A 56408-nucleotide genomic window follows, 5' to 3' on the forward strand; every position below is an offset into this window, starting at 1 on the left:
GGTGCGGCGGCGCGGCATGGCCGAGGAGGACGCCCGGGCCCGGATGGCGGCCCAGGCCACCCGGGAACAGCGGCTGGCGGTCGCCGACGTCGTGACGCCGCTAGTCGCGGTCCCCCGAGGTCAGGGAGGCGAACACCACGACGTTGTCGCGGTATCCGCTCCCGTCGGCGGTGCGGGGGCCGCCGCAGGTGATCAGGCGCAGTTCGGGGCGGTCCACGTCGCCGTAGACCTCCTGGGCCGGGAAGTGCGCCTTGGCCACCGTCCGCACCCGGTCCACGGTGAACTCCGCCGACGCGCCGTCCCGCAGCCCCGCCACGACCCGGTCGCCCGGGCGCAGCCGTGCCAGGTCGCGGAAGACCCCGTCGCCGAACCGGCCGACGGTGACGTGGGCCAGGAGCACGGACGGGCCGAGCTGTCCCGGCGTGGGGGAGTGGCGGTACCAGCCGGCGGGCGAGTGACGCGCCACCGGCGGGACCTCCACCGTGCCGTCCGGGGCCAGCCCCAGTTCCATGACCGGGGTGTCGACCCCGATCGCCGGGATCCTCAGCCGTACCGGGACCGAGCGGGCGAGCGGGGCCGGCGGGGACGGGCGCGTCGGTGCGGCCGCGGGCGGCGCGGAGACGACGGGCGGCGCGGCGACGGGACCGTCACCGGAGCCGCCCGCGCACCCGCCCGCCCAGGGCAGCGCGGCCAGGGCCGCCAGGACCGCGGCCCACCTCGCCCCCGGGGTCATCCGGCGGTGGTGCGCCTGCGCCGCGTCACCACGAACGTGCCGCCGGCCAGGAGCAGCAGGCCGCCCCCGGCCGCCGCCACCACCGTGCCGTCCGGCCCGTGCGCGCCGGCCGGGGACTGCACGCCGGTGTCGGGCGCACCCGCCGGCACCCGGTCGACCTGACGCGGGGACGGCACCGCGGACGGCGCTTCGCTCGGCGCGGCGCTCCGCGCCGGGGCGGGCCGGGCGCTCGGCCCGTCGGCGAACGCGGGCGCCGTCCCCGCCAGCACCGCGGCGCACGCGACGGCCGCGGCGGTGAGAACACTGCTGCGCATGTATCGCTCTCCTTCGTCACCCCGCCCTGCCCCCGGTGGGGCACGGGCGGGTGGTGGCAACTGATCGCGCGGAGAGACGAGGCGGCCCGGAGGCGGGTTGTAAAGAACAGGCAAAGTCGCCCTCGGGAGCTCCTCGCGGGACCCTCGGTGAACGGCGGGCGACGCGGCGGCGACCGGCCGGAGCCGCCGTCCGGCCGGGCGTCACGGTTGGGCAACACCCAGCTCACGGCAGCAGCCGCAGGCCCTGGCGAACGCATCATGAGATCCGGTGGGGGACGTCAAAGGGGGCGGGGAACGGTGGAGTTCACGGTAGAGCGGACGCTCAGGAGACGGGGCCGGCGGTGGCTGATCGGAGGTCTGACGACGGTCGCGCTGGCGCTGGTGTGGCTGGTCGCCTCGCGGAGCGCGACGGGCCCCCTGTTCCTGGGGTTCCTGGCGGCCGTGGGGGCGTGGAACGGGGCGAGGGACCTGCGAAGGGCGCGGAAGCCGTTCCGGCTGCGGGTCGACGCGTTCGGCATCACGCTGCACGACGCGGAACTCGCCTGGGAGCAGATCGAGGCGGTCTCCCTGTGGCACCTCCCCAACACCGGTGAGGACAGCGAGACCACCACACCGCCCAAGCCGCGGCTCACGCTCTGGACGGCGCCCGGCGTCACGTTCCCCCGCAAGCCCGACCGCACCTGGGACGACCGGCTGCGCTACACGCTCGTCGACTGCGAGGACCTCGACCAGAGCGTCCGGGAACTGACGGCCGCGCTCGCCGAGCACGGCGGCGCCGCCTTCGAGACCGCGCCACGGGCCGCGCGCCCGCCGATCCCGGTGACCGTGTCGGGGCCGGAATCGCGCGTGCCCGGCGGGGAGCGGCAGTTCGTCGACGCCCGGCGCGCCGGCACCTGGGTCCTGGTCTGGGCGGCGCTCGCCGTCGTCTTCAGCTACTCGTTCTGGGAACTCGTCCAGGGCGGCTTCACCGGCCCCGTGCCCCTCGGCGCCTTCGGTCCGCTCGGCGCGATCGGCTGCTGGGTCCTCACGGGCCGCTCGTACCGGCGCTGGCGCAAGCCGCTGCGGCTGCGCGTGGGGCCCGCCGGGATCGGCATGCGCGAGGTCACCGGCGAGGAGTCGTTCTTCTCCTGGAAGGACATCGCGGCCGTCACGGTCGGCCGACCGCCGACCACCACCGACACCCGCCCCTGGCTGGTGGTGTGGCCGCTGCCGGGCAGCCGTCCGGACAGCAACCCCTCCTACCTGGTCGACGGCCACAAGGCCTTCGCCCTGGTGCGTCTGGACCGGCTGCCCGGCGGCGCGGAGGCCGTCGTCCCGGTGGTGCGGGAGTACGCGGGGGAGCGGTACGCCGAGACGGCGTGAGCCGTCCGCGGAAAACCGGTTGCGGGGTCTCCCGGAGCACCGGCTAAGGTGTCGCCGTCGGACCGCGGGCAAACCGGGAGGTGTTGGAACGATGACTGCCGTCGAGCTGGGCGCTGCCCCCATCCAGAAGATCATCACCCCCACCTCAGCGGTCGCCGGCTGACCCTGCCCGTCGCGAAGCACCCGACGGCACAGCCGCGCGCGACCGCCCTCCCGAAGGGCTCTCCTCCGTTGACCAACGGATCCGTCCCGCAGCCGTCCACCGCGCTCACCGCCTACGGCTGGGACTCCTCATTCGACTCCGACTTCGCCGTCCACGCGGAGCGGGGACTCACACCCGGCCGCATCGTCCGCGTCGACCGCGGGCTGTGCGACGTCGTCCTCCCCGACGGCTCCGGCGGCCTGAAGGCCGTCCGCGCCGACACCGAGGACGTCTTCACCCGCGACCCCATGGGGATCGCCTGCACCGGCGACTGGGCCGCCGTCGACGAGACGCCGGCGACCGGTCCCGCGGTACGCGCCCTGCTGCCGCGCCGCACCACCTTCGTCCGTTCGACCTCCTCCAAGCGCTCCGAGGGACAGGTCCTGGCGGCCAACGTCGACCTGGCGGTCATCGCCGTGTCGATCGCCGCCGAACTCGACCTCGGACGGCTCGAACGCTTCGTGTCCCTGGCGTGGACCAGCGGCGCGCAGCCGCTGGTCGTCCTCACCAAGGCCGACCTCGTCGACGACCCCGGCCACCTGCTGGACGACGCCCGCGGCGCGGCGCCCGGCGTGGAGGTCCTGGTCGTCAGCGCCGCCACCGGCCAGGGCGTGCCGGAGGTGGCGATGGCGCTGGCCGGCACCACGTCCGTGCTGCTCGGGCAGTCGGGCGCGGGCAAGTCCACGCTCACCAACGCCCTGCTGGGCCGCGAGGTCCAGGAGGTGCAGGCCAACCGCGACAGCGACGGCAAGGGCCGGCACACCACGACCACCCGCGACATGCTGCCGCTGCCCGGCGGCGGGGTGGTCATCGACACCCCGGGGCTGCGCGGCGTCGGGCTGTGGGACGCCGACTCCGGTCTCACCCGGACGTTCTCCGACATCGAGGCGCTGGCCGGGGAGTGCCGCTTCCCCGACTGCTCGCACGACTCCGAGCCCGGCTGCGCGGTCCTCGCCGCCCTGGAGGACGGCGTACTGACCCACCGCCGGCTGGAGAGCTACCGCAAGCTGCTCCGTGAGAACGCGTGGATCGCCTCCCGCACCGACGCCCGGCTCCGCTCCGAGATGCGCCGCGAGTGGAAGCTGCGCTCCGCCGCGGGGCGCGAGATGTACGAGCGCAAGCGCGGCGGCGGCCACCGCAAGGTGTACTGACCGGACCCGGCCCGGCTCCCCGGCGGGGAGCCGGGCCGGCGGTCATCCGGCGCCGTTGTGGCGTTCGCCGCTGCGGCGCAAGGTCAGCGGACTGCCCTCGTGCCAGAAGGTGTAGACGATGCTGCCGAGGCCGAGTGTGACGATGACGATGCCGAGGACGATCGAGTAGACCATGGCTCCTCCAGCCCGTTCGGGGCGCGTTTTACCGCACCTTCACCTTCGATGTCCGAACGTGACCTTCCCGTGGCCGTACCGTCTCACACGCCGTGCGGCCCAACTCGCGTTTCTGCGACCCGAGTTGTCCGCATGTGCGGCTCATGTCGACGGCAGGCCGCCCCGGGCGACGACCCCGGCGTACCAGCGGGCGCTGTCCTTCGGCGTACGGCGCTGGCTCGCGAAGTCCACGTGCACCACGCCGAACCGCTTGCCGTAGCCGTAGGCCCATTCGAAGTTGTCCAGCAGCGACCACAGGAAGTAGCCCTGGACGTCGGCACCGTCCGCGATCGCCCGGTGCACCGCGGCCAGGTGCGCGCGCAGGTACGCGATCCGCTCCGGATCGTGGACCTCGCCCTCGGGGTCGGCGTAGTCGTCGTACGCGGCGCCGTTCTCGGTGACCAGCAGCGGCGTGTCCGGCAGTTCGTCCCGCAGGCGGAGCAGGAGTTCGTGCAGCCCGTCGGCGTCCACCGGCCAGTCCATCGCCGTCCGCGGCCCCGGCGCCGGGACGAACCGCACGTGCCCCTCGGCCCCCGGCCACGGCGACGGCCCCGCATGGCCGCCCGCGGCCACCACGGTCGGGGCGTAGTAGTTGAGGCCCAGCACGTCCACCGGACGGGAGATCACCGCCAGGTCACCGTCGGCCACGAAGGACCAGTCCGTCAGCGCGGCCGTGTCCCGCAGCAGGTCCCGCGGGTAGGAGCCGCGGAACACCGGGTCCAGCCAGATCCGGTTGGCCAGCGCGTCGACCCGCCGGGCGGCGTCCTGGTCGGCGGCGCTCCCGGTGTGCGGACGTACCGCCGCGAGGTTCAGCGTCAGCGACACCTGGGCCGGTACCGGGAGCCGTTCACGCAGCACGCCGACCGCGAGGCCGTGCCCCAGCAGCAGGTGGTGGGCCGCCCGCAGCGCCGCCTCCGGCTCCGTCCGGCCCGGGGCGTGCACGCCCTGCGCGTACCCCAGGAACGCCGAGCACCACGGCTCGTTCAGCGTCGTCCACAACGGCACCCGGTCACCGAGCGCGTCCGCGACGAGCCCCGCGTACTCCGCGAAGCGCTCCGCGGTGCCGCGCACGGGCCAGCCGCCGGCGTCCTCCAGCTCCTGCGGGAGGTCCCAGTGGTACAGGGTCAGGACGGGGCGGATGCGGTGGTCCAGCAGCTCGTCGACCAGGGCGCGGTAGAAGTCGAGCCCCTTCTGCACGGCCGGGCCCCGGCCCGTCGGCTGCACGCGCGGCCACGACACGGAGAAGCGGTAGTCCGTGAGGCCCAGCTCCGCCATCAGCGCGACGTCCTCGCGCATGCGGTGGTAGTGGTCCGCGGCGATGTCCCCGGTGTCGCCGTTGCGCACCTTGCCGGGCGTGCGGCTGAAGGTGTCCCAGATCGAGGGGGTGCGGCCGTCCTCGGCGGCGGCGCCCTCGATCTGGTAGGCCGCGGTGGCGGCGCCCCACCGGAACCCTTCGGGGAAGGCCGGTGTCGTGTGCGGGGCGTTGGTCGTCCGGGCTGCGGTCGTGGTCATCCGGGGCTCCTTGTGTGCGGTCCGTTGCTGTGTGCGGGTCGTTTGCGCCCGCGGTGGGCGTCCGCCCGCCCTCCCGATTGCCCGGCGCGGTCAGTGACCACCTCGCGCGGTCGTTGCGGGGTCGGTGCCGCGCCGGCGCACTCCCCCAGCCTTCGGCCGGGGGGACCCCCATGGGGGCACCCGCCACACCCCCTCCGGCCGGTTGGGGTGACTAACAGCCGGTGGGGGTTCAGAAGGCGGTCCGGGGTTGCCGAAGGTGCCTCACTCACCCCTCAGCGGCCGTCATGCGCCCATACGACGGAAGGGGGTGTGCCGGGGTGCGCCCGGAAGCGACGAGCGGCGGACCCGGTGCCGAACGATGTGGAGGTAAACCGCGAGCGCTGTGGGGGTCCCCCGGCCGAAGGCTGGGGGAGTGCGCCGACGCGCCACCGACCCCGGATGAACAGAGCGCAGGCCCGCACTGACCGCGCCGGGCAATCGGGCGGGCGGGTGGGGGAGAAACCCCAACCGCAACCACGACGGCGCCGCGGACGAGGACCCGTCAACCCTTCACCGCCCCCTGCATGATCCCGCCCACGATCTGCCGCCCCAGCACCCCGAAAACCACCAGCACCGGCACCGTCCCCAGCAGCGTGCCCGCCATGATCACCGACTGGTCGTGCACGTACCCCCCGCCCAGCTGCCGCAAGGCGACCTGCACCGTGGGCTCCTGCGACGTGAGCGCGATGATCGGCCAGAAGAAGTCGTTCCAGGACGCCATGAACGTGAGCATCCCCAGCACCGCCATCCCCGGCCGGGCGATGGGCACGACGATGCTCCAGAAGATCCGCGCCGTCGAGGCGCCGTCGACGCGGCCGGCCTCGATCAGCTCGTCCGGCAGCGACTGCGCGAGGTACTGCCGCATGAAGAAGACCCCGAAGGCCGAGACGAGTCCGGGGAGGATGACGGACTGGAGCTGGTTCACCCAGTGCAGCTCCGCGATGAGCATGAAGAGCGGGATGACGCCCAGCTGGGGCGGGATCATCATCGTGCCGACCGTCAGGGTGAGCAGCGCGTTGCGGCCCCGGAAGCGCAGTTTCGCGAAGGCGAACCCGGCGAGCGTGGAGCACAGGACGGTTCCGACGGTCACCGACCCGGAGACGATCAGTGAGTTGAGCAGGGCCTTGCCGATGTCGGCCTGTTCCAGCACCTGCCGGAAGTTGTGCACGAGGTTGCCGCCGGGCAGCAGCGACGGCGGGCTGGCGGCCAGCTCCGCGTTGGACCGGGTCGCGGCGACGATCGTCCAGTAGAAGGGGAAGGCGGAGATCGCCGCCGCGACGATCAGAAGGGCGTAGGCGAGACGGCCGCCGTGGTGCTGCCGGCCCGCCCGGGCGGAGCGCAGGCGGGGCAGGGGGCGTGCGGTCCCGGCGTCGCGGCCGGGTCGCGGCCGTGTGAGGAGCGCGCTCATCGACGGGTCCCCTTCCGTGAACGGTGCCGTGCCAGCGCGGTGTTGAGCAGCACGAGCAGGACGATGAGGACGAACATCACCCAGGCGATGGCGGCGGCGCGGCCCAGGTGGAAGTAGCCCCAGCCCTGCTCGTACATGTAGAGGCCGAGGGTCTGGTACTGGTGGGAGATGCCGCCCGAGATGCTCCCCTCGAACAGCAGCGGCTCGCCGAAGAGCTGGGTGGCGCCGATCGTGGAGACCACGATCGTGAAGAGGATCGTGGGCCGCAGGCCGGGCAGGGTGACGTGGAGGAACTGCCGCCACCGCGAGGCGCCGTCGAGTTCGGCGGCCTCGTACAGGTCCCCGGGGATGGACTGCATCCCGGCGAGGTAGATGAGCGCGTTGTAGCCGGTCCACCGCCAGGTGACGATCGTGGACACCGCGATCTGCGAGGCGACGGTCCCGGACTGCCAGTCGACGGGCCCGATGCCGGCAAGCCCGAGCAGCCAGTTGACCAGGCCGAAGTCGCGGCCGAAGAGCTGGGCGAAGACCAGGGTCGCGGCGGCAACGGACGTGGCGTACGGCAGGAGCATCGTGACCCGGAAGAAGGTCCGGCCCCGCAGCTTGTAGTTGAGCAGGTGGGCGAGGCCGAGCGCCATGAGCAGTTGCGGCACGGTGGAGACGACCCCGATGGTGAAGGTGTTGCGCAGCGCGGTCCAGAAGAAGTCGTCGTACAGGAGCGCGGTGTAGTTGTCCAGGCCCCGCCATTCCATCGCGCCGGGGGTCTGGAGCTCGACGCGGTAGAGGGAGACGTACGCGGTGTAGAGCAGCGGGAACAGCCCGAACGCGGCGAAGAGCGCGAAGAACGGCGCGATGTAGGCGTACGGCGACAGCCGGGCGAGCAGTCGCCGCGGGGGCGCCTGGGCTGCCGGGGGCCGGGCGGGGGGCACCGGCGCGGTGGCGGTCAGGGTCATGGGGCGGGACCTTCGGGTCGGGGGCGTACCGGGGCGGGGCGGCCGGGCGCGGAGGACCGGGGAGGGGTCCGCCGCGCCCGGCGCCGGCGGGGGCCGTCAGCCGACGGCGTTCTCGACGCCCTTCCTGGCGTGGCTCCACGCCGTCGCGGAGTCCGTGCCCTTGCGTTCGACCTCGCCGAGCGCGTTGGTGATCTGCTGGTTGACGTCGCCGTCGTGCACGCCGAGCACCTGCACCGGGGAGGCCTCGGCGGCGGCGCCGAAGATCTGCCCGATGGGCGCGTCGCTGAAGTACGGGTCGGTGACGTCCTTGACGGACTCGATCGCCCCGACGTTGGAGGGGAAGCTGCCCTGCTTCTTGAAGAGCTTGGCCTGTTGTTCCGCGGCCGTCAGCCACTTGACCAGCGCGAAGGCGTCCTTGGCGTGCGCGGAGCCCTTGGGGATGGCCAGGTAGGACCCGCCCCAGTTGCCCGAAGCGCCGCCCGGGAGCGGGGCGACGTCCCACTTGCCCTTGCCGGCGTCCCCGGCCTGGCCCTTGATGTAGCCCAGCATCCAGGCGGGGCAGCCGATGGTGGCGAAGGAGCCGCTGCTGAAGGCCTGGTTCCAGGCGGGGGTCCACTGGGCGAGTTTGGCGCTCAGCCCGTCCTGGGCGGCCTTCACCGACAGGTCCCAGGCCGAGGCGATGGCGGCGTTGTCGTCGTAGATCAGCTTGCCGGAGGCGTCGTAGTAACGTTCCTTCTCCTGCCCGACGATGACGGAGTAGAGGCTGCCGACGCTGTCGACCCAGGCGCTCTTGGCCCCGGCCTTGGCCTTGTACTGCTTGCCGAGCTCCAGGTAGCCGTCCCACGTGGACCACTTCTGCGCCAGCTGCGTCCGGTCGGTGGGCAGGCCGGCCTGCCGGAACAGGTCGGTGCGGTAGCAGATCGCCTCGGGGCCGACGTCGGTGCCGAGCCCCAGGGTGCGGCCGTCGGAGGTGGTGGCGGCGGCCCACTTGGCTGCGGAGAAGTCGTCCTTGAGGTCCTTGGCACCCAGGGCGCCCAGGTCCTCGAACTTGTCGGCCTGTTGCTGGGTGACCGACGCGATGCGGCCCACCTCGATGCCCTGGACGTCGGCGAGGCCGCCGCCGCCCGCGAGCCGGGTCTGCAGGGCCTTCCAGTAGTCGGCCTCGTTCTCGGTGCTGCTCTCCTTGACGGTGACACCGGGGTGGAGCTTCTCGTACTCGTCGTACAGGCCGGCTTCCTTGTAGCCGAAGGTGCCGAACAGGTCGACGGTGATCGTGACCTTGCCGTCCTTGTCCGCGGACGTGCCGGTCGAGCCGGATCCGCAGGCGGCGAGGAGCGCCCCGGCGAGCGCGACCGCCCCGAGTCGGAGGGTGGCGCGTCTGGCGGCTCGGGCGATGGGCATGGAAGCCTCCCATGGCTTCGGGACGGGTGAGAGGGCCCTTGTTCGCGGTTCTTGAGAGCGCTCTCAAGCGATGCCCAGGAGAGTGCCGCCGCATCCGGTGATTCGTCAAGAGTCGAATGGATAACGGCCGGTGGGGTGGCCCCGGGCCCTGCGCGGCTCCACGTCCTGACGGCATCGCCGGCGTCGTGACCCTTCGCGAACCTCTCCGGGCGCCTCCGCCCGTTGGCGCGGAAACGGTCGTGGAACGGCACGGAATTGACATCTGTAGGGCCCAAATACTCGTCCTCGGCCATGTCGTGCGATGCCCGGAGGAGCGTGTCGGAGGGCTGCTAGAAATTACCCGCCGGCGTGATTGTTCGTGCATGAGTACGGCATTTCCGCGCCTCCCATCCCTATGTCCGCGAGCCCGCCCGCCCGTATGCCCGAATAACCGCAGCAAGGGGAGCGATGACCTCGGCACCATCGGGTTCCGTGCCCGCCCGGAATGCCGCTCACGGTCTGCTCGGCCGCGCGTTGTCCAGGTGCCGCGACGAAAGGGCGACCGGGGTGCTGCGTGTGCAGGGCAGCCCCGGCGGGGCCTTCCATCTGCTCGACGGCGCGGTCGTGGCCGTGGAGAGTCCCGGAGCGCCGGGGGTGGGCACCTTGCTGGTGCGCTCCGGGCGCATCGACGCCGACGAGTGGAACGCCGCCCACGACGCCGCAGGTACGGGGCTGTGGCCGGGCGCGCCGATCGCCGCCGGCGGGCGGCTGGGCACGGCCGAGTTCCAGGTGCTGCACATGATGGCCGTCCAGGACGCCGTCTTCGCCGTGCTGGCCGGACGCCTGGACAACTGCGCCTTCGACCCCGCCCCGCCGGGAGCGCTGCGCACCGTGCCGCCGCCCGGCCTGGGCAACGGGGTGGAACCGGAGGAACTGCTGGTGGAGGCGGGTCGCCGGCTCACCGCGCTGGCCTCCCTGCCGCGATGGGTCTCGCCCGACCGCGACCGGGTCGCCGCCGTGGGTCCGCCCGCGTGGGCGGACGAGCCCCTGGCGCCGGTGCGCCGCGAGATCCTCGGCTGCGCCAACGGACGGCGCAGCCCCCGGGACATCGCGTTCCTCATCGGCCGCGGGGTCTACACGATCACCGTGGAGGTCGCCCGGATGTGCGCCGAGGGCCTCGTCGAGACCGTCCCGGCCCCGCCGGCCCACCCGTTGCCGCCGCCCGCCCCGGCGCCGCGGCTCTCCGACCCGTATCCCACGACACCGGCGGAGCCGGCGGGCCCTGCCGCGCCGAGTCCTCCCCTCGCCCTCCCGGAGGGCGCTGCGGACCCGTACCCGGGCTCGTACCCGCCCGTACCGGAGTGGGAACCGGGGGACGTCCCCGTCACGGCCCCCGGCGCCGAGGGGCTGCCCCGCCGAGAACCGGGCGCCAGCGGTATTCGCGAGGCTCTCGACGCGAGCCGCCCGCAATCGGGCTGGAAAGGATTTCTCCGGCCGCGAGGACGGAGCCGGACCGATTCCCCGTGACCGAAATCCGCGGGGACCAACGGAACACCGACCGAAGGGAATTCAAGGAGGTGCACGTGCATGAATCATGACGCCCTGGTCGCCGAGATGCGCGCTTTGCGGGACCAGGTGGTCGGCGTCACCGACACGGCCGTGGCGGCCGTCGACGGCCTGCTGATCGCCGCCGACACCGAGGACGCCATCGACCCCGACGGGCTCGCCGCGCTGGCCGCCGCCAGCCTCGGGCTCGCCCGGCGGATCGCCGTGGCGGCGCTGCGCGGCCCGCTCCGCAGGACCGTGACCTGCAGCAGCGGCGGCTACACCGCCGTCTACGCGGTCGGCGAGACCGCGCTCCTGGTCGTCGTGGGCGACGAGGGCATGAACGTCCCCCAGCTCCACGTGGAGGCCAGGTCCGCCGTCGAACGCATCGGCGCGATCCTGCTGGCACCCGGGCCCGGACCGGGCGCCGTGCCCGCGCCGGAGTCCGCGCACGACCCCGAGGGAGTCCTCGGATGACGATCCAAGCCTCAGTGAAGACCGCAGAAGGAGTGCTGTGAGCACCACCGGAAAACGCCCGCACGGCAACCTGTCCGACCAGGTCATGGGCCTGGTGAAGAACCTGCGCCAGGAGGTCCCCGACTGCCTCGCCGCCGGTGTGGTCGACATGTCGACCGGCATGCTGCTCTCCGTCGACACCGTCGACAGCCATCCGCCGGAGGTCCTGGACCTGCTCGCCGCGGCGACCCTCGACCTCTTCCAGGGGCGCACGGTGGTGATGATCGAGGACGTCTTCAAGGAGCGCCGCGGGGTCACCAGTGACGCGCACTACTTCCAGGAGATCCTCGTCAACAGCGACAACCTGACCCACCTGTTCATACGCAACAACATGAACGAGGACGTCGTCGCCGTCGTCGTCTGCCGCCGCTCGGTCAACGTGGGAATGCTCTTCGCCCAGGCCCGCCGTGTGGTCAAGGAGCACAGCACGCTCTGAGCCCCGGCCGGTCAGGCGCTGGCGCGCCGCACCAGCCGGGTCGGGGTGACGAGCGAGGACAGCGGACGGCCGCCGCTGTCCTCCTCCGACCGCCGCTCCAGGCCCCGCACGAGCAGCCTGACCATCAACCGGCCCATCTCCTCGATCTCCTGACGGACCGTCGTCAGCGGGGGGTCGGCCAGCTCCGCCACCGAGACCATGTCGTCGAAGCCGACCACCGCGACGTCCTCCGGCACCCGCCGGCCCCGCTCGCGCAGCACCCGCAGAGCACCGCAGGCCATCAGGTCGGAGGCGACGAAGACGGCGTCGACGTCCGGCGCCCGGTCCAGCAGCACGGCCATGGCACGCGCCCCGCCCGCCTCGGAGAAGTCGCCCTCGACGATCAGCCGTGGATCGGCGTCCATCAGGATGTCGTGGTAGCCGTCGAGCCGGTCCACCGACGCGGTCTGGTCCAGCGGCCCGGTGACGGTCGCGATGCGTTCCCGCCCCAGCGAGACCAGGTGGCGCACCGCCTCGCGGGCGCCGCCGCGGTTGTCCGAGTCCACGTAGAGCACGCTGCGGTCCCCCTCCGCCCCCGGCCAGCCGGGACGCCCGCCGAAGACGGTGGGCAGCGCGATCCGGCGGATGATGCCGGGCAGCGGGTCCTCGGCGTGCAGCGAGAAGACCAGCGCGCCGTCCACGTGCCCGCCGGCCAGGTAGCGGCCCACCCGGTCGTAGTCGGCGGTGCCCTCCACCAGCAGCAGGACGAGCTGCGAGTCGTGCACCGCCAGCTCACGGCTGATGCCGAGCAACTGCTGTGCGAAGAAGGGGTCCGCGAAGACCCGGCTCTCCGGCTCCGCGACGATGACGGCGACCGCCCCGGTGCGCCGGGTGACCAGCGAGCGGGCGGCCTGGTTGGGTACGTAGCCCAGCTCCTCGACGGCCTTGCGGACCTTGTCCACCAGTGCCTCGCGCACTCCCGTCCCGCCGTTCACGACCCGGGAGACGGTGGCCCGGGAGACCCCGGCCCGTTCGGCGACGGCTTCGAGCGTCGGGCGTGCTCCGGAGATCTGGTCGGACAAGGGGTGCTCCTCTCGGGACGGGAACAGCGTAGTCCCTCCGGGAAGCATGGAGAGAGCGCTCTCCCCGCAGCTCGCGGGCCGTTTCTGAGAGCGCTCTCTCGTCTGTTCCCGGCCGCCAGCCCGGCGCTCAGCGCATCGGGAAGCCGAAGGTGCGGCCCTGCTGCTTCAGCCAGGGCAGGATCTCCCGCAGCGCCTCGACGGTCTGGCCGCGGTCCCCGCCCGCGTCGTGGAACAGCAGCGTCGGCCCGTTGGAGATCTCGTTCTTGACGGTGGACACCAGCGCGGCGGTGCCCGGCTGCTTGAAGTCCTCGGAGTCGACGTTCCAGCCCAGCGGGCGCATGCCGCGGGAGGCCGCCAGCTGGCGGCTGTACGGGGTGAAGGCACCGCCCGGAGCCCGGTAGTACAGCGGCCTGACGCCCCCCGAGGCCTGGGTGATCATGTGCTCGGCGTCCAGGATCTCCTTCGCCTGGTACACGCGCGGCTTGCCGTTCATCGTCGTGTCGTGCGTGACGGAGTGGTCGCACAGCCGGTGCCCGGCGGCCACCACCGCCTTCACCAGGTCGGGGTGGGCCCGGGCCTGCGGGCCCACCATGCAGAAGGTCGCCTTCACGCCGTTGTCCTGCAGCACCTGGAGGATCTGCGGGGTCCACTGCGGGTCGGGCCCGTCGTCGATGGTGATGTTGACGCCCCGGGGGCCCTTGTCGGAGGCGTGGGCGATGTCCATGTTCACCACGGGGGCGGGTAGTTCGGCGTCCGGCACGGAGGTCTGCCCGGGTATGGGCCGGGGCTTGGCGGAGGCGGAGGGCTTCGCCGGACGGACCGCCGCCTGCGGCCCGTCGGGGGTGCCGGCCTGGGCGGTCCACACCGACGCCAGCGCGGCCACCCCCGCCACGCCCAGTGCCGCCGCCAGCACCCGGCCGTTCGTCCCGCGCATCCCGCTCCACCCCATGTCCGCCCCGCTCCTCGTGTCCGGTGTCCCGTACCTGCACACGGGAGGACGGGGGAGGGGCACCGGGGGATCCGGCTGTTACGGAGCCCTGACAATTCCGCCGGAGGACGGCGACGGAGCGGCCCGAACGGCCGCCGCGCACCCGCCGCTTGCGCGCGGCCGGGCTCCGGCGGGCACCGTGGGGCCTACGAGGTGACGACGGCCCCCAGCCACGCCCCGGCGACCAGCAGGCACGAGAAGAGCTCGACCAGCAGCGCCGTTCCCGCGGCCCGCATGGCCGTACGGGTGGAGGACCAGGCCGCGCCGTGGCTGCCGAGCCGCATCCGCTCGCCGCCGTAGAGGGACAGCGTGAAACCGGCCGGCGCCCCCACCACCGGCAGCAGGAAGAAGCCCGCGACGGCGCACAGCCCGGCGACGAGGAAGGCCCGCCGGGGGACCCCCGCGTCCCGCACCGACCGGGCGGGCAGCAGCAGTTGGACGGCCTGGTTGAGCAGCAGCACACCGGTGGCCGCCGCCAGGACGCCCCACGACACCGTGGTGTGCAGATGGGTCGCCCACCACAGGACCGCGGCCCAGCACATCAGCGGGCCCGGCGCGCCCGGTACGAGCACGCCCCACAGTCCGGACAGCATGACGGCACCGATCAGGCACAGCTGTCCGGTCCCCATGGGCCCAGCGTGCCCGAAGCCGGGCCCCGGCGCCCCCTGGTTTTCCGGCCGCGCCGGCGGAGCCCCAAGTCCCCGCGCCTCAGCCGGGGGTGCGCTCCACCCAGCCCCGCTCGTACGCGTGCCAGCCCAACTGCAGCCGGGTCGACACCTCGGCGAGCTCCATCAGCCGCTTCACCCGGCGCTGCACCGTCCGCAGCCCCAGTTCGAGCTGCTTGGCGACGCTGGCGTCGGTGAGCCCGGCCAGCAGCAGCGACAGGATCTGCAGGTCGACGGCGTCGGGCGCGTCCGGGGACTCCTCCCGCAGGGCGCCCCCGGTGTCCAGGCGGATCGGCAGGGCCTCGCGCCAGACGTTCTCGAAGAGGGCCATCAGCGAGTCCAGCAGACCGCTGCCGTGGACGACCAGCGCCGCGGGGCCGCCCGCGTCCCGGGCCATGGGCACCATCGCCAGCGAACGGTCGGCCAGCACCAGCTTGGTGGGGACCCGGTCCACCACCCGCACCTGCTCCTCGCGGCCGAGCGCCGCCGTGAGTTCCGCGATGCCGTTGGGTCCGCTGATGACCTCGCGCTCGATGACCACGCGGAAGGTCACCCCACGTTCCACGGCGCGTTCCTCGGCGGTGTTCTCCATCCCCGACACCACCATCGGGGTGCCCGTCACCAGGGCGCAGACCTCCTTCTCCGCACCCAACTGGAGCTGGTTGAAGCGGTGCGCCACCGCGCTCGCGCCGGTCACCACCTCCACCAGGTCGTGCGCCGACGGCTCCGCGGCCTCGCCGCGGTACTCCTGCGCCAGCACGGCGGCCGTGAGTTCCGCCTGTTCCAGATGGTGCCGCTGCTGGGTGAGCAGGGCGCCGAGCGCCACCGTGGGCGGGGCGGCCACCCAGCGGCCGGGCCGGGCGGAGGACTGCGCGACCAGCCCCTGCCGCTCCAGCAGGCGCAGTATCCTGGCCGCCTCGTCCTCGGGCATGCCGAGCCGGTGCGAGAGGTCGACGACCTCGGCGGCTCCCAGCCCCACGAGGGCGCGGTACGCCGCCTCCTGGGCATCGTCCAGCCCTATGGCACCGAGCACGGGCACCCCTTCCGGATCCGAGGAACGCAATACGCGGGCATGGCGGGAATGAGCCATGGCGTAATCCCGCCGCCCGCCATCATCCCTGCTCGAACCCCTGTCCTGGCAAGGTGTCCCTACTGGATCGTCCGACGTGCGGCCCGAGGAGGGAGCCGGCCGCCCGTCGGACCATTCGCGTGTCCGAACCCTGTTTCGCCGCGGGCCCGCCGGTGGACAATAGGGGCATGAGTCAGCAGGGGGAGACGGACCGCCGCCAAGAGGACGAGTGGTGGCGGCAGTTGTACGGGCAGCCCGACCCCGCGGGCCGGGAGCCCGGCGACACGCTCGACGACCGCTACAGCTCGGCGCTCTCCGCGCTCGGCGAGGAGCCGGAGGGCGAGGAGCCGGACGGCGGCGGCGAGGCGCCCTGGCGGACCGTGCCGCAGGACACGGCCGCGCCGGCCGCGCCCGGTGACACCTGGTACCTCGGCACCGATGCGGGCACGGACCCCGGCAGCGATGCGGCAGGAGAGGCCGGTGGTACCGCCGCGGACGACGCCGGCCCGCCCGACACCCTGCGGCTGCGCCGTCCCGCCCCGCCCCCGGCTGCCGCCCCGCGCCCCTGGCAGTACCAGGGCCCGCCCCACCCCCAGGCGCTGCCCGAACCGGCCTCGGAGCCGCCCGGCCTGCCCCCGGGATGGGCCCCCGCCGAACCCGCCCCGGACCCCGCGCGGTCCGCGGCGCCCCCGGAACCTCCCGCGCCGGCCGTCCGGTCCGCACCGGCCGGCCGGCCGGAGCCCACCCTCCCCGCGGTGCCGTACGTCGGCGACGGCCCGCCCACGTACGACCCCGAGCCGACCGCCTGGCCTGCGGCCGACCCGGACGACCTCGACGACCTCGTCCCGGACACGGAGCTCGACGGCGCCCGGTACGGCCTGCTGACGATCCGCACGGCCTCGGTGCGCGGCGACTCCGCCCGCTACCGGGGCGAGCCGCGCCGCGACGCGGTCCTGACCGCCCGCTTCGGCAGCGGCGACGACGCTCTGCTGCTGATCGCCGCCGCCACCGGCCCGCGCACCTCGGACACCGCCCACCGCGCGGCCCGCGACGCCTGCACCTGGATGGCGGCGGCGGTGGGCCGTAGCCAGGTCCGGCTCAGCGAGGACATCCGCGCCTCCCGCCGGGGCTCCTTGAAGTCCGGCCTGCACCGGCTCACCGACCGCTGCTACGGACGGCTGCGCGCCCGCGGCGAGGACCTGGGCCTGGACCCGGCCGAGTACAGCGCCACGCTCCGCTGCCTGCTGCTGCCCGCCGACCCCGACTGCCGCATCCGCCTCTTCTTCGGAGTCGGCGACGGCGGGCTCTACCGCATCCGCGGCGGGGAGTGGCAGGACCTCGACCCCTGGCGGCCCGACGAGCGCGCCGAGACCGAGGACAGCCCGGCCGTACGCTTCCGCTTCCGCGCCTCCGTGGCCCGTTCCGGCGACACCCTGCTGCTGTGCAGTGGCGGACTGGCCGGGCCGCTGCGGGGCGAGCCCGCCCTCGTCGCCCGCCTGACCCAGCGGTGGGGCGCCGCCGAGCCCCCCGGCCTGCCGGCCTTCCTCGGCGACACCCAGACCCGGGTCAAGGGCTACGCGGACGACCGTACGGCGGTCGCCGTCTGGGATGCCTGACGCGGCCCCGGGGTGAGCCGCAGCGTCAGGATCTGGAACGGGCGGAGCGCGACGGCGACCGCGTCGCCCTCGCGTTCGGCGTCCTCCAGCGGCCTCTCCAGCAGGTCGGTGACCCGGGCGCGGGCGAGCGGGAAGCCCGTGGTGAGCGCGCCCGAGGCGCGGTCGCCCCGCGACTCGTACAGGCGCACCACCACGTCGCCGGAGCGGTCGTCGGCGAGCTTGACCGACTCCACGGTGATGCCGGGGTGACCGACCCGCAGCAGCGGCTGCAGCGGCGGCAGTGAATCCGCCCGCCGCAGCGGCAGGTTGAGCGCGAGCCCCGCCGCGACCGCGTCGCCCACCGCCGCTCCGGGCAGCAGGGCGTAGGTGAAGCGGTGCGTGCCCTGGTCGGTGTGCGGATCAGGGCTGTGTGGGGCGCGCAGCAGGGTGAGCCGGACGGTGGTGTCGGTACCGGAACGGCTCGCGTCGTGGCCGTAGGTGGAGTCGTTGAGCAGCGCCACCCCGTAGCCGGGCTCGCCGACGTGCAGCCAGCGGTGGGCGCAGATCTCGAACCGGGCCGCGTCCCAGCCGGTGTTGGCGTGGGTGGGGCGGTGCACGTGCCCGAACTGGATCTCGGCGGTGGAGCGCTCGGCGAGCACGTCGAGCGGGAAGGATGCCTTCAGCACCTTCTCCGACTCGTGCCAGTCGGCCTCCGTGAGCACGTCGAGCCGGCGGCTGCCGGCGGTCAGCCGCAGTTCCTGGACGACCCGGCTGCCGCCGAAGGCCCGTACGACCCGGACGGCGGCCCGCAGCGGGCCCTCCTCGACGAGTTCGACGGACTGAGCCGACGTCAGGTCGGTGTGCTTGCGCCGGTAGTGGCGGTCGATGTCCCAGGCGTCCCACTTGGTGGGGTGGTCGGGGTGCAGCTGCAGCAGGTTGCCGCGCTTCCCCGGCGCCAGCACCTCCCGGCCGGCGGTCAGGTCGCGGACGGAGGCCAGCAGCCCGTCCGCGTCGACGGCGACCCGCAGCAGGCCGTTGCCGAGCACGATCAGCCCGCCCTCCCGCACCGCCCGCACCGGGTCCGCGGCAGCGGCGCCCCGGCGGTCCAGGGCGGCCGCCGTGCCAAGCGCCGGGACGCTCGCGGCCACCACCGCCCGGCCGTCCGCCAGCGGCTGCGCGCCGCTGCCCTCCGGCAGGGCGGCCGCCGCCGTGACGTCCAGCTCGACGACCTCCTCCCGGGCGTACGGCGAGGCGTTGAGCAGGGCGGGGGAGCCCTGGGACCCGTCGCCGCCCAGCGCCCGCACCGCCCCAGCGATCAGGTCCTCCAACTCCTCCCGCACCGCCGCGTAGGTGTCGCGCGCCTCGCGGTGCACCCAGGCGATGGAGCTGCCCGGCAGGATGTCGTGGAACTGGTGCAGCAGCACCGTCTTCCAGATCCGGTCCAGCTCCTCGTACGGGTAGGCGTACGAGGACGCAGCGCCCAGCGCGGCCGCCGCGCACCACAACTCGGCCTCGCGCAGCAGGTGTTCGCTGCGCCGGTTGCCCTGCTTGGTCTTGGCCTGCGTGGTGTACGTCGCGCGGTGCAGCTCCAGGTAGAGCTCCCCGGACCACACCGGGGCCCGGTCGCCGTACTCGGCCTCGGCCGCCGTGAAGAAGGCGGCGGGCTTCTCGATCTCGACGCGGGGCGCCCCCTCCAGGGAACGCAGCCGGCGCGCCTTCTCCAGCATCTCCCGGGTGGGACCGCCGCCGCCGTCGCCCCAGCCGAACGGCACCAGGGAGCGGGTGGCGCGCCCCTTCTCGGCGAAGTTGCGCACCGCGTGCGCCAGTTCGCGGCCCGCGAGCTGCGCGTTGTAGGTGTCGACGGGCGGGAAGTGGGTGAAGACGCGCGTGCCGTCGATGCCCTCCCACCAGAAGGTGTGGTGCGGCATCTTGTTGCACTGGTTCCAGGACAGCTTCTGGGTGAGGAACCAGCGGACCCCCGCGAGCTTCGCGAGCTGCGGGAAGGCGGCGGTGTAGCCGAAGGTGTCCGGCAGCCAGACCTCCTCGGTCTCCACGCCCAGTTCGTCCAGGAAGAAGCGCTTGCCGTGCACGAGCTGCCGGGCCAGCGCCTCGCCGCCGGGCATGTTGGCGTCGGACTCGACCCACATGGAGCCGACGGGCGCCCAGTTGCCGTTCCTGACGGCCTGCTGGATGCGCTGCCACACCACCGGCTGGTGCTCCTTCACCCAGGCGTACTGCTGGGCCTGCGAGCAGGAGAAGACCAGCTCGGGGTAGTCGCGGGCGAGCGCGGTGACGTTGGCGAAGGTGCGGGAGGCCTTGCGGACGGTCTCCCGCAGCGGCCACAGCCACGCCGAGTCGATGTGGGCGTGGCCGGTCGCCGAGACGCGGTGCGCGCTGGCGTGCGCGGGCCGGGACAGTGCCCCGGCCAGTTCGCGACGCGCGTCCGCGGCGGTGCCGTGCACGTCGTGCAGGTCGAGCGCGTCCAGGGCGTCCTCCAGCGAGCGCAGGATCTCGTGGCGCCGGGGATCGTGGAAGTCCAGCTCGTGCATCAGGCCCTCGAGGACCTCGACGTCCAGCACGAGGTGCCAGACGTCCTCGTCCAGGACGGCCAGTTCGGCGGTGTCGAAGCGGTAGAGCGGCTCGGACCCCGCGGTCAGCACGTCGCCGAGCGGGGTCGGACGCCAGTCACGGAGCACGGCGGGGTTGGCCGCGGCTTCCAGCAGCAGGCTCACCCGTTCGCCCCCGGCGGCCGGACCGGCCACCGGGACATGGCGGTTGAGCGGGTGGACGCCCTTGATCGGCACCCCCTCGGCGTCGTACACCATCCCCTCGGCCACGAAGCCCGGGCCGTCGTTCCCGAACCCCGGGTCGATCACGGCCTCGACCCGGCGGCCCGCCCAGGCCGCCGGCACCGTGCCCTCCAGCCGGAACCAGCTGGTCGACCACGGCGGCCCCCAGAGCGTGCCCACGGAAAACGGTTCGAACGCTCCGTCCGACGAGGCCTTCAGCGCCTCACCGACCGGCACGGGCCCCCCTTTCCCGTCCTCCACATGCCACACCGACATGCCCAGCGGCACCCGGTCGGCGTAGCGGGCGGGCCGGACGAACTGGTTCATGGCCCTGGTCAGACGGCCCTCGACCAGCAGACGGTCGTCGTGCATCTCAGCTCCTCGGGTCGGCTCACCGGATGGATTCCCCGTCAATGCGCTGGTGTCCCGTAACGCCCGGAAGGCGGACGGGGTTTTCGGAGCATGAGAAAAATCGCGCGTCCCGGCGGGCTCTCCCGGCGCAGATTGCTCGGTGCCGCCGCACGGCTCGCCCCCATCGCCGCCGTCCCCTCCGTGTCCCTGCCCGGGACGGCGGCGGCCGCCACCGACCCGTACGCGGCGCTCGCCCGCGCGTCCGTCACCGAGTTCCGCAGCGCCTGGGACGCCTACCGCAGACTCGCCTGGGGACGCGACGAGTTGCGGCCGCTCGCCGGAGCCGGCTCGGACTTCTTCATCCCGGGCAGCACCCTCGGCCTGACGATCGTCGAGGCGCTGGACACCCTCTACCTGATGGAGCTGGACGAGGAGCTGGACGCCGGCGTCCAGTGGGTGCGCGACGACCTCGTGCTCGGCCAGGACGCCCCCGTGCAGGTCTTCGAGACGATCATCCGCCTGGTGGGCGGACTGCTCTCGGGACACCTGGCCACCAAGGAACCCGTCCTGCTCGACCGCGCCCGCGAACTGGCGGACCGGTTGCTGCCCGCCTTCACCCGGTCGCCCACCGGGGCCCCCTACCGTTACGTGAACCTGGTCACCGGCGCCGTCTCCGGCAAGGAGAACTACCTCGCCGAGATCGGCACCTGCATCACCGAGTTCGGCGAGCTGTCCCGGCTCACCGGCGACCGGAAGTACTACGACGCCGCCAAGAAGGCCCTGTGCGCCGTCTACGACCGCCGCTCACGGCTGGACCTGCTCGGCACCGGAATGAACGTCGAGACCGGCGCGTGGACGGGCACCACCGCCACCCTCGACCCGCCCGTCGACTCCTTCTACGAGTACCTCTGGGACGGCTGGGAGCTCTACCGCGACGAGGAAATGCGCACCTGGTACACCACCCTCACCGCGGCCGTCCTCACGCACCTGACCGAGCGCCGCTCGGGACGGCTCTGGTTCCGCCAGGCCGACATGCGCACGGGCGTCGGCACCGGGCACGCGCAGTCCGAACTGACCGCCTTCTACGCCGGACTGCTCGCCCAGAGCGGCCGCGTCGCCGAGGGCGAGGCCTACCACGACAGCTGGGCCGCCACCCTGCGCTCCTTCCGCCTGCCGCCCGAGAGCCTCGACTACCACGGCATGAGCGCCCTGGACGCCTCCTACCCGCTGCGTCCGGAGTACGTGGACTCCTGCCTCTTCCTGTGGCTCGCCACCGGCAAGGAGCTCTACCGGCAGCGGGCCGCCGAGATGTTCCGGCGGCAGAGGCAGTACTGCAAGGTGGCCAACGGGTACACCGTGGTACGTGACGTGACCGCCCGCCCCATGAAGCTGGGCGACCTGACCCCGGCCTACTGGTTCAGCGAGAACGCCAAGTACTACTACCTGCTGTTCGCCCGGGCGCGCCGCTTCGACTACCGCTCCCACTACCTCACCACCGAGGGCAACGTCCTGCGCGGCCTGCGCTGACCCGGGCGCCGCACGGGGCGGCGGACGGTCCACGGCGGACGGTCAGCCGCCCGCCGTGACCGTCACCTCCGCCTCGTGGTCCACGGGGAAGGCCACGGAGTTGGCGATGAAGCACAGCCGGTTGGCGTCCGCGTGGAGTTTGACGGCGGCGTCCACCATGGCGGCGGAGGCCACTTCCACCCGGGGCCGCAGCAAGGCCCGGGTGAAGTGGCCGCCGCCGTCGGCGGTCTCCTCCATCGTGCCCTCCGCCCGGTCGGTGTAGGAGGTGACCACGACACCGGCGACCGTGCACACGTGCAGGTACGACAGCATGTGGCACTGCGACAGCGCGGCCAGCAGCAGCTGTTCGGGGTTCCAGCGCGCCGGGTCGCCGCGGAAGGCGGGGTCGGAGCTGCCGGGTATCGGCGGTACGGGCAGACCGGGCGCGGCGATCTCGTGCTCCCGGCCGTACCCGCGGTACGTGCCGGTGCCCGTGCCCCGGTTCCCCGTCCAGACGACCTCGGTGGTGTACGTGTGGCGCTTGCTGATGTCGGGCACGGCTAACGCTCCTCCTCCGCCCCGTCCCGCTCGTAGGCGGCACAGGTGTCCATGACGTGCTCACGGGCGGCCGCGTGGGCCTCCCCGGCGTGGCCGGCGGCGATCGCGGCGAGCAGCCGGCGGTGCTGCGCGGCGACCTGACCGGGGCGCAGCGGTGCGGCCAGCGAACGCCGTGTGGAGACCTGGATCTGGTCCCACAGCCGCTCCAGCGACCCGGCGGCCACCGGGTTCGCCGACAGGGTGGCGATCCGGGCGTGGAAGCGCCGGTTGTGCCGGACGGCCTCGACCAGCCGGCCCGCGGCCGTGGCCTCCTCCGCGTCCGCCGCGAGCCGCTCCAGCGCGGTCAGTTCGGCGGGCGCTATCTCCCCGCGCCGCTGCCGCTCCGCGGCCAGCTCCGCCGTCAGGCCCTCCAGCACGCCCCGCACCTGGTACGCGTGACGCAGCGCCTCCGGCCCCATGTCGACCACGCTCACCCCGCGCCCCGCCGAGCGCACCAGCCCGTCGGCGACCAGCGCCCGGAACGCCTCCCGCACCGGCGTACGGCTCATGGCCAGCACCGCCGCGGCCTCGAGCTCGGTCAGGCGCTGGCCGGGCGCGTACACCCCGTCCAGGATCAGTTCCCGCAGCCGCGTGCGCGCGGCGTCCGTCTGCTGCACCCCACCACTGTATCCACTGTATGCATTGCATGCAATGCATACAGTGGATACAGGAGCGCTCCGTCCCCGGTCCATGACTGGACGTGGTCACGGTGGGGCATGCATTGCGCGTAGATGTTCGAACCCGAAAGGGCGTCAGCGGCCGGAGCGGAGCCGATGGAACGTCAGCCTGTCCAGCCGGGCGGCAGGGAGGCCGGGGGGCCCGTCGAGGCGCGCCGGCTGCACCGGCCTGTCCAGCACGCCGACCTGCCGGCCGTCGCCGACGTCCGCAGGCTGCTGCGCGAGGCGTTACGGAGCTGGGGCGTGCCCGCCCTCGCCGACACCGCCGAACTCCTCACCACCGAACTCGTCACGAACGCCCTCCGCCACACCGACCGCGGCGCCGTCCTCACCGTGACGCTGCTGGCCGGGGCCGACCACCGCCTGCGCGTCGAGGTCCGTGACTTCACGACCCGTCATCCGCGCCTGCGCGCCCCCTCCGACCGTCGCACCTCAGGCCGCGGACTGCTGCTCGTCCAGTCGCTCGCCGACGCCTGGGGGGTGCGCCCCGACGGGGACGGCACCGGGAAGATCGTCTGGTTCGAACTCGACGCCGGGGCCTGCTGACCCGCAGCCGGCCGCGCCGGCGCCTCCGGGCGCGCCGCTGCCCCGGCCGGAGGTCCGGGCCGGGGCAGCGAATTTGACGAGGCGTCACAGATGCGTGGGATCAGCCGTACTGGCGCTCCAGGTCGGCGAGCTTGCGCTCCAGCGAGTCCAGCTTGGGGAGGGCCATGGTGTCGTCCTCGGCGGTGAGGTCGATCGTCGCACGGGCGACCTCCTCACGGACGGGCGACAGGGCGGGCCGGGAGCGCGAGGGCAGTTCGGCCTTCTCCGGTTCTATGGCAGGCTCCGCGCCGGCCTGGGCACCCGCCGCGGCCGAGGAGGGAAGTTCGTACTTGCTGCCGCCGCGGTTCCAGATCCGGTGCTGCCGGTTGATCGCCTTGATGCGGGCCCGCTCCAGACGCTCGTGCTCGCGGCGGCGCAGGGCCTCCTGCTCCTTGCGGGCGCGGTCCTCGCGAACCTCCTCGACGGCCTCGTCCAGGGTGCGGACGTTCTCGAGCAGCATCAGCGACCATGCGCCGTACGTCTCGCGGGGCGCACGCAGCCAGCGGACCATGCGGATCTGCGGCAGCGGCCGCGGGATCAGCCCCTGCTCGCGCAGGGCGGCCCGGCGGGTCTGCTTGAGGGCGCGGTCGAAGAGCACGGCCGCGGAGAGCGACATGCCCGCGAAGAACTCCGGGGCGCCGGCGTGGCCGCCGCCGCGGGGCGCGTGCACCCAGTTGAACCAGGCCGCCGCGCCCGCGAACAGCCACACCAGCAGGCGCGAGCCCAGCGCCGCGTCACCGTGGCTCGCCTCCCGCACGGCGAGCACCGAGCAGAACATGGCCGCGCCGTCGAGCCCGAAGGGAACCAGGTACTCCCAGCCTCCGGAGAGGCCGAGGTTCTGCTGGCCGAAGCCGACCAGGCCGTGGAAGGACAGCGCCGCGGCGACCGAGGCGCACCCGAAGAGCAGGACGTAGGAGGCCGTGCCGTACAGGGCCTCCTTCTTGCGACGCCGCTCCTCCGAGCGCTCCCAGGAATCGGCCTGACCCGTCTCCTCCTTGCGGGCCTTGCGGTTGCGCAGGAACACCGCCGCGGCGGCGAGGACCGCCAGACCCACGGCGCACGGGAGCGCCCAGTCCAGCGTTGTGTCCGTAAGTCTCATCGAGCGATTCCTTGCGTCGCAGTACCGTCGCGCTCGGGCCGCGAGACGGCGTCCGCGCGCCATCCTGGCGAACGCCTCGGGCGCGCGATGCGGTTTCAGGGCAAGAGAACGCCAACGGAGGGGTGGCGTGGGACGAGATCGTCAGAATACTCGAACTGGGGAGCGGGTTTGGTTCAGTTGATCGAGTCGAAACCTGTGACCTGACGGGTGATCGGATGACATGGGCGAAAGATCCACATGAGATGTGGCAAGCCTCGGACGATCTTGCCGGGGGAGAGCCTTCGCCCAGGGGGCTCGAAGCCGGTCGCGGAGCGTGTTGCAATAGATGGCGGCGCACGTTCCCCACGGGAGTGCGCCAGCGCACACGACTGTCCTAAGGAGCCTCTGTGGAGTACGCCCACCGCGCCGCGCGGCGCCCTGCGGCGCCCGCCGCGGCGGCCCCCGGGGTGCCGCCCGGCCACGACGAACGTGTCCGGGGTGCCCACCCGCACGCCGAGCCCGGCACCGAGGCCGTTCCGGACCGCGCCGAAGGGCTCCCCCGGCCGCGCCGGCTGCCCGAGCGGCACACCGTGCGGGACCAGGTCCTGCGTGCCCTGCGCGGCGCCCTGCTCACCGGCGAGCTGCGCCCGGGGGCCGTGTACTCCGCGCCCGCGCTCGCCGAGCGCTTCGGGGTCTCCGCCACCCCGGTGCGCGAGGCGATGCAGCTGCTGGCCCGCGAGGGCGCGGTGGAGGCCATGCCGAACAAGGGCTTCCGGGTCGCCGAGCGCAGCAGCCGGGACCTCGCCGACCTCGCCGAGGTGCGCGCGCTCCTGGAGGTCCCCGTCGTGCTGCGGCTGGCCCGCACGCTCCCCGCGTCCCGCTGGGAGCAGCTGCGCCCGCTCGCCGAGGCCACGGTGGCCGCCGCGGCCCTCGGCGACCGCGCCGCCTACGCCGAGGCGGACCGCGCCTTCCACCGCGCCCTGCTGGAGCTCTCCGGCAATCGGCAGCTCGTCGCCGTCGCCGACGAGCTGCACCGCAGGTCGCAGTGGCCGGTCACCGATGACCACGGCCACGCCCGTCCCGGGGCCGCCCCGGTGCGCGGCATCAGCGCCCGCTTGATCGCCGACGCCACGCAGCACGCGGCGCTGCTGGAGGCGCTGGTCTCCGGTGACCTCAGCACCGTCGAGTCACTGGTGCGCGAGCACTTCTCCGGGGCGTGACGCTCAGCCGGCGTCCACGTCCAGCTCCCCGGCCAGCCACACCGGCACCCCGCCCAGCATCCGGAACAGCCGCGCCGCCTCGGCGCGCAGCCGCCGCGCCTCGGGGTCCGGCTCGACCCCGGCCAGCGCGGTCAGGGCGGGCGCGACCCCGACGGCATGGCCGAGCTCCACACGGATCCGCAGGGACTCGGTGAAGCCGTGGCGGGCTTCGGCGAGGTCGCCGTCGCGGGCCGCCAGCCCGGCCAGGTGCCGCCAGGTGTAGGACGTCAGCAGCACGTCGTCGTGGGCCACCGCCCCCGCGTGCGCCCGGCGGTACGCGGCCTTCGCCGCGTCCGGGTCGTCGCCCAGGTTCTCCGCGATCAGGCCGCGCCGGAAGTCCAGCAGCGGCCGCCCCGCAGCACCGGGTGCCAGCAGCGCGGCGCTGCGCATCAAGGCGGCGCGCGCCTCGTCGGCCCGGTCGCGGATCCCGAAGAGCGTCGCCACGTACGCGAGGTTGCCGCGTTCGCAGGCGGCCTCGCCGCGCTCGTCGTCCGTACGGGCCAGGGCCTCCGCTGAGCGCAGGGCGTCCTCGGCCTCCGCCCAGCCGTCCAGGGTGAACATGCAGCGCTCGATCAGCAACGCCGCCCGCTGCGTCGCCGCCGCCGGCGACCGCTCCGCGTGGGGCGCCAGCAACTGTGCGGCCTCCGCCCAACACCCGCGGCCCCGCAGCCGCGACACGTCGGGCGGCGCACCACCGCCCGGCACCGTCGGTCCCACCTCTGCGTCCGACATGGCGGTGTCCGCCACTTGCCCTCCCCGAAGCGCGTCATCGAGCCGGTTGGGCCGAAGTCCAGCACGACACCGGGTGCCACGCCAAGAGGGCGGACGGCGTGTGATCGATTTCCTGCCTCCCAGTTGGCCGGTCCCGCTCGCAACCGTGGCGCAACCACGGCGCATCCGTACCGCATCCGGCGGGGCGGACGCTGTTCACCGGCCCTCGAAGGGGGGTCGCGTATCCGGCAGTTCGTGGAGGGGACAGATCATGCGCATGAACCGTGCCCGCATCGGCGCCGTGGGTGCCACCGTCGCCGCGCTGTGCCTGGGAGGGCTGGTGGCACCGACCGCGGCGCACGCGGCGGACACCTACGGAGAGTGCAACTACGTGAACGACTGGTACCGCCCGACGCTCAAGAAGGGCCCCTACAACGCGAGCACGGCGGCCGCCGTGAAGCAGATCCAGTGCCTCATCAACGTGGGGAGCAGCGCCTACGACTACTGGCTGTCCGAGGACGGCGAGTTCGGGACGAAGACCGACGAGGCCGTTCGCGCGGTGCAGCGCTGCAACCGGACGCCCGGTGGCGTGGACGGCGTCGTCGGGTCCAACACCTGGCTCGATCTGTACATCCCCAACCGCGACTGCGCGCTCTGATCGGACCCGGTTCCCGGACGCCCCCCGTCGGGGTGGTCGTCACCGGGGTCCCCACGGCCCTTCGGGATCCCACGGGGACCCCGGGCGGCGGCAGGGCGAAAGCCCTGCGGCCCGTGGTGCAGCCGCTCCTCCAGGCCCAGCTCACGGCGGAGCCGGTGCACGTGGACCTTCAGGGTCTTGCGCCAGCTCGGCGGGGGCCCGCCCTCCCACAACGCGTCCCGCAACCGCCCGGCGGACACCGGCCGCCCGCCCCCCCGCCAGCAGCAGGCACAACAGGCGGCGCAGCATCGGGGCCGGCAGCGCCACCGTCCGACCCTCCCGGCGCACACGCAACGACCCCAGGACATCGAACTCGAACACCCGGCCCCCCGAATTTCTGACCGAGCCTGCCCGAGCCGCGACCACGGGTCAAGATCCACGGCGACCGCGGCGCACGCGGCGTGCCGGCCTCCGCCGACCGGGCGGGCCGCCGTCAGCTCATCCGCAGGGCCAGGAAGAAGTCGAGCTTGTCCTCCAGACGCGACAGGTCGCGGCCCGTCAGTTGCTCGATCCTGCCGATGCGGTAGCGCAGAGTGTTGACGTGCAGATGCAGCCGGTTCGCACAGCGCGTCCAGGAGCCGTCGCACTCGAGGAAGGCCTCGAGCGTGGGGATGAGCTCCGCGCGGTGCCGCCGGTCGTAGGCGCGCAGCGGGTCGAGGAGCCGGGCGGTGAAGGCGCGGCGGACGTCGTCGGGGACGAAGGGCAGCAGCAGGACGTGCGAGGCCAGTTCCTCGTGGCCGGCGACGCAGACCCGGCCCGGGCGGGCCGCGGCGACGCGGCGGGCGTGGCGGGCCTCCTCCAGGGCGCCGCGCAGCCCGTCGGCGGAGTGGACGGTGGCGCTGACGCCGATGGTGAGCCGTCCGTCGCCGTCGAGGCCCCGGGTGAGGGGCCCGCGCAGGACGGAGAGCAGCCCCTTGACGGACAGTTCGGGGGCGGCGCCGTCGGACTCGAGCGACGACAGGGGGACCAGGGCCATCGCCTCCTCGCCCGTGTGGGCGACGGCGATGCGGTCGGCCGGGTCGGGGCCCACCGCGCCCGGATCGACCAGGGCCTCCTCCAGCAGGGCCTGGGCGACCGGACCGGCGGCCGGCCCGCCACCCGCCCAGTCCACGCGGGCGACGACGACCTGCCAGTGCGGCGCGGTGCCGAGCCCCGGCACCAGTACGGGCGCGGCCACGCGCAGCCGCGCGGCGATCTCGCCCGGCGGCGCGCCGGTCTGCACCAGGTCCATCACCTCTGCGGCGAGGCGGCGGCGCACGGTGCGCGAGGCGTCCCGCCGGTCGCGCTCGACGGCGATGAGCTGGGTGACGCCGTCCAGCAGGTCCAGGCGTTCGGCCGGCCAGTCGCCCGTGTCGGCGTCGACCGCCAGGAACCAGTCCGAGAGCAGGGTGCCGCGGATGTCGTCGGCCGGGTCGCCGCTGCGGATGGGGAAGAGCGAGTAGTGGCGGCCCGCGGTGTAGGCGCGGTGCGGCCAGGGGCGGTCCGTCCGGGCGGCGGCCAGGTGCTCGCCGGCGAGTTCGGCCCGTACGCCGGCGGGCAGCGGGTGGTCGGAGCCGGCGATCCTGCGGCCGGTCGTGGACAGCACCCAGGCGCGCAGGTCGAGGTCGCTGCCGAGCAGGTCCAGGACGGCGTCGGGCCCGCCGCCCTCGGGCCCGGAGGTCATCAGCCGGCGGTGCCGTTCCACCACGGCGGCCAGGTCCCCGGCCCGCTCGGTGGACACCTGGCGCACCACGTGCTCGGTGATGGAGGCGAAGGCGACGTCCTCGTCGACCGCGAACAGCGGCAGCCGGTGCCGGGCGCAGGCCAGGACCAGGTCGTCCGGGACCGAGCCCAGCTCGGCCTCGCCGGCCGCGAGACCGGCGACACCGGCCGCGGCGAGGATCCGCACGAAGCGCTCGGAGTCGTCCGGCGCGCGGCGCCACGCCAGGCCGGTCAGCACCAGCTCGCCGCCGGAGAGGTAGCGGCTGGGGTCCTTCAGGTCGGTGGTCATCACGCCACGGACCGTGCGGTCCAGCTCCTCCTCGCCGCCGAGCAGCCGCAGGCCGAGGGCATCGGTGTCCAGCAGTGCGCGCAGCCGCATCGTCGTCGCCTTGTCTCGAACGCTTCCGTCTCTGAGGCGGTACCAGGGTGGCGCCCACTCGATTGCATCGGTGTTGCCGTGTCGATGCCGACAGGTTTCAGGTCCGCGTCTTTCGGAGGAATCTACAAGACCAGCTTACCGACCAGCGAAGTGCTTCATGCGTTCGGTGACTGCACCCGGCACGGTGCCCGGACGTGTACTGGGTCACACAGCGTGAACAGGACATGAAAAGCCATCCCGTCCCCCGACGAAGAAGAGAGCGCTCATGGACTTCCTGCGTCCCGCGACCTGGGAGGAGGCCCTCGCCGCCAAGGCGGAGCACCCCACGGCCGTACCCATCGCGGGTGGCACCGACGTGATGGTCGAGATCAACTTCGACCACCGCCGGCCCGATGTCCTGCTGGACCTGAACCGGGTCCGCGACCTGTACGAGTGGGAGGTGGGGGAGGAGACCGTACGGCTGGGCGCCGCGGTCCCCTACACCCGCGTCATCGAGGCCCTGGGCAGGGAACTGCCCGGCCTCGCGCTCGCCGCCCGCACCGTGGGTTCGCCGCAGATCCGCAACCGCGGCAGCGTCGGCGGCAACCTCGGCGCCGCGTCGCCTGCCGGGGACTCGCACCCTCCGCTGCTCGCCGCCGGTGCCGAGGTGGAGGCGGTGTCCGTACGCGGCACCCGGCTCATCCCGGTCGAGGAGTTCTACACCGGGGTGAAGCGCAACGCCCTCGCGCCGGACGAGCTGATCCGCGCCGTGCACATCGCCAAGGCCGACGGCCCCCAGCAGTTCTCCAAGGTCGGCACGCGCAACGCCATGGTCATCGCGGTCTGCGCCTTCGGCCTGGCCCTGCACCCGGCCACCCGCACGGTGCGCACGGGCATCGGCTCGGCCGCGCCCACCCCGGTCCGTGCCACCACCGCCGAGGAGTTCCTGACCGCGGCGCTGGAGGAGGAGGGCCTGTGGGACAGCGCGGGGAGCGTCCCGCCGTCCGTGGCCCGCCAGTTCGCGGAGCTGGTCGCCGCCTGCGCCAGCCCCATCGACGACGTACGCGGCAGCGCCGCCTACCGCCGCCACGCACTGCAGGTCATGGCCCGCCGCACCCTCGGCTGGACCTGGGACGAGTACCGCGGCAACGAGAGGAGCGCCCGATGCGCGTGACCTTCACCGTCAACGGACGGCGCCAGGACGCCGACGACGTGTGGGAGGGCGAGAGCCTGCTGTACGTCCTGCGCGAGCGCATGGGCCTGCCCGGCTCCAAGAACGCCTGCGAGCAGGGCGAATGCGGCTCCTGCACGGTCCGGCTGGACGGAGTGCCGGTGTGCGCGTGCCTGGTCGCCGCCGGCCAGGTGCAGGGCCGCGAGGTCGTGACCGTCGAGGGCCTGGCGGACTTCGCCAAGGAGCGCGCCACGGGGGAGGCGGGCCCCGGCACCGACCCGGGCGCCGCACAGCAGTGGCAGGCGCGTCCGGCCGGCCCGGCCACGCAGCTGTCGCCGGTCCAGCAGGCCTTCATCGACGCCGGCGCCGTCCAGTGCGGCTTCTGCACCCCCGGGCTGCTGGTCGCCGCCGACGAACTGCTGGAGCGCAACGCCCAGCCCACCGACGGCGACATCCGTGAGGCGCTCTCGGGCAACCTGTGCCGCTGCACCGGCTACGAGAAGATCCTCGACGCGGTCCGCCTCGCGGCCGCCCGCACGGGGACGGAGGCCTGACGCCATGGGCGTGACCCGCACCCCCACCCCCACCACCCAGGGCAGCGAGACCCGCGGCGGCATCGGCGAGTCCACCCTGCGCCCCGACGGCGTCCTCAAGACCACCGGGGAGTTCGCCTACGCCTCCGACCTGTGGCACGAGGACATGCTCTGGGGCCACACGCTGCGCAGCCCGCACGCGCACGCCGAGATCGTCTCCCTCGACGTCTCGCAGGCGCTGGCCCAGCCCGGTGTGCACGCCGTGCTCACCTACGACGACCTGCCGACCGCCGTGCGGCACTACGGGCTGGAGATCCAGGACACCCCCGTCCTGGCCCACGGCCGGGTCCGCCACCACGGCGAACCGGTCGCGCTGGTCGCCGCCGACCACCCCGAGACCGCCCGGCGCGCCGCCGCCAAGATCAAGGTCGAGTACCGGCAGCTGCCCGTCGTCGTCGACGAGGCGACCGCCACCGCCCCGGACGCGCCCCTGCTCCACGCGGGCCGCACCGACCACCACAGCGGCCACGTCCCGCACCCCAACGTCGTGCACCGCCAGCCGATCGTCCGCGGCGACGCCGACGCGGCCGCCCGGCGGGCCGACGTGGTCGTCACCGGCGACTACGAGGTCGGCATGCAGGACCAGGCCTTCCTCGGCCCCGAGTCGGGCCTCGCCGTCCCCGCCGAGGACGGCGGCGTCGACCTCTACATCGCCACCCAGTGGCTGCACGCCGACCTCCGCCAGATCGCGCCCGTCCTGGGCCTGCCCGAGGAGAAGGTCCGCATGACGCTCTCCGGCGTCGGCGGCGCTTTCGGCGGCCGCGAGGACCTGTCGATGCAGATCCACGCCTGCCTGCTGGCGCTGCGCACCGGCAGGCCCGTCAAGATGGTCTACAACCGCTTCGAGTCCTTCTTCGGGCACGTCCACCGGCACCCCGCCAAGCTGCACTACGAACACGGCGCCACCCGCGACGGGAAGATCACCCACATGCGGTGCCGCATCGTGCTGGACGGCGGCGCCTACGCCTCCTCCTCCCCGGCCGTCGTCGGCAACGCCTCCTCCCTCAGCGCCGGCCCGTACGTCATCGACGACGTCGACATCGAGGCGCTCGCGCTCTACACCAACAACCCGCCCTGCGGCGCCATGCGCGGCTTCGGGGCGGTCCAGGCCTGCTTCGCCTACGAGGCGCAGATGGACAAGCTCGCGGCGGCGCTCGACATGGACCCGGTGGAGTTCCGGCGGCTCAACGCCATGTCCCAGGGCGGCACGCTGCCCACCGGGCAGGTCGTCGACTCCCCGGCGCCCGTCGCCGAACTGCTGCGCCGCGTCAAGGCGATGCCGATGCCGCCCGAGCGGGAGTGGGAGAGCGCCGGCGGCGCCGTGGACGTCCGCGCGCTGCCCGGCGGGCTGTCCAACACCACCCACGGCGAGGGCGTCGTCCGCGGTGTCGGCTACGCCGTGGGCATCAAGAACGTCGGCTTCTCCGAGGGCTTCGACGACTACTCCACCGCCCGCGTCCGCCTGGAGGTGATCGCCGGCGAGCCGGTGGCCACCGTCCACACCGCGATGGCCGAGGTCGGCCAGGGCGGCGTCACCGTCCACGCCCAGATCGCCCGCACCGAACTCGGCGTCACCCAGGTCACCATCAACCCCGCCGACACCCAGGTCGGTTCGGCCGGCTCCACCTCCGCCTCCCGGCAGACGTACGTCACCGGCGGCGCGGTGAAGCACACCTGCGAGGCGGTGCGCGAACGCGTCCTGGAGATGGGCCGCGCCAAGCTCGGCACCCACCACCCCGCCTGGGCCACCGCCGAACTCCTGCTGGAGGGCGGCAAGGTCGTCACCGACGGCGGGGAGGTGCTGGCGGAGCTCGCCGAGGTGCTGGGCGACGAGGCGATCGACGTCGAGCGGGAGTGGCGGCACCGCCCCACCGAGCCCTTCGACCTGCGCACCGGCCAGGGTCGCGGGCACGTCCAGTACTCCTTCGCCGCGCACCGCGCCGTCGTGGAGGTGGACACCGAACTCGGCCTGGTCAAGGTCGTCGAACTCGCCTGCGCCCAGGACGTCGGCAAGGCGCTCAACCCGCTGTCGGTCGTCGGCCAGATCCAGGGCGGCACGACCCAGGGCCTGGGCCTGGCCGTCATGGAGGAGATCCTCGTCTCCGACAAGGCCACGGTGCGCAACCCGTCCTTCACCGACTACCTGATCCCCACCATCCTCGACACGCCGCCCATCCCGGTCGACGTCCTCGAACTCGCCGACGACCACGCCCCGTACGGGCTGCGCGGCGTCGGCGAGGCCTCGACCCTGTCCTCCACCCCGGCCGTCGTCGCCGCGATCCGCGCGGCGACCGGTCTGGCCCTGGCCCGCGTACCGGTGCGGCCGGAGCACCTGACCGGTACGTGAGACAGCTCCGCCCGGCGCCGTCCGGCGCCGGGCGGTCGCCGCACCACTCTCGGGCCGTCCCCCGGGTCGTGCTGCGGACCATCCCAAATCCCGCACGGCGCAGGCCGTCCGGGTGTCCCTGTGAACCTTGGGAGTGGCACCGCATGACCCAGTCGACCCCGTCAGCCCTGCACAGAACCGCCCCGGACGGTCCCGGCGCGCAGCCGCGCCCGCCGGCCGGACGCGGCAGGCTCGACCGGTACTTCCACATATCCGCACGCGGCTCGACCGTCGCCCGCGAGCTCCGCGGAGGTCTGACGACCTTCATGGCGATGGCGTACATCCTGCTGCTCAACCCGCTGCTGCTGTCCGGGCCCGACGTGGACGGGCACCGGCTCGGCCAGACCGGGCTGATCACGGCGACCGCGCTGGCCGCCGCCGTCTCCACCCTCCTCATGGGCCTCGTCGGCAAGGTGCCGCTCGCTCTCGCCGCGGGGCTGTCCGTCTCCGGGGTGCTCGCCACGCAGGTCGCCCCGCACATGACCTGGCCCCAGGCGATGGGGATGTGCGTGCTGTACGGCGTGGTGATCGTGGCTCTGGTGGTCTCCGGTCTGCGGGAGGTCATCATGAACGCGATCCCGCTGCCGCTCAAGCACGGGATCACCATCGGCATCGGCCTGTTCATCGCCCTCATCGGGCTGGTCAACGCCGGGTTCGTGGGCCGGGGCGAGGGCAGCCCGCTCACCCTGGGTGCCGGCGGACAGCTGGCCGGCTGGCCGGTGCTGGTCTTCTGCGTCACCCTGCTGCTGATCTTCATGCTCCAGGCGCGCGGGACCCCCGGTGCCATCCTCATCGGCATCGTCACCGGTACCGTCCTGGCCGTGGCCGTCCACGCGGCCGGCGGCACCGACGCGAAGGTGTGGGGACTGACCGTCCCCGAACTGCCCGGACACCTGGCCTCCGCGCCCGACTTCGGGCTGTTCGGGCAGGTCGAGTTCGGCGGGTGGCAGCACATCGGGGCCCTGAGCGTCGGCATGATCGTCTTCACGCTGGTGCTGGCCGGCTTCTTCGACGCGATGGCCACCATCATCGGCGTCGGCACGGAGGCGGAGCTCGCCGACGACCAGGGACGCATGCCGGGGCTCGGCAGGGCCCTGTTCATCGACGGCGCGGGCGGCGCGATCGGCGGGTTCTCCGGGGCCTCCGGTCAGACCGTCTTCGTCGAGTCCGCGACCGGCGTCGGCGAGGGCGCCCGTACGGGCCTGTCCTCCGTGGTCACCGGCGTGCTCTTCGCCGCCGGGCTGTTCTTCACCCCGCTGGCGCAGATCGTCCCCGGCCAGGTCGCCGCGGCGGCCCTGGTGGTGATCGGCGCCATGATGATGGGCAACGCCCGGCACGTGGACTGGGGCGACCGCTCGGTGGCCGTGCCCGTATTCCTCACCGTGGCCCTGATGCCCTTCACGTACTCCATCACCGCCGGGGTCGGCGCCGGGGTCATCGCGTACACCGCGATCAAGTCGGCCCAGGGCAGGTTCCGTGAGCCCGGGGTCTTCATGTGGGTGCTCACGGCCGTCTTCGTCGTCTACTTCGCCCTGCACCCGCTCGAGGGCTGGCTCGGCGTCAGCTAGAAGGAGTCCCCGCCATGCTGGACATCGCCGACGAGCTCGACCGCTGGTCCGCCCAGGGCAGGCCGTTCGCCGTCGCTACCGTCGTCACGGTCGGCGGCAGCGCCCCCCGGCAGCCCGGCGCCGCGCTCGCCGTCGACGCCGAGGGCACCGCGGTCGGCAGCGTGTCCGGCGGGTGCGTGGAAGGCGCCGTCTACGAACTCTGCCAAGAGGTGCTGGAGACCGGCGAGCCGGTCCTCCAGCGCTTCGGGTACTCCGACGACGACGCCTTCGCCGTGGGGCTGACCTGCGGCGGCGTCATCGACATCTTCGTCCAGCGGATCGTGCCCGGGGCGCAGCCGCAGCTCACCGCGGCACTGGCCGCCGCCTCCCGCGGGGAGGCGGCGGCCGTGGCGAGGGTCGTGGCGGGTCCCGCCGGCCTGCCCGGCCGCACCCTCCTGGTGCGCCCCGGCGGATCGTACGAGGGCACCCTCGGCGACCCGGATCTGGACCGCACCGCCGCGGCCGAGGCCCACGCCCTGCTGGACGCGGGCCGCACCGCCACCGTCAACATCGGCGCGGACGGCAGCCGCCGCGGTGAGCCGCTCACCCTGCTCGTCGAGGCCGCCACCCCGCCGCCGCGCCTGCTGGTGTTCGGGGCGATCGACTTCGCCGCCGCCCTGGTGCGGGTCGGCACGTTCCTCGGCTACCGGGTGACGGTCTGCGACGCACGCCCGGTCTTCGCGACCGCCCGGCGCTTCCCGGAGGCCGACGAGGTCGTCGTCGAGTGGCCGCACCGCTATCTGGAGCGCACCCCGGTCGACGGCCGCACCGTCGTCTGCGTCCTCACCCACGACGCCAAGTTCGACGTACCGCTGCTGGAGCGGGCCCTGCGCATGCCCGTCGCCTACGTCGGCGCGATGGGCTCCCGGCGCACCCACGAGCAGCGCCTGGCCCGGCTGCGCGAGACGGGCCTCGGTGAGTCCGAACTGGCCCGGCTGCACAGCCCGATCGGGCTCGACCTCGGCGCCCGCACGCCCGAGGAGACCGCGCTGTCCATCGCCGCGGAGATCGTGGCCCACCGCCACGGGGGATCGGGGCGTCCCCTGAGGGGCGTGGACGACCCGATCCACGGTGCGCGCCCTGCGGGGCTGTGCGGGGTGTGAAGGTGCGGGCGGCTGCGCCGGGTCGCCCGGCTGTTGTGCGCAGGCGCAAACAACCCGCACACGACAACCGGGCCCCACAGAACGCACCCCGGACGGCTACCGCAGCAGCTGCTCGGCCCAGATCACCTTGCCCTCGGGCGTGTAGCGCGTGCCCCAGCGCTCGGCGAACTGCGAGACGAGGAACAGCCCCCGCCCGCCCTCATCCGTCGCGGCCGCGTAGCGCAGGTGCGGGGAGGTGCTGCCGGCGTCGGAGACCTCGCATATCAGCGCCTGGTCGAGGATCAGGCGCACCCGGATGGGTTCGGCCCCGTACCGGATGGCGTTGGTGATGAGCTCGCTCAGCAGCAGCTCCGTCGTGAAGGACAGCTCCTCCAGCCCCCACGCCGCCAGCCGCCGCTGGACCGCCGCGCGCACGCCGGAGACCGCGGCGGGGTCGCTGGGCACGTCCCAGTCCGCGACGCGGTCGGCGGGCAGGACCCGCGTGCGGGCGACGAGGAGCGCGATGTCGTCGCCGGGCCGGGCGGGCAGCATGGTCTCGAAGACGTCCCGGCAGGTCTGCTCGGGGTCGCGGCCGGCCCGGGACAGGGAACGGCGCAGGAGTTCCAGGCCCTCGTCGATGTCCCGGTCGCGGTCCTCGACCAGGCCGTCGGTGTACAGCACCAGGCTGCTGCCCTCGGGGAGCGTCAGTTCCACCGCCTCGAAGGGCAGTCCGCCCAGGCCCAGTGGCGGCCCGGCCGGTACGTCGGGGAACTCCACGGTCCCGTCGGGGTGCACGACCGCGGGGAGCAGGTGCCCGGCGCGGGCCATCGTGCAGGTGCCCGTCACCGGGTCGTAGACGGCGTACAGGCAGGTCGCGCCCGCGACGGTGGTGCCCGCGGGGGCGGCGCCGTCGCCGGCGGGCCCGGAGTCGTTCTGGTCGATCCGGCCGACCAACTCGTCGAGGTGCCCGAGCAGTTCGTCGGGCAGCAGGTCCAGGGTGCTGAAGTTGTGCACCGCGGTGCGCAGCCGGCCCATCGTGGCGGCCGCGTGCAGCCCGTGGCCCACGACGTCGCCCACCACCAGGGCGACCCGCGCTCCGGGCAGCGGCAGCACGTCGAACCAGTCGCCGCCCACCCCCGCCTGCGCGGGCAGGTAGCGGTAGGCAGCGTCCAGGGCGGTCAGCCGGGGCAGTTCCCGCGGCAGCAGGCTGTGCTGCAGGGTGACCGCCATCGTGTGCTCGCGGGTGTAGCGGCGGGCGTTGTCGATGCACACCGCGGCCCGCGCCGCCAGTTCCTCGGCGAGCGTGAGGTCATCCTCGTCGAAGGGCTCCGGGGCCTGCGAGCGCCAGAAGTTGGCCATCCCCAGGAGCACGCCGCGGGCGCTCAGCGGGGCGCAGATCAGCGAGTGGATGCCGAAGCCGACGACCCGGGCGCTGCGCTGCGGGTCCTGCGCCTGCCAGCCGGGGGAGTCCGCGAGCCGGGGCTCCAGGACGGCCCTGCCGCCGGCGATGCCGGCCGCCTGCGGGCTGGACGGCACGAAGAGCAGCGGGTGCCCCGCGGGGTACAGCGGGTGGTCGTCGCGGATGCCGTTCACCGCGACCCGGCGCATCTCCACCGACGGGCCCGTCAGCGGCTCGTCGCCGCGCAGCACCCGTGCCGCGAGGTCCACGGTGACGTAGTCGGCGAAGCGCGGTACCGAGACCTGCGCCAGTTCCTCGGCGGTCCTGCTGATGTCCAGCGTGGTGCCGATGCCCATGCTCGCGTCGTACAGCAGCCGCAGCCGGGTCCTGGCGGTCTCGGCGCGGCCGGACAGCACCCGCAGTTCGGTCGCGTCGCGCAGGGTCGCCACGCTGCCCGGCGGGCCGCCGTTGCGGTCGGTGTGGCGGTTGTTGAGCACCAGCAGCCGGTCGCCGGCGGGCAGCACCTCGTCGGTGGCGTCGCGGCCGGAGGCCAGCAGTTCGCAGGCCCGCTCGTCGAGCCCGAGCCTTGTGACGGGCCGGCCCTCCGCGTCGGCGGGCAGGTCCAGCAGACGTCGTGCCTCGTCGTTGGCGAGCAGCAGCCGCCGGTCGCCGTCCAGGATGAGGACGCCCTCGCGCACGGCGTGCAGTACGGCGTCGTGGTGCTCGTACATGCGCGTCATCTCGACCGGGCCGAGGCCCCTGGTCTGCCGGGTGAGGCGTCTGGCGATCAGCCAGGTGCCGCCGGTGGCCAGGGCCAGCACCGCTGCCGCGACGCCCAGCATGACCGGCAGTTGGTCGTTGACCGCGCCGCTGACCTTGGCGATGGTGATGCCGGAGGACACCATGCCGACGACCTCGCCCCGGTCGTCGAGGACCGGCACGTTCGCCTGCACCAGCGGGCCGATGGTGCCGACGATGTTCTCGGTGACCATCCGGCCGTGCAGGACCGGTTCGATGTCCCCGACGAACGTTTTGCCGATGCGGTCGGGCTTGGGGTGGGTGTAGCGGATCCCCTGCCGGTCCGTCACCACGATGAAGTCCACACCGGAGAGCCGGCGGGCCCGTTCGGCCTCCGGTTGCAGGACCGCCGTCGGGTCGGGCGACTCCAGCGCCGCCACGATGCCCGGCGAGCTCGCGAAGGTGGTCGCCACCGCCACCGACCGGTTGCGGGCCTCCTGTTGGCTGTCGTGCCGTGCCTGGACGACGAGTTCGACGACCGCCGCGGCGACCAGCAGCACCACGACCACGACCTGCAGCAGGAAGACCTGTCCCGCCACGCTGCGTCCGGCCAGCAGCGCTCGCAGCCCCCGCTCCCTGGAGGCGCGGTGATCGCTCGGCCCGGCCATAGGCTATGTCTACACTCCCGGGCACGGCCGGGGCGAGCGTTACCCCCGAGTTCTTCCGGGCCGTACGGTGTCCGCATGCGCAGGACGACACCGGGGGCCGTACTGGGCCGCCGTACGCTCAACCGGGCCCTGCTGGACCGGCAACTGCTGCTGGAGCGGTCGGCGATGGGCCCCCTGGAGGCGGTCGGACATCTGGTGGGCCTTCAGTCCCAGGCCCCGCACGCGGCGTACGCCGCGCTGTGGACCCGGCTCGACGGCTTCGCCTTCGGCGACCTGTCCCGTCTGCTGCTGGACCGGGGGGTCGTCCGGATCGCGCTGTTGCGCGGCACCGTCCACCTGGTCACCGCGGACGACGCCCTGCGGCTGCGGCCGGTGCTGCAGCCGCTGCTGGACCGGCAGATCGCCCAGGGCACCTGGGGCCCGGGGGTGCGCGGGGTGGACCGCGACGAGGCCGTCGCCGCCTGCCGGGCGCTGGTCGAGGAAGAGCCGCGCACCCCGGGCGAGCTGCGCGACCTGCTCGGCCCGCGCTGGCCGGACGCCGATCCCGCCTCCCTGGTCAACGCGCTGCGCAACTGGCTGCCGCTGGTGCAGGTGCCGCCGCGCGGCGTCTGGGGGGTGTCCGGACGGACCGCGTACACCACGGCCGGGTCCTGGCTCGGACGTCCCCCTGCCGCGGCCTGCGACCCCCAGGAGCTGGTGCGCCGCTACCTGGCGGCCTTCGGCCCCGCCTCCGTCGCCGACGCGCAGAAGTGGTCGGGGCTCACCGGGTTGCGCGAGGTCTTCGCCTCGATGGATCTGCGCGGCTACCGCGACGAGGACGGCCGGGTGCTCTACGACGCCCCCGACGCCGCGCCCCTGCCCGACCCGGACCTGCCGGTGGGCGCCCGCTTCGTCGCGGATTTCGACAACCTCGTGCTCTCCCACGCCGACCGCTCGCGGATCCTCGCCCGGGAGCACGTCCGCCGGGTGATGACGGCCAACGGCATCGTCCGCGGCACGGTCCTCGTCGACGGATTCGTGGCCGGCACCTGGAGCACCGACCGGTCGCGTGGCTCCGCGGTCGTCACGGTGGTGTCGTTCGCGCCGCTCGCGGCCGCCGACCGTGACGCGCTGGAGGCCGAGGGCAGGCGGCTGCTCGCCGCCTCCGACCCGGAGGCCGACCACCACGACGTGCGCTTCGCCTGACCGGAACGGGCAGCACGCCGGGGCCGGGCGGAGGATCACCCCGCTCGGCCCCGGTCCTCGCGTGCCCTGCCCGGTCGCCGGACCGGTGCGGGGTCAGCCGCGCAGCGGCGCCAGAGCGCTGCTCCACTCGATGACCTCGTCGATGAGGGTCGACAGGCTGGCGGCCTGGTGCTCGCCGGGGGCGAACTCGCTGAAGTTGACGAAGTCGGTGAAGAGGGAGAGCGCGACCTGGGAGCGCACGTCGGCCATCTTCAGCTCGCCGGCGATCAGCCGCAGGTGCTCGGCGGCGCGGGCGCCGCCCACGGAGCCGTAGGACACGACGCCGAGCGCCTTGTGGTTCCACTCGGCGTGCAGGTAGTCGATGGCGTTCTTCAGCACGCCCGAGGTGGAGTGGTTGTACTCCGGGGTGACGAAGATGAAGCCGTCGAAGCCGGCGATCTTGGCGGCCCACTCCTTGGTGTGGGCGTTCTGGTACTGGCCCATGGCCGGCGGGATCGGCTCGTCGAGGTGGGGGAGCGGGTAGTCGGCGAGGTCCACGAGCTCGAAGGTCGCGTCGCCGGCGTGCTTGGCGGCCTGCTCGACGACCCAGTGGGCGACCTTCTCGCCGTTCCGGCCGGGGCGGGTGCTGCCGAGGATGATGCCGATCCTGGTCATGAGGCGTGATTCCCGATCTGTGCGGTGCTGGGGGGTACGAATTGAAGCTTCAACTTGAAGCTTCAAGTGCACTGTAGCAGATCGACTTGAAGCTTCAAGCGGTCCGATAGCCTGGGGAGCATGACGAAGAACACAGCGGTACCGCCCGCCCCCGCCGCGATGGAGCCGCGCTGGCTGCAGGGCGGAGAGCTGACCGCGTGGATGTCGATGGCCAGGGTCATGGCCCGGCTCCTGCCGGCCCTGGAACGCGAGCTGGAGCGCGACGCCGACCTGAACTGGATGGAGTACCACGTCCTCGCGATGCTCTCCGAGCAGGAGCGGCACACCATCAGGATGAGCGTGCTCGCGGACCGGGCGAGCTCGTCCCTGTCGCGGCTGTCGCACGTGGTGCGGCGCCTGGAGCACCAGGGCTTCGTCCGCCGCGAGCCGGACCCCGGGGACGGCCGCTACACCCTGGCGATCCTCACGCCCGAAGGGTACGAGAAGCTCGTGGCCTCCGCGCCCGCGCACGTGGAGACGGTGCGCCGGATGGTCCTGGACCCGCTGGAGCCGGGCGAGCTGGAGAGCCTGGGGCCCGTCTTCGACCGCATCTACGCCGCGGTCGACGCCGCCGACCGCGGCCGCTGACATGGAGAGGGGTCGCTGCGGGCGGCTCGTGGCAGCCCGCAGCGACCCCTGGCGCAGCCTGACTCATGGTCAGGAGTTCACTCGGGCCGCCGCCCCGGCGGCCGCGGTCGCCGCGACCGCGGCGGCCTTCCTCGCACGGTCGAGCCCTGACGTGGAGCTCCTCAGGATGCCGGTGGGGGGAACGCGCGGGTCACCGGTGGGGCGGCGCTTCATCCCACGCGTACGGCACGGCCTGGGCCGACGTCATCGTCGACGACCGTGAACGAGGGGCGAGTTGGCGCACGTGCACTCGTGGGACGGGTCAACCTGCTTGCTCTGTGCGGGACCCAGGCTAGGGTCGCGGCCCCCGCGCCCCAATGAGGGAACCCCCTAACCCCGGTTGCGTAGGGAAACCCCTCGGTCACGTCACGTGTCCGGTGTGCGCCGAACAGCGCCGCCGGGCCGGGCTCGCCTCAGCCGGCCCGGCGGCCCGCGGCCAGTCGCACGATGTCCACCCGTGAGCGGATGCCGAGCTTGCGGTAGACCCGGGTCAGGGTCGCCTCGACCGTCTTCACGCTGATGAACAGCGTCGCGGCGATCTCCCGGTTGGTGGCACCCTCCAGGACCAGCGCGGCCACCTGACGTTCCATCGAGGCCAGCCCGTCCAGCTCCGGCGGCGCGGCCGCCGAGGGGGCCGCCGGGGCCGGGCCCACCTGCCCCAGCCACGGCAGGGCCTTCGACCGCCGGAACAACCGGCCTGCCTCGTCCAGCGCCAGCCGGGCCGCCGCGCGGTTGCGCCGGTCCGCCTCCACCTGGGCCAGCGCGAAGACGGCGCGCGCCTCCTCCAGCCCGTACCCGAGCGCGACCAGCCGCTGCCGGGCCCCGTTCAGCACCGCCACCGCCCCGTCGGTGTCGCCGCGGGCGGCGAGCAGCATCCCCTCGGCGCGCTCCAGGACGGCCAGGATGCTCTGCCGGCCGAGCCGCAGGGCGTGCCTGCGGGTCTCGTCGATGACCTCACGCGCCTCACCGAGCGCGCCGGTCAGCACCAGTGCCTCGGCCAGGTCGCCCTGCCAGCGGCCGCGCGCGGGCTCCGTCACGCCCATCTCGCGTTCCAGCGCGCGCACCACCCGCAGCGCGTCCACCGCGCCCTGCGGGTCGGCGCCGACCAGCCGCGCGTGCCCGAGCGCGTACAACGCGCGTGTCATGTACGGCATGTCGCTGTCGGCCTCGGCCCGCCGCACCGCGTCCCCGGCCAGGGACAGGGCGCGTTCCACCGTGCCGCCCGCCGCCTCGGTCAGGGCCGAGATCTGCAGCGCAAAGCCCTCGCCGATGCCGGTGTCCTCGGCCAGCCGCAGGCTCTCGCGGGCCAGGTCCAGCGCCGTGCCGCAGCGGCCGGAGCGCAGCTCGATCTCGGCGAGGCTGCGCACCGAGTAGACCTCGCTCTCCACCGCGCCCCGCTGACGGGCCTCACCGGCCAGCCAGGTCAGCGCGGTGCGCGCCTCGTCGAGCTGATCGCTCATCAGCAGGTAGCGGGAGCGGATGTAGACCGGGCCGTTGTGGTTCATGGCCACGTCCGGGTCCTGCGGCTCCGCGGAGGCCTGGGCCAGGGTCGCGGCGGCGTCGGGATGCCCTACCAACGTCTCGTTGAGCGCCTTGAAGGACAGCGCCAGCAACTCGGTGCGCCGGTCGCCGGCCCGCGCGGCGAGCGCCGCCGAGCGGGCGGCCTCGGCGCGCGCCTCGTGCATCTGGCCGTCCACCAGGGCCCGCCAGGCGAGCTGGTAGCGCACCAGGCCCTGCAGCCGCGGGTCGTCGCCCGCGTCCGCCAGGGCCTGCGGGAAGACGTCGTCGACCTCGGACAGGGCCTGCCCGACCGAGTCGATCACCACGCTCCACGCCCGCACCCGGTCCGCCGGGACCGTGGCCTGCGCCAGCACCTCGCGGGCGGTGGCCCGGGCGAGCTCGGGCTCGGCGGCGGTCAGCGCGTCCTCGGCGGCCCGCAGCCGCCGCTCGTCCGCGGTGGGCACCGCGCCCTCGGGGGTGTGCCGGGCGGCCAGCAGGCCGAGTTGGGCGGCCACCGAGGGGGCGCCGCGGGCCCGGGCCTCGTCCGCGGCCTCGGCCAGGCTCGCCGCGACCCGTTCGTCCTTGCCGCTCGTCGCCAGCGCCAGGTGCCGGGCCCGCTCGATCGGGTCGCCGGCCGCCGACGCCAGCGCGGCGTGGGCGCTGCGCCGGTCCTCCGGGGTCGCCTCCGCGTACAGCGCCGCGGATATCAGCGGGTGCGCGAATCGCACCAGGCCGGTGCCGTCGTGGTGGTCCATCTCCACCAGGCCGAGCGAGGCGGCCACGCCCGTCTCGCTCTCGGCGTTGGCGCGGCCGGCGCTGCGCAGCGTCGCAAGGGTCGGGCGGGCCCCCGCGCTGGCGATGAGCAGGGTGCGGCGGGTGTCCGCGGAGAGCATCTCGAGCCGGTTGAGCACCAGGGTGCGCAGCGAGGTCGGCACCGGCAGCGGCTCCCCGGGGCGGGGCGGGGTGCGGCTCTCCGCGAGGGCGCGGCCGAGCTCCAGGGCGAAGAGCGGATTGCCGCCGCTGGTGCGGTGGATGTCCCGGACGACCGCCCGCGGCAGCCCGGTGTGACCGCGCCCGTCGAGGAGTTCGGAGACCTCCGGCCGGGACAACGGGGTCACCCGCAGCGTGCGCACGTCCTGCGGGAAGGCGCGCAGGTAGCGGTCGTGCTGGTCCTGCGGATCGGCCTCGGTGCGTACGGCGCCCAGCACCCGCACCGGCAGCTCGGCGACCCGGCGGGCCGCGAAGGCCAGCAGCTCGGCGCTGGCGGGGTCCATCCACTGCAGGTCGTCCACGACGATCAGCACCGGGCCGTCGGCGGCCAGTGCCCGCAGCACCGACAGCACGGCCAGCCGCAGCGCGAGCCCGTCCCGTTGCAGGGAGGACTCCCCGCGGCCGGTGAGCGCCGACTCCAGCGCGGCCCGCTGCGGTGCGGGCAGGCTGTCGGACACCTGGTCGGCGACCAGGCCGAGCAGATCGACCAGGGCGAGGAAGGGCAGGTGCGATTCGGACTCCGTGGCGGAACAGCGCAGTACCGTCGGCTCGCCACCGTATTCCTCGGCGAGCGTCCGCAATACGGTGGACTTCCCGATTCCGGCAGGTCCGTACAGCAGCAGGCTGCCCCCTTGGGCCAGATGCCCGCGGGCCCGCGCGAGGACGTCACCTCGCCCGATCACCTGGTCGGGTCGGGGTCTGGCCGGCACGTCGAAGACCTGCTCCACGGTCGCCGCTCCCCTCGTGTCGTGTCCGGGACAATGTTATGCAAAGAGCCACGGAAATCCGCCGGTGCGGGCGCGGCCCTTCGACTTCCGTCCGGTGTAGGGAAATTCACCGCCGTCGCCGAATGGATGTCGTGCAATGGGCGGCACATCGGGAAACGCACGGGGGCAACGGTCTGTTGAACACCGGACCATTCGTCAGGCCGGCCCCCGTCCCGCGCGTGCCGGTGGACACACCCCGAATGATCGGTCCGATCCCGCCGGCGGTCAAACCCCAAAATAACCCTGGGTGAACCGAACATGGCGGCTTGTCCGGACTTCCGGTCCTGCCCCGCTCACGGTGCTTTGCGGGTGAACGCGCCACCGGGGAGCGGCCGACGCGGCCGCTTTGTCGTCAATGTCGCACCGGGGCCGCAGCGGTCCGCGCGGGCCGGCACCTCAGGGGAGCAGGCCGGCACGGCGGGCGGCGACGACCGCCTCGAGGCGGGTGCGGGCGCCGAGCTTGCGCATGGCCGAGCGCAGGTAGCTCTTGACCGTCTCCGGGCGCAGCCCCAGCCGGTCGGCGGCGGCGGCGTTGGTGGCCCCCGTGGCCACGCACGCCAGTACGTCCAGCTCCCGGGAGGAGAGCGCCACCGGCCACCCGGTGGGGGAGCGTTGCCCGGCACCGGCGGCGCCGGTCGCCGCCGCCAGCCGGCCGCACGCGGCGAGCAGTTCCTGCCGCAGCAGCGGATCGGCGACCCGGCCGGCCAGCGCCCGCAGTTCCCCGTGGGCCTCGCGGACCTCCTCCCAGGCCGCAGGGTCGCCCGTGGTCGGCTGCCGGCACGTCGACAGCAGGCGGTCGGCCTCGTCCCGGACCACCAGCCGTTGCTCCAGTTCGCGCGCGGCCTCCACCGCGGCGCTCACCGGGCGGTCGCCGAGCGCCAGCGGATGGCGCAGCGCACCGTAGAGCACCCCGCGCACCCGGCGCCGTACGACCACCGGCACCGCCAGGACCGAGCGCAGGCCTTCGGCGCCCACCGCCGCGTCGTACTCGTGGCTGATCACCCGCGACGTGCTGTAGTCGGTGACGGCGAGCGGCCGGGAGAGCGCGATCGTCTTGCCGCCGAGGCCGTTGCCCGCGGTGACGGTGAGCCCCTGGAGGGAGGCCGTGGCCGTGCCGGACAGCTCGGAGATCCGCAGCCGCCCCGGTTCCGGGAGCAGCCCTCCGAAGGCCACCGGCAGACCGCTGGTGCGCCTCATCCGCAGCAGCGCCGCCCGCAGCTCCGCCGCCTCGCCCGATCCCGTCACGCCCTCGCCGCTCCTTCACCCCCGTCCGGGGGTAGTGAGAGCCTCGTCACTGACAACAGGATGCTACTGAGCGGGCCGGCAACGAGGAGGACACATGACGGCAACCAGCCGGACGGAAGAGTTCCGGGAGGCCCGGGACTTCTTGCTGCGCCACCGCGAGGACTACAAGGCGGCGTACGAGGGCTTCCGCTGGCCGCGGCCCGAGCACTTCAACTGGGCGCTGGACTGGTTCGACGTCATCGCCCGCGACAACGACCGCACCGCCCTGCACATCGTCGAGGAGGACGGCACCGAGTCGGCCGTCTCCTTCGCCGCGATGTCCGAGCGCTCGGCCCGGGTCGCGAACCGCCTCCGCGGCCTCGGGGTGGGCGCCGGCGACCGGATCGTGGTCATGCTGGGCAACCAGACCGAGCTCTGGGAGACCGCCCTGGCCGCCATGAAGCTGCGGGCCGTGGTCATCCCGGCCACCCCGCTGCTCGGTCCCGCCGACCTCACCGACCGCGTGGAGCGCGGCCGGGCCCGGCACGTGATCGTCCGCGCGGCGGACGCGGCGAAGTTCGACCAGGTGCCGGGGGAGTACACCAGGATCGCCGTCGGCGGCGCGCCCGCGGGCTGGCACGCCTACGAGGACGCGTACGACGCCCCCGCGGACTTCGCGCCCGACGGGGACACCCGCGGCGACGACCCGCTGATGCTGTACTTCACCTCGGGCACCACCGCGAAGCCCAAGCTCGTCGAACACACCCACCTGTCCTACCCCGTGGGCCACCTGGCGACGATGTACTGGATCGGCCTGCGCCCCGGCGACGTCCACCTCAACATCTCCTCGCCCGGCTGGGCCAAGCACGCCTGGTCCAACCTCTTCGCGCCGTGGAACGCCGAGGCGACGGTCTTCATCCACAACTACGCGCGCTTCGACGCGGGCCGCCTCATGGCCGAGATGGACCGGGCCGGCGTCACCAGCTTCTGCGCGCCGCCCACCGTCTGGCGGATGCTGATCCAGGCCGACCTCGGCGCGCTGCGCACCCCGCCGCGCGAGGTCGTCGCCGCCGGCGAGCCGCTCAACCCGGAGGTCATCGAGCACGTGCGACGCGCCTGGGGCCTCACCATCCGGGACGGCTTCGGCCAGACCGAGACGGCCGTCCAGGTCTCCAACCCGCCCGGGCAGCCGCTCAAGCCGGGCTCCATGGGCCGTCCGAGCCCCGGCTACACGGTGGAACTCCTCGACCCGGTCACCGGCAAGCCCGGCGACGAGGGGGAGATCTGCCTCGACCTGTCCGCCCGCCCGGTGGGCCTGATGACCGGCTACGAGGGCGACCCGGAGCGCACCGCCGAGGCCATGGCCGGCGGCTGGTACCGCACCGGCGACATCGGCTCCCGCGACGCCGACGGCTACATCACCTACATCGGGCGCGCCGACGACGTCTTCAAGGCCTCCGACTACAAGATCTCCCCCTTCGAGCTGGAGAGCGCCCTGCTGGAGCACGAGTGCGTGGCGGAGGCCGCCGTCGTCCCGGCGCCCGACCCGCTGCGGCTGGCCGTGCCCAAGGCGTACGTCGTCCTCGCCGAGGGCTGGGAGCCGGGCCCGGAGACCGCCGCGGCGCTCTTCGCGCACTCGCGGGCCGTGCTCGCCCCGTACAAGCGGGTGCGGCGCATCGAGTTCGCCGAGCTGCCCAAGACCGTGTCCGGCAAGATCCGCCGCATCGAGCTGCGCCGGCGCACCGCCGAGGGTGCCGTCGGCACCGAGTACCGCGAGGAGGACCACAGGTGAGCACCCCCGCGAGCCCCGTCGAGCCGTCGTACGCGAGCGGCACCGGCACCACCGCGCTGCTCGGCGACACCATCGGCCGCAACCTGGACCGGGCCGTCGCCGCCTGGCCGGACCGCGACGCGCTGGTCGACGTCCCCAGCGGCCGCCGCTGGACCTACGCCGCGTTCGGCGCCGCCGTCGACGACGTGGCGCGCGGCCTGCTCGCCAAGGGCGTCGGCAAGGGCGACCGGGTGGGCATCTGGGCCGTCAACTGCCCCGAGTGGGTGCTCGTCCAGTACGCCACCGCCCGCATCGGCGCGATCATGGTCAACATCAACCCGGCCTACCGCGTCCACGAGCTGGCGTTCGTGCTCGACCAGGCCGGCATCGAGGTGCTGGTCGCCTCCACCGCGTTCAAGTCCAGCGACTACCGCGCCATGGTGGAGCAGGTGCGGGGCGGGTGCCGCTCGCTCACCGAGGTCGTGTACATCGGCGACCCGACGTGGGACGCCCTCGTCGAGGCCGGGGCCCACGTCCCCCACGAGCAGCTCGCCGAGCGCGGGGCGGAACTGTCCTGCGACGACCCGGTCAACATCCAGTACACCTCGGGCACGACCGGCTTCCCCAAGGGCGCGACCCTCTCCCACCACAACATCCTCAACAACGGCTACTTCGTGGGCGAGCAGGTGGGCTACAGCGAGCAGGACCGGGTCTGCCTGCCGGTGCCCTTCTACCACTGCTTCGGCATGGTCATGGGAAACCTGGGCGCCACCTCGCACGGCGCCTGCATCGTCATCCCGGCACCCGGATTCGACCCGGCGGCGACGCTGCGCGCGGTCGAGCAGGAGCGCTGCACCTCGCTGTACGGGGTGCCGACGATGTTCATCGCCGAGCTCAACCTGCCGGACTTCGCGACGTACGACCTCTCCTCGCTGCGCACCGGCATCATGGCGGGCTCGCCCTGCCCGGTCGAGGTGATGAAGCGGGTCGTCGCCGAGATGCACATGGCCGAGGTGTCCATCTGCTACGGCATGACCGAGACCTCGCCGGTCTCCACCCAGACCCGCCGGGACGACGACCTCGAGCGCCGCACCGGCACCGTCGGCCGGGTGCTGCCGCACGTCGAGGTCAAGGTCGTCGACCCGGACGGCGTGACGGTGCCGCGCGGCACGGCGGGCGAACTGTGCACCCGCGGCTACTCGGTGATGCTGGGTTACTGGGACGAGCCGGACAAGACCGCGGAGGCGATCGACGCCGGCCGCTGGATGCACACCGGCGACCTCGCCGTGATGCGGGAGGACGGCTACCTGCAGATCGTGGGCCGCATCAAGGACATGATCATCCGCGGCGGTGAGAACGTCTACCCGCGCGAGATCGAGGAGTTCCTCTACGCCCACCCCAAGATCGCGGACGTCCAGGTGGTCGGCGTCCCTGACGAGCGGTACGGCGAGGAGATCCTGGCCTGCGTCATCCTCAAGGACCCGGCGGCCGCGCTGACGGTGGAGGAGCTCGGCGAGTTCTGCCGCGGCCGGCTCGCCCACTACAAGGTGCCGCGCCACCTGCGGCTGATGGACGCCTTCCCGATGACCGTCAGCGGCAAGGTCCGCAAGGTCGAGCTGCGGGAGTCCTTCAGGCCCGCGTGAGGTCCGCGACCTGCCGCGCCACCGCCTCCGGCGGCGCGGCGGTCGTGTCGAGCACCGTCGCCGCCGCCCGCAGCCAGGGCAGGGCCTTGGCGTACTCCTCCAGGTGGTCCAGCCGCCACTGCCGGGCGCCGGTCTCCACCGTGTCCCGCTCGATCCTGCGGGTGAGGGTGGCGGGGTCGGTGTGCAGCAGGAAGTGCCGCACGGGCAGCCCGGCCCGCTCCAGCCCCGCCTCGACCTCCCGCCAGTACTCCTCCACCAGCACGGTCTGCGGCACGATCAGCGTCCCGCCGAGGTAGGCGTGCACCTGGGCGAGCGACGCCACGGTGAGCGCCCGCCAGGGGGGCCATTCCTGGAAGTCCCGTACGGGCACGGCCTCGTGCAGCACGTGCCCCAGCATGAAACCGACCTGTTCGGTGTCGAAGACGTGGGCGCCGGGGACGAGCCGCACCAGGTGCGAGCACGTCGTGGTCTTGCCCGCGCCGAAAGTGCCGTTCAGCCAGATGATCACGCGCGCCACAGTAGCCGCCGCCGTTACCCTGACAACACACCGGAGACGTACGGGAGATGGGGGCGACGGGGATGGCTCACTGGGAGGACGCCCGGCCGGGGAGCGGTGACCAGTCCGCGATCCCGGAGCTGGTGTCCGCGGTGGTCGGTGCGGGCGGGGTGGTCCTGCTGAGCTCGTTCCTGCAGGCGGTGGGGACCAGGCTCGGCGAGATCACGGCGGCGCGCATGGGCGGCCGGGGCTTGTGGCGGCGGCGCGGGGCCACCGAGGAGGAACGGACGGCGGCCGCCTTCATCGCGGCGGTGCAGAAACTCGGTTCGGTCCGGCGCGAGGGCGGCGGGGTGCTCCGGCTGGAGGACGAGGCCTCCCGCACCCGGGTGCAGGTGCACCCCTTGCTGCCGGTCGAGGCGGTCGCCCAGTTCCAGCGGCTGGACCTCGGCCATCCGGAGGTCGCCGGCCTGGAGATCGCCTGGACCGACACCCTCGGCGACCACCCGCAGGGTGTCTGGGCCACGACCGGCGGGGCCGAGGGCGCCGGCACCCGCTACCTGTGGAACGACGTCCGCCGCACGTGGGAACCCCACCGCCGCAGGCCCTGAGGGACACCGTCACCCACAGGACGACCTCCGTTCACCGGGCGGCCACAGTGCCGTCATCAGGCGCGTCGTCACGGCCGGGAGCGGTTGCTAGGGTGCGAGCTGCACTGCCGCGTGAGCCCTGTCCGGGCTGACCGCGCAGCGCGGATGCCCCTGGGGGACGGTGTGCCGAAAGCAGCTCCGGACCACGCGGCGGGGCTGCTGTGTGCACATCTGGGTTTGGAAGGATTCATGACGGCTTCTCCCGACGGGCCGGCGCCCACGGCCGACGAGACCCCGGCGGCGCCGTCCCCCGCCGGTACGGCGCTGCCACGGCGGACCCGGAGGACGTCCGCGATCGCCGACGCATCCGCCACCACCAGCCGGAACCCCCCGGACTGGACCGGCGGCGACGCCCCGACGCTGCGGGCCAGGCAGGCCGCCGCCCTTCCCGAGCGGCCCGAGGAGGCCGCGGAACCGGAGTCCTCCTACGCGGACGGCTTCGCGGCCGGGCTCGCCTTCGCGTCCCGTACCGCGCCCGCGCCCGCGCACGACGAGGGGCACCTGCCGGCGACGGCTGTGGGGACGGGCCCGCAGGCCCCCGCCGCGGCGGAGCCCGCGCCTTCCCGTGCGCGCCGCGGGTGGTCCCGCCCGCTCCTGCTGCTCGGCGCGGGTCTCGCGGTCGGCGTGCTGGTCTGCGTGCCGTTCCTCGTGCGGGGTTCGGGTGAGGAGGACCACGGCCCGGCCGCCGCCACCCTCGCGGACGAGGGCCCGGCCGGCGAGGCACCGGGGGCCGGCCCCGCCACTGCGAGCCCCTCCGGCGGGCGGTCACCGTCCCCCGGGGACACCGGGCGGCGGTCGCCGGAGGCCGGTTCCCGAGGCGGCCCGACCGCCACCCCGAGCGCGACCGGGGGCAAGGCCACGGCCGGCGCCACGGGCGGGGGAGCGGTGCAGCATCCCACCGCCGGCCCGTCCCGTTCCGCCGCGGGCTCCGGCACGGCGATCCGGAGCCACGACTCGGGCCGTTGCATCGACGGCAGCCCTCCGTGGGGCTCGCCGCTGCAGATCTGGGACTGCACGGGCAGCGCGGCGCAGTCCTGGCAGATCAAGCCGGACGGCAGCATCCGCTCCCGGGGCAAGTGCATGGACGTCGCGGGCGGTTCGCGGGACGACGGCGCGGCCGTCCAGCTGGTGGACTGCAACGGTACCGGCGCCCAGCAGTTCCGCCTCAACGCCGCTCACGACCTGGTCAACGTCCAGGCCGACAAGTGCGTGGAGGCGGAGGAATCACCGGGGGTCAACGGCACCAGGCTGCGGCTGTGGAGCTGCACCGGCGCGGACGACCAGAAGTGGAGCCGCGGCTGAGGCCCGGTCCGGCGGTCCGCGCGGGCGGCGGTCAGGTGTTGTCGTTCCGCGCCAGGCACAGGACGTACTTGGTCGAGCCGTGCTCCGCCCGGAACGTGGCCACCGTGCGCGGGTAGGCGTCGCAGCGGCCGGTGTTGGCGGTGTCGTCGAAGCGCCCGACGACCTCGAACTCGGCCTTCGCGGAACCGCAGTCGACGACCGACACGTCCGGGAAGAGGACGTCGCCGCTGCTGTGGACGCAGTCGCCGACCTCGGCGTACTCGGCGTCGTCGTGGAGCACCAGCCAGCCGCCGCCGATGAGGATGACGGGTATCAGCAGGCCCAGGGCGGTGGGGCGGAGCAGGATCGGCCGGCCGGGGTCGGCGGGCGTGCCGGGGGCGCCGGGGACCGGCTCGGGCAGGCGGTTGATCTTCCAGCGCTGGAACAGGTTGACCAGCAGGGTGAGCGGGTTGAACAGCATCGAGGTCGGACTCCACCAGCCCTGCACCAGGCTGTTGGAGACCATCTCGCGGTGCTTGGCGATGCCGCAGCGCCGGCAGAACGGCGCCCGGACCTTCAGGAAGCGCATCATCACGACCATGCCCTGGTGGCCCCGGACGGTCGCCTGGACCGCCGGCACCGAGCCGCAGAACAGGCAGGAGCGTCCGTAACCGGGCACCTCCTGCCCGAAGGGCGGCAGCGGCCTCGGCCGAGCGGCCGGCGGCACCGCCTGTGCCTGCGGCTGGGGTTGGGGCTGGGACGGGTGCTGGGACTGCGCGGGCGACGGCGTCGGCGTGGTCAAGGAGATCACCTGGGGTCCGTGTGAAGCCGATGTGAAGGGCGAGCGGAACCCTACTGGTTGGTACCGACATCGATCGACCCGATTGCCGAACGGCTTTCGCGTCCCCTTCTTGACCCGCGCGCCGGGGGCGCCCTATGTTCACAGTAGTTCCGCATAATAAAAGACAACTTCCGTAATGCGGAATATGGAGCACCGGGCGCGACAACCTGGACCGCAGGACGACGCAGGAGTGACCGAATGCCTCGAATGACCGCCGCCCGAGCGGCAGTGGAGATCCTCAAGCGCGAGGGCGTGGACACCGCGTTCGGCGTGCCCGGCGCCGCGATCAACCCCTTCTACGCCGCCCTCAAGGCCTCCGGTGGCATCCAGCACACGCTGGCCCGGCACGTGGAGGGCGCCTCGCACATGGCGGAGGGCTACACACGCACCGCCCCCGGCAACATCGGCGTGTGCATCGGCACGTCGGGGCCCGCCGGCACCGACATGATCACCGGCCTCTACTCCGCGACCGGCGACTCGATCCCGATCCTCTGCATCACCGGGCAGGCGCCCACCGCGGTGATCCACAAGGAGGACTTCCAGGCCGTGGACATCGCGGCCATCGCCGCGCCCGTGACCAAGGCGGCCACCACCGTCCTGGAGGCGGCCCAGGTCCCCGGCGTCTTCCAGAAGGCCTTCCACCTGATGCGCTCCGGGCGTCCCGGCCCGGTCCTGATCGACCTGCCGGTCGACGTCCAGCTCACCGAGATCGAGTTCGACCCCGAGACGTACGAGCCGCTGCCGGTCTGGAAGCCGGCCGCCACCCGCCGTCAGATCGAGAAGGCGCTGGCCATGATGACCGCCGCCGAGCGGCCGCTGATCGTCGCGGGCGGCGGGGTGATCAACGCCGACGCGGCCGGTCTGCTGGTGGAGTTCGCCGAACTGACCGGCACCCCGGTGGTGCCGACCCTGATGGGCTGGGGAGCCATCCCGGACGACCACGACCTCAACGCGGGCATGGTCGGCCTGCAGACCTCGCACCGCTACGGCAACGCGACCTTCCTGGAGTCCGACTTCGTCCTGGGCATCGGCAACCGCTGGGCCAACCGCCACACCGGCCGGATCGACGTCTACACCGAGGGCCGCACCTTCGTGCACGTCGACATCGAACCCACCCAGATCGGCAAGATCTTCGCCCCCGACTACGGGATCGCCTCCGACGCCGGCGCCGCGCTGCGGCTCTTCGTCGACGTGGCCGCCGAACTCAAGGCCGCCGGCGAACTGCCCGACCGCAGCGCCTGGGCCGCCTCGGCCCGGGAGCGCAAGGCGACCCTGCACCGCCGTACGCACTTCGACGACATCCCCATCAAGCCCCAGCGCGTGTACGAGGAGATGAACCGCGCCTTCGGCCCCGACACCCGCTACGTCACCACGATCGGCCTCTCCCAGATCGCGGGCGCGCAGATGCTGCACGTCTACCGGCCGCGCCACTGGATCAACTGCGGCCAGGCCGGCCCCCTCGGCTGGACCGTGCCGGCCGCCCTGGGCGTGGCGAAGGCCGACCCGGGGACGCCGGTGGTGGCCCTCTCGGGCGACTACGACTTCCAGTTCATGATCGAGGAGCTCGCGGTCGGCGCGCAGCACCGGATCCCGTACGTCCACGTCCTGGTGAACAACTCCTACCTGGGCCTGATCCGCCAGGCGCAGCGGGCGTTCGACATCGACTTCCAGGTCAACCTGGAGTTCGAGAACGTCAACTCGCCCGAGCTGGGCGTCTACGGCGTCGACCACGTCAAGGTCGCCGAGGGCCTGGGCTGCAAGGCGATCCGGGTCACCGACCCGGCCGGGCTCGGCGCGGCCTTCGAGCAGGCCAAGAAGCTCGCGGCCGAGTACCGGGTGCCGGTCGTCGTCGAGGCGATCCTGGAACGGGTCACCAACATCGCCATGAGCGTCACCAACGACATCGGCAACGTCGTGGAGTTCGAGGAGCTGGCCACCGAACCCGGCCACGCGCCCACCGAGATCATCCCGCTCACGGGCACCTGAGCCCGGGCCCGACCGCGCCACCGGCCGCCCCGCCCTGACCTCCCGGGCGCGGCGGCCGGGCTCCACGACCGCCCCGGGGAGGGCCCCGGCGGTTCGCTAGAGCGGCCCGAACAGCCAGTTGCCGGGGGCCTCGGGGTCGGTGCCGATGTAGTAGGCGCGGATGGCCGCCACCAGCTCGGCCGTGCTCACACACCCGTCGCCGTCGGTGTCGATGCGGTTGAAGGCGGCGGCGATGTCCGTGACGGGCGTGTTGAAGGCCCGCTGCAGGACCTCGAACTCCCCGCGCACGACGTGGCCGTCGCCGTCGGTGTCGCACAGATGGGCGACGGCCTCGGCCGCCGGGTGGAAGACCGGGTCGAAGGCCGGTCCCTCGATGAAGGCCTTGGTCATGCCGTGGTGGTACTCCGCGGAGGACAGCCGGCCGTCGCGGTCTCTGTCGGCGTACGCCGCCAGCTCCGCCCAGACGGCGTCGAGCCGTACCGCCACCGCCTTTCCCTTGGGCGAGGTGGGGGACATGCCGAAGCCGTGGATCAGCCGCGCGCCGACGTCCTGGAAGTCGGCGCGCTCGGCATATCCGTTGCCGTCCGTGTCCAGACGGCGGAAGGATTTGTCGAGCTTGCGCTTCAGAAGGGCCGTAGACATCGCTGCGTCCTTGACGTAGTCCTGGGGTTGCCATACGGAGGGGGAACCTCTCGATACTCCCCCGGGAGCGGCGGTCGCGCGACCCGAGTGACCACGGACGGTGAAGGGCGGGGCTGAGCTCGTCCCGGCTCAGGGCGTGGCGTGCGGGCCCGTCCTGATCAGGACGTCGGCGGCGTCGTTGACCGGCTGCGGCGTGCCGGTGAGGTCCATGACGAAGAGCGGCACCCCCAGCCGGTCCGCGCGCAGCCGCGCGTCATGGGCGTAGCCCGCCAGGGAGAAGAAGGCGCCGGTGGAGTCCTCGTTGAGGCAGTTGAGCCAGAGGGTCTCCACCTCCCGCAGCGGTGTCGGCCGCGTCGTCGGGTCGACCTGGGCCACGACACCCTCACCGCGCAGGTCGATGCCGTTGGCCGAGCGGTCCTCCGCGGAGCGTACGCCCGCGAAGCCGAGCCACTTCAGGTACTGCGCGGCGGCGGCGACCGCGTCCCGCGCGGTACGGATGGTCACCGGCCGGAACGGCGGCCGCGGCGCGGGCGCCACGGGCCCGGGGCCGGCCTGCCGCACCGGCGGGACGGGGCGCCGCTCGGGCATCCGCAGGGCCCGGGTGTCCACCGGCAGCCGGACCACCGCCCCGCAGTCGCAGCCGAGTTCGGGCTGCGGCCACTGCTCGTCGCGGCCGCAGTCCGGGCAGCGCATGGCCACCCAGGAGTCGTCCCAGGACCGGTGGCGGATCTGCAGCGGGATGCCGCCGCGCAGGATCGGCAGGGCCAGCGGTGTGCCGCAGGCGCAGGGGAAGGTGGGTGCGGTGTAGGCGTGCTCCCGGCGGCAGGCCGGACAGCGCACGGGCACGCTCTCTGCCATGGTTCGCGACTCCTGGGCGGTGCGGCGGTGCGGCGGCGCAGGGTGCTCGCCGGGACGGTCCTGCCGTCCATGGTCCCGCAAGGGGAGCCCGTCGCGCACCCGTCTTGCCGTCCCGGTCGCGCCGGTGCACGCAGCCGCCCGGGGACCCGCTCCGCGTCCGGC

General features: G+C 73.7%; 47 protein-coding genes and 1 pseudogene. 23 read left to right on the plus strand and 25 right to left on the minus strand.

Annotated features, from left to right (window positions below):
- Positions 1–94, plus strand: a pseudogene (locus tag ABZ312_RS16630) (dephospho-CoA kinase); the annotation flags it as partial.
- Between the two features lie 6 nt (positions 95–100).
- Here the strand turns inward: ABZ312_RS16630 and ABZ312_RS16635 are convergent.
- On the minus strand, positions 101–733 hold the full coding sequence (locus tag ABZ312_RS16635; protein ID WP_500321718.1) for a class F sortase: 633 nt from the start codon (positions 731–733) through the stop codon (positions 101–103).
- Positions 730–1047 carry an LPXTG cell wall anchor domain-containing protein gene (locus ABZ312_RS16640; RefSeq protein ID WP_500321716.1) on the minus strand — a complete coding sequence of 106 codons (318 nt, stop codon included), beginning with the start codon at positions 1045–1047 and terminating at the stop codon, positions 730–732. Before ABZ312_RS16640 ends, ABZ312_RS16635 begins: the two co-directional genes overlap by 4 nt.
- Positions 1048–1344: 297 nt before the next feature.
- On the opposite strand from ABZ312_RS16640, the gene ABZ312_RS16645 reads away from it, so the two are divergent.
- Positions 1345–2409, plus strand: coding sequence for a hypothetical protein (locus ABZ312_RS16645; protein ID WP_500437978.1), 1065 nt, complete (start codon positions 1345–1347; stop codon positions 2407–2409).
- A gap of 231 nt (positions 2410–2640) precedes the next feature.
- Entirely contained in the window at positions 2641–3762 is a 1122-nt protein-coding gene (gene rsgA, locus ABZ312_RS16650) for a ribosome small subunit-dependent GTPase A (protein WP_500437980.1), read from the plus strand.
- A 42-nt stretch (positions 3763–3804) separates the two neighbouring features.
- Here rsgA and ABZ312_RS16655 read toward each other — a convergent pair whose 3' ends face one another.
- From ABZ312_RS16655 to ABZ312_RS16675, 5 genes are all read right to left on the minus strand, one after another.
- Positions 3805–3936 carry a hypothetical protein gene (locus tag ABZ312_RS16655; RefSeq protein ID WP_500321711.1) on the minus strand — a complete coding sequence of 44 codons (132 nt, stop codon included), beginning with the start codon at positions 3934–3936 and terminating at the stop codon, positions 3805–3807.
- A gap of 141 nt (positions 3937–4077) precedes the next feature.
- Complete coding sequence (locus ABZ312_RS16660; protein ID WP_500437982.1) at positions 4078–5487, minus strand: GH1 family beta-glucosidase; 1410 nt, start codon at positions 5485–5487, stop codon at positions 4078–4080.
- A gap of 541 nt (positions 5488–6028) precedes the next feature.
- Positions 6029–6934 carry a carbohydrate ABC transporter permease gene (locus ABZ312_RS16665; RefSeq protein ID WP_500321709.1) on the minus strand — a complete coding sequence of 302 codons (906 nt, stop codon included), beginning with the start codon at positions 6932–6934 and terminating at the stop codon, positions 6029–6031.
- A complete protein-coding gene (locus ABZ312_RS16670; protein WP_500437984.1) occupies positions 6931–7887 on the minus strand; it encodes a carbohydrate ABC transporter permease in 957 nt (318 codons plus the stop codon). Before ABZ312_RS16670 ends, ABZ312_RS16665 begins: the two co-directional genes overlap by 4 nt.
- A gap of 96 nt (positions 7888–7983) precedes the next feature.
- Positions 7984–9288 carry an ABC transporter substrate-binding protein gene (locus ABZ312_RS16675; RefSeq protein WP_500437986.1) on the minus strand — a complete coding sequence of 435 codons (1305 nt, stop codon included), beginning with the start codon at positions 9286–9288 and terminating at the stop codon, positions 7984–7986.
- A gap of 546 nt (positions 9289–9834) precedes the next feature.
- Here ABZ312_RS16675 and ABZ312_RS16680 point away from each other — a divergent pair.
- The 3 genes from ABZ312_RS16680 to ABZ312_RS16690 all read left to right on the plus strand — a co-directional run bounded on the left by ABZ312_RS16680 (position 9835) and on the right by ABZ312_RS16690 (position 11764).
- Positions 9835–10794, plus strand: a complete 960-nt coding sequence (locus ABZ312_RS16680; protein WP_500437988.1) for a MarR family transcriptional regulator — start codon at positions 9835–9837, stop codon at positions 10792–10794.
- Positions 10795–10854: 60 nt separating this feature from the next.
- Positions 10855–11289, plus strand: a complete 435-nt coding sequence (locus tag ABZ312_RS16685) for a roadblock/LC7 domain-containing protein (RefSeq protein WP_500321704.1) — start codon at positions 10855–10857, stop codon at positions 11287–11289.
- A gap of 85 nt (positions 11290–11374) precedes the next feature.
- Entirely contained in the window at positions 11375–11764 is a 390-nt protein-coding gene (locus ABZ312_RS16690; RefSeq protein WP_500321992.1) for a hypothetical protein, read from the plus strand.
- 11 nt (positions 11765–11775) lie between these two features.
- Here ABZ312_RS16690 and ABZ312_RS16695 read toward each other — a convergent pair whose 3' ends face one another.
- From ABZ312_RS16695 to ABZ312_RS16710, 4 genes are all read right to left on the minus strand, one after another.
- On the minus strand, positions 11776–12825 hold the full coding sequence (locus ABZ312_RS16695) for a LacI family DNA-binding transcriptional regulator (RefSeq protein ID WP_499514682.1): 1050 nt from the start codon (positions 12823–12825) through the stop codon (positions 11776–11778).
- A 127-nt stretch (positions 12826–12952) separates the two neighbouring features.
- Complete coding sequence (locus ABZ312_RS16700; RefSeq protein ID WP_500321703.1) at positions 12953–13774, minus strand: polysaccharide deacetylase family protein; 822 nt, start codon at positions 13772–13774, stop codon at positions 12953–12955.
- Positions 13775–13959: 185 nt separating this feature from the next.
- Complete coding sequence (locus tag ABZ312_RS16705; RefSeq protein ID WP_500360591.1) at positions 13960–14442, minus strand: DUF456 domain-containing protein; 483 nt, start codon at positions 14440–14442, stop codon at positions 13960–13962.
- A gap of 79 nt (positions 14443–14521) precedes the next feature.
- Positions 14522–15511, minus strand: a complete 990-nt coding sequence (locus ABZ312_RS16710) for a helix-turn-helix domain-containing protein (RefSeq protein WP_500321701.1) — start codon at positions 15509–15511, stop codon at positions 14522–14524.
- A 224-nt stretch (positions 15512–15735) separates the two neighbouring features.
- Between ABZ312_RS16710 and ABZ312_RS16715 the strand changes: the two genes are divergently transcribed.
- Entirely contained in the window at positions 15736–17163 is a 1428-nt protein-coding gene (locus tag ABZ312_RS16715; RefSeq protein ID WP_500321700.1) for a protein phosphatase 2C domain-containing protein, read from the plus strand.
- Here ABZ312_RS16715 and ABZ312_RS16720 read toward each other — a convergent pair.
- Positions 17121–20303, minus strand: coding sequence for an alpha-mannosidase (locus tag ABZ312_RS16720; protein WP_500437990.1), 3183 nt, complete (start codon positions 20301–20303; stop codon positions 17121–17123). The two genes, ABZ312_RS16715 and ABZ312_RS16720, sit on opposite strands and share 43 nt — an antisense overlap.
- Positions 20304–20393: 90 nt before the next feature.
- On the opposite strand from ABZ312_RS16720, the gene ABZ312_RS16725 reads away from it, so the two are divergent.
- Positions 20394–21809, plus strand: a complete 1416-nt coding sequence (locus ABZ312_RS16725) for a glycoside hydrolase family 47 protein (protein ID WP_500356817.1) — start codon at positions 20394–20396, stop codon at positions 21807–21809.
- Between the two features lie 42 nt (positions 21810–21851).
- Here ABZ312_RS16725 and ABZ312_RS16730 read toward each other — a convergent pair whose 3' ends face one another.
- Together ABZ312_RS16730 and ABZ312_RS16735 are read right to left on the minus strand one after the other, a co-directional pair.
- The gene (locus ABZ312_RS16730) at positions 21852–22346 is read right to left on the minus strand and encodes an OsmC family protein (RefSeq protein ID WP_500321697.1); all 495 of its coding nucleotides are present in this window, start codon (positions 22344–22346) and stop codon (positions 21852–21854) included.
- Between the two features lie 2 nt (positions 22347–22348).
- Positions 22349–23002 (minus strand): GntR family transcriptional regulator, encoded by a 654-nt coding sequence (locus ABZ312_RS16735; RefSeq protein WP_499514690.1) that lies wholly within the window; start codon positions 23000–23002, stop codon positions 22349–22351.
- 156 nt (positions 23003–23158) lie between these two features.
- Between ABZ312_RS16735 and ABZ312_RS16740 the strand changes: the two genes are divergently transcribed.
- Positions 23159–23608 (plus strand): ATP-binding protein, encoded by a 450-nt coding sequence (locus tag ABZ312_RS16740; RefSeq protein ID WP_500321696.1) that lies wholly within the window; start codon positions 23159–23161, stop codon positions 23606–23608.
- Between the two features lie 100 nt (positions 23609–23708).
- Here ABZ312_RS16740 and ABZ312_RS16745 read toward each other — a convergent pair whose 3' ends face one another.
- A complete protein-coding gene (locus ABZ312_RS16745; protein ID WP_500321695.1) occupies positions 23709–24746 on the minus strand; it encodes a DUF2637 domain-containing protein in 1038 nt (345 codons plus the stop codon).
- Positions 24747–25132: 386 nt separating this feature from the next.
- Between ABZ312_RS16745 and ABZ312_RS16750 the strand changes: the two genes are divergently transcribed.
- Positions 25133–25945 carry a GntR family transcriptional regulator gene (locus ABZ312_RS16750; RefSeq protein ID WP_500321694.1) on the plus strand — a complete coding sequence of 271 codons (813 nt, stop codon included), beginning with the start codon at positions 25133–25135 and terminating at the stop codon, positions 25943–25945.
- 3 nt (positions 25946–25948) lie between these two features.
- Here ABZ312_RS16750 and ABZ312_RS16755 read toward each other — a convergent pair whose 3' ends face one another.
- Entirely contained in the window at positions 25949–26716 is a 768-nt protein-coding gene (locus tag ABZ312_RS16755; RefSeq protein ID WP_500321990.1) for a hypothetical protein, read from the minus strand.
- A 250-nt stretch (positions 26717–26966) separates the two neighbouring features.
- On the opposite strand from ABZ312_RS16755, the gene ABZ312_RS16760 reads away from it, so the two are divergent.
- Positions 26967–27353 (plus strand): peptidoglycan-binding domain-containing protein, encoded by a 387-nt coding sequence (locus ABZ312_RS16760; protein ID WP_500321693.1) that lies wholly within the window; start codon positions 26967–26969, stop codon positions 27351–27353.
- Between the two features lie 472 nt (positions 27354–27825).
- On the opposite strand, the gene ABZ312_RS16765 is transcribed toward ABZ312_RS16760, so the two are convergent.
- A complete protein-coding gene (locus tag ABZ312_RS16765) occupies positions 27826–29472 on the minus strand; it encodes a PucR family transcriptional regulator (RefSeq protein ID WP_500437992.1) in 1647 nt (548 codons plus the stop codon).
- A gap of 265 nt (positions 29473–29737) precedes the next feature.
- Between ABZ312_RS16765 and ABZ312_RS16770 the strand changes: the two genes are divergently transcribed.
- The 5 genes from ABZ312_RS16770 to ABZ312_RS16790 all read left to right on the plus strand — a co-directional run bounded on the left by ABZ312_RS16770 (position 29738) and on the right by ABZ312_RS16790 (position 36311).
- Positions 29738–30625 (plus strand): FAD binding domain-containing protein, encoded by an 888-nt coding sequence (locus tag ABZ312_RS16770; protein ID WP_500321691.1) that lies wholly within the window; start codon positions 29738–29740, stop codon positions 30623–30625.
- Positions 30616–31176: a (2Fe-2S)-binding protein gene (locus ABZ312_RS16775; protein WP_500321690.1), complete on the plus strand. Its 561-nt coding sequence runs from the start codon at positions 30616–30618 to the stop codon at positions 31174–31176. The genes ABZ312_RS16770 and ABZ312_RS16775 overlap by 10 nt, the downstream gene beginning before the upstream one ends.
- A gap of 4 nt (positions 31177–31180) precedes the next feature.
- On the plus strand, positions 31181–33562 hold the full coding sequence (gene pucD / locus ABZ312_RS16780; RefSeq protein ID WP_500321689.1) for a xanthine dehydrogenase subunit D: 2382 nt from the start codon (positions 31181–31183) through the stop codon (positions 33560–33562).
- Positions 33563–33705: 143 nt separating this feature from the next.
- The gene (locus tag ABZ312_RS16785) at positions 33706–35169 is read left to right on the plus strand and encodes an NCS2 family permease (protein WP_500437993.1); all 1464 of its coding nucleotides are present in this window, start codon (positions 33706–33708) and stop codon (positions 35167–35169) included.
- A 14-nt stretch (positions 35170–35183) separates the two neighbouring features.
- Positions 35184–36311: an XdhC family protein gene (locus ABZ312_RS16790; protein WP_500437994.1), complete on the plus strand. Its 1128-nt coding sequence runs from the start codon at positions 35184–35186 to the stop codon at positions 36309–36311.
- Between the two features lie 96 nt (positions 36312–36407).
- Here the strand turns inward: ABZ312_RS16790 and ABZ312_RS16795 are convergent, their stop codons facing one another.
- Positions 36408–39095 (minus strand): SpoIIE family protein phosphatase, encoded by a 2688-nt coding sequence (locus tag ABZ312_RS16795; RefSeq protein WP_500437995.1) that lies wholly within the window; start codon positions 39093–39095, stop codon positions 36408–36410.
- 75 nt (positions 39096–39170) lie between these two features.
- Here ABZ312_RS16795 and ABZ312_RS16800 point away from each other — a divergent pair, with 75 nt between their 5' ends.
- On the plus strand, positions 39171–40280 hold the full coding sequence (locus tag ABZ312_RS16800) for a winged helix DNA-binding domain-containing protein (RefSeq protein ID WP_500321685.1): 1110 nt from the start codon (positions 39171–39173) through the stop codon (positions 40278–40280).
- A 93-nt stretch (positions 40281–40373) separates the two neighbouring features.
- Here the strand turns inward: ABZ312_RS16800 and ABZ312_RS16805 are convergent, their stop codons facing one another.
- Positions 40374–40934: an NADPH-dependent FMN reductase gene (locus tag ABZ312_RS16805; RefSeq protein WP_500321684.1), complete on the minus strand. Its 561-nt coding sequence runs from the start codon at positions 40932–40934 to the stop codon at positions 40374–40376.
- 120 nt (positions 40935–41054) lie between these two features.
- On the opposite strand from ABZ312_RS16805, the gene ABZ312_RS16810 reads away from it, so the two are divergent.
- Positions 41055–41561 (plus strand): MarR family winged helix-turn-helix transcriptional regulator, encoded by a 507-nt coding sequence (locus ABZ312_RS16810; protein WP_500321683.1) that lies wholly within the window; start codon positions 41055–41057, stop codon positions 41559–41561.
- A gap of 452 nt (positions 41562–42013) precedes the next feature.
- Here ABZ312_RS16810 and ABZ312_RS16815 read toward each other — a convergent pair whose 3' ends face one another.
- Both ABZ312_RS16815 and ABZ312_RS16820 read right to left on the minus strand, forming a co-directional pair.
- Complete coding sequence (locus ABZ312_RS16815; protein ID WP_500437996.1) at positions 42014–44818, minus strand: helix-turn-helix transcriptional regulator; 2805 nt, start codon at positions 44816–44818, stop codon at positions 42014–42016.
- 435 nt (positions 44819–45253) lie between these two features.
- The gene (locus ABZ312_RS16820; protein WP_500321681.1) at positions 45254–46102 is read right to left on the minus strand and encodes a helix-turn-helix transcriptional regulator; all 849 of its coding nucleotides are present in this window, start codon (positions 46100–46102) and stop codon (positions 45254–45256) included.
- 94 nt (positions 46103–46196) lie between these two features.
- Here ABZ312_RS16820 and ABZ312_RS16825 point away from each other — a divergent pair, with 94 nt between their 5' ends.
- On the plus strand, positions 46197–47873 hold the full coding sequence (locus tag ABZ312_RS16825; RefSeq protein WP_500437997.1) for an AMP-binding protein: 1677 nt from the start codon (positions 46197–46199) through the stop codon (positions 47871–47873).
- The gene (locus ABZ312_RS16830; RefSeq protein WP_500321679.1) at positions 47870–49495 is read left to right on the plus strand and encodes an AMP-binding protein; all 1626 of its coding nucleotides are present in this window, start codon (positions 47870–47872) and stop codon (positions 49493–49495) included. The genes ABZ312_RS16825 and ABZ312_RS16830 overlap by 4 nt, the downstream gene beginning before the upstream one ends.
- Here ABZ312_RS16830 and ABZ312_RS16835 read toward each other — a convergent pair.
- Positions 49482–50003 (minus strand): AAA family ATPase, encoded by a 522-nt coding sequence (locus ABZ312_RS16835; RefSeq protein ID WP_500437999.1) that lies wholly within the window; start codon positions 50001–50003, stop codon positions 49482–49484. The genes ABZ312_RS16830 and ABZ312_RS16835 overlap by 14 nt on opposite strands.
- 71 nt (positions 50004–50074) lie before the next feature.
- Between ABZ312_RS16835 and ABZ312_RS16840 the strand changes: the two genes are divergently transcribed.
- On the plus strand, positions 50075–50599 hold the full coding sequence (locus tag ABZ312_RS16840) for a hypothetical protein (protein ID WP_500321677.1): 525 nt from the start codon (positions 50075–50077) through the stop codon (positions 50597–50599).
- A gap of 228 nt (positions 50600–50827) precedes the next feature.
- Complete coding sequence (locus ABZ312_RS16845) at positions 50828–51940, plus strand: ricin-type beta-trefoil lectin domain protein (protein WP_500356807.1); 1113 nt, start codon at positions 50828–50830, stop codon at positions 51938–51940.
- Between the two features lie 31 nt (positions 51941–51971).
- Here the strand turns inward: ABZ312_RS16845 and ABZ312_RS16850 are convergent, their stop codons facing one another.
- Complete coding sequence (locus ABZ312_RS16850; RefSeq protein WP_500438001.1) at positions 51972–52721, minus strand: LppU/SCO3897 family protein; 750 nt, start codon at positions 52719–52721, stop codon at positions 51972–51974.
- Positions 52722–52958: 237 nt separating this feature from the next.
- Between ABZ312_RS16850 and gcl the strand changes: the two genes are divergently transcribed.
- Complete coding sequence (gene gcl / locus ABZ312_RS16855) at positions 52959–54746, plus strand: glyoxylate carboligase (protein WP_500438002.1); 1788 nt, start codon at positions 52959–52961, stop codon at positions 54744–54746.
- A gap of 96 nt (positions 54747–54842) precedes the next feature.
- On the opposite strand, the gene ABZ312_RS16860 is transcribed toward gcl, so the two are convergent.
- Both ABZ312_RS16860 and ABZ312_RS16865 read right to left on the minus strand, forming a co-directional pair.
- The gene (locus ABZ312_RS16860) at positions 54843–55388 is read right to left on the minus strand and encodes an EF-hand domain-containing protein (protein WP_499514715.1); all 546 of its coding nucleotides are present in this window, start codon (positions 55386–55388) and stop codon (positions 54843–54845) included.
- A 129-nt stretch (positions 55389–55517) separates the two neighbouring features.
- Positions 55518–56246, minus strand: a complete 729-nt coding sequence (locus ABZ312_RS16865) for a hypothetical protein (protein WP_500321673.1) — start codon at positions 56244–56246, stop codon at positions 55518–55520.
- Positions 56247–56408 lie beyond the last annotated feature (162 nt).

The organism is Streptomyces sp. NPDC006207 (genome assembly GCF_040613835.1).
Taxonomy (GTDB): domain Bacteria; phylum Actinomycetota; class Actinomycetes; order Streptomycetales; family Streptomycetaceae; genus Actinacidiphila.

Excerpts from the sequence above, each read along its gene's own strand:
- ABZ312_RS16765 (WP_500437992.1), bottom strand. The coding sequence starts at position 29,472 with ATGCGGCTGCGCGCACTGCTGGACACCGATGCCCTCGGCCTGCGGCTG.
- ABZ312_RS16715 (WP_500321700.1), top strand. The coding sequence starts at position 15,736 with ATGAGTCAGCAGGGGGAGACGGACCGCCGCCAAGAGGACGAGTGGTGG.
- ABZ312_RS16840 (WP_500321677.1), top strand. The coding sequence starts at position 50,075 with ATGGCTCACTGGGAGGACGCCCGGCCGGGGAGCGGTGACCAGTCCGCG.
- ABZ312_RS16860 (WP_499514715.1), bottom strand. The coding sequence starts at position 55,388 with ATGTCTACGGCCCTTCTGAAGCGCAAGCTCGACAAATCCTTCCGCCGT.
- ABZ312_RS16655 (WP_500321711.1), bottom strand. The coding sequence starts at position 3,936 with ATGGTCTACTCGATCGTCCTCGGCATCGTCATCGTCACACTCGGCCTC.
- ABZ312_RS16760 (WP_500321693.1), top strand. The coding sequence starts at position 26,967 with ATGCGCATGAACCGTGCCCGCATCGGCGCCGTGGGTGCCACCGTCGCC.
- ABZ312_RS16665 (WP_500321709.1), bottom strand. The coding sequence starts at position 6,934 with ATGAGCGCGCTCCTCACACGGCCGCGACCCGGCCGCGACGCCGGGACC.
- ABZ312_RS16845 (WP_500356807.1), top strand. The coding sequence starts at position 50,828 with ATGACGGCTTCTCCCGACGGGCCGGCGCCCACGGCCGACGAGACCCCG.
- ABZ312_RS16705 (WP_500360591.1), bottom strand. The coding sequence starts at position 14,442 with ATGGGGACCGGACAGCTGTGCCTGATCGGTGCCGTCATGCTGTCCGGA.
- ABZ312_RS16670 (WP_500437984.1), bottom strand. The coding sequence starts at position 7,887 with ATGACCCTGACCGCCACCGCGCCGGTGCCCCCCGCCCGGCCCCCGGCA.
- ABZ312_RS16770 (WP_500321691.1), top strand. The coding sequence starts at position 29,738 with ATGGACTTCCTGCGTCCCGCGACCTGGGAGGAGGCCCTCGCCGCCAAG.
- ABZ312_RS16745 (WP_500321695.1), bottom strand. The coding sequence starts at position 24,746 with ATGAGACTTACGGACACAACGCTGGACTGGGCGCTCCCGTGCGCCGTG.
- ABZ312_RS16800 (WP_500321685.1), top strand. The coding sequence starts at position 39,171 with ATGCGCAGGACGACACCGGGGGCCGTACTGGGCCGCCGTACGCTCAAC.
- ABZ312_RS16720 (WP_500437990.1), bottom strand. The coding sequence starts at position 20,303 with ATGCACGACGACCGTCTGCTGGTCGAGGGCCGTCTGACCAGGGCCATG.
- ABZ312_RS16725 (WP_500356817.1), top strand. The coding sequence starts at position 20,394 with ATGAGAAAAATCGCGCGTCCCGGCGGGCTCTCCCGGCGCAGATTGCTC.
- pucD (WP_500321689.1), top strand. The coding sequence starts at position 31,181 with ATGGGCGTGACCCGCACCCCCACCCCCACCACCCAGGGCAGCGAGACC.
- ABZ312_RS16755 (WP_500321990.1), bottom strand. The coding sequence starts at position 26,716 with ATGTCGGACGCAGAGGTGGGACCGACGGTGCCGGGCGGTGGTGCGCCG.
- gcl (WP_500438002.1), top strand. The coding sequence starts at position 52,959 with ATGCCTCGAATGACCGCCGCCCGAGCGGCAGTGGAGATCCTCAAGCGC.
- ABZ312_RS16795 (WP_500437995.1), bottom strand. The coding sequence starts at position 39,095 with ATGGCCGGGCCGAGCGATCACCGCGCCTCCAGGGAGCGGGGGCTGCGA.
- ABZ312_RS16775 (WP_500321690.1), top strand. The coding sequence starts at position 30,616 with ATGCGCGTGACCTTCACCGTCAACGGACGGCGCCAGGACGCCGACGAC.
- ABZ312_RS16825 (WP_500437997.1), top strand. The coding sequence starts at position 46,197 with ATGACGGCAACCAGCCGGACGGAAGAGTTCCGGGAGGCCCGGGACTTC.
- ABZ312_RS16660 (WP_500437982.1), bottom strand. The coding sequence starts at position 5,487 with ATGACCACGACCGCAGCCCGGACGACCAACGCCCCGCACACGACACCG.
- ABZ312_RS16810 (WP_500321683.1), top strand. The coding sequence starts at position 41,055 with ATGACGAAGAACACAGCGGTACCGCCCGCCCCCGCCGCGATGGAGCCG.
- ABZ312_RS16635 (WP_500321718.1), bottom strand. The coding sequence starts at position 733 with ATGACCCCGGGGGCGAGGTGGGCCGCGGTCCTGGCGGCCCTGGCCGCG.
- ABZ312_RS16805 (WP_500321684.1), bottom strand. The coding sequence starts at position 40,934 with ATGACCAGGATCGGCATCATCCTCGGCAGCACCCGCCCCGGCCGGAAC.
- ABZ312_RS16740 (WP_500321696.1), top strand. The coding sequence starts at position 23,159 with ATGGAACGTCAGCCTGTCCAGCCGGGCGGCAGGGAGGCCGGGGGGCCC.
- ABZ312_RS16700 (WP_500321703.1), bottom strand. The coding sequence starts at position 13,774 with ATGGGGTGGAGCGGGATGCGCGGGACGAACGGCCGGGTGCTGGCGGCG.
- ABZ312_RS16675 (WP_500437986.1), bottom strand. The coding sequence starts at position 9,288 with ATGCCCATCGCCCGAGCCGCCAGACGCGCCACCCTCCGACTCGGGGCG.
- ABZ312_RS16865 (WP_500321673.1), bottom strand. The coding sequence starts at position 56,246 with ATGGCAGAGAGCGTGCCCGTGCGCTGTCCGGCCTGCCGCCGGGAGCAC.
- ABZ312_RS16640 (WP_500321716.1), bottom strand. The coding sequence starts at position 1,047 with ATGCGCAGCAGTGTTCTCACCGCCGCGGCCGTCGCGTGCGCCGCGGTG.
- ABZ312_RS16790 (WP_500437994.1), top strand. The coding sequence starts at position 35,184 with ATGCTGGACATCGCCGACGAGCTCGACCGCTGGTCCGCCCAGGGCAGG.
- ABZ312_RS16690 (WP_500321992.1), top strand. The coding sequence starts at position 11,375 with ATGGGCCTGGTGAAGAACCTGCGCCAGGAGGTCCCCGACTGCCTCGCC.
- ABZ312_RS16785 (WP_500437993.1), top strand. The coding sequence starts at position 33,706 with ATGACCCAGTCGACCCCGTCAGCCCTGCACAGAACCGCCCCGGACGGT.
- ABZ312_RS16685 (WP_500321704.1), top strand. The coding sequence starts at position 10,855 with ATGAATCATGACGCCCTGGTCGCCGAGATGCGCGCTTTGCGGGACCAG.